The sequence below is a fragment of the Pseudarthrobacter sp. NPDC058119 genome (assembly GCF_042884655.1).
Lineage (GTDB): Bacteria > Actinomycetota > Actinomycetes > Actinomycetales > Micrococcaceae > Arthrobacter.
The window spans coordinates 111,617-169,287 of record NZ_JBHVTN010000004.1; the positions used below are offsets into that span (position 1 = coordinate 111,617).

The following is a 57,671-nucleotide window of genomic DNA, read 5'->3' on the forward strand; positions in this document are numbered from 1 at the left end:
ACCCGAAGCGCCGACCAGTCCCACCAGCCCTTGGCCGGGAACCAGCACGGGGTTCAGCAGCAGGTAGCCCACTGAGCCGCCAAGGGCGGAGATCAGGTACACGGCAAGGAAGCGGGCCCGGCCCAGGACCGGTTCCAGCGCCTGCCCGAAGATCCACAGCGTGTACATGTTCAGGAGGATGTGGAGAAAGGAGTCCGGGGAGTGGAGGAAGGCTGACGTCACCATCCGCCACGGCTCGAAAGCGCCGTACTGCGGGGCGGCAAAGATGTTGTTGTAGGCGAACTGCTTGTAGACCCAGTCGCCTGGAATGAGCATTTGCAGGGCGTAGACAACTACGCACGCTGCGATGATGCCGAACGTCACCAAAGGCTTGCCGGTGGCTACGGCGCCGCCGTAGACCGACCGCACCTCCGGCGTCGTACGTTTTGTTTCGTTGACGCAGTCAACGCATTGGAATCCGACGGCGGCCGCCCGCTGGCAGTCCGGGCATGCCGGGCGCCCGCAGCGCTGGCAGCGTACGTAGGACGGCCGGTCCGGGTGCCGGGGGCAGACCGGGACCTGGGCGGACGGCTCTGCCGACGGAATTCCGTAACTCATGGTGCGGCGTTACAGCTGTTCGATGTCGATGCTGTTGATGGTGACGTCCTCAACCGGGCGGTCGCCCATGCCGGTGCGGACACCCTCGATGGCGTCGACAACCTTCTTGGATTCCTCGTCGGCGACTTCACCGAAGATGGTGTGCTTGCCCTGCAGCCAGTCCGTGGGAATGGTGGTGATGAAGAACTGTGAACCGTTGGTGCCCTTGCCCATCTGGATGCCGGCGTTGGCCATGGCCAGCTTGTAGGGCTGGTTGAAGCTCAGTTCGGGGTGGATTTCGTCGTCGAAGCGGTAGCCGGGGCCACCGGTTCCACGGCCCAGGGGATCGCCGGCCTGGATCATGAAGTCCTTGATGATGCGGTGGAAGATGGTTCCGTTGTAGAGCGGCGTGCCGGTCTTGTCCTCGCCTGTCTCCGGGTGGGTCCAGGCCTGCTCGCCGGTGGAAAGGCCCACGAAGTTCTTGACCGTCTTGGGCGCGTGGTTGCCGAAGAGGTTAACCACGATGTCGCCGAGGCTGGTGTGGATGGTTGCTTTTGCGGTTGCGATGGCAGTCATAGGTTGATTCTCCCATGCCTGTTCCGGGCATCCATGGCCGCAGGGGCAGTTCCGCGCTGGGTGAAATCGCCCTAAAATCCGCAGAGTGAATAGCCCGTGGTGATCTGGGCACGTAGGCTAGCGACAGAACCGTCACATTAATCGGGAGGTAGTTGTGAAGAAATCGGATCGTATTGCCCGTGACCTTGAGCAGTCGGTCACCAGTGCGGTGGAAAACGCCAAGGATTGGGCGGCCCCCCGGGTGGAAGCTGCCGTGGACTGGGCTGTTCCCCGCCTCCAGCAGGGCCTGGATACCGCATCTCCCAAGATCCAGGAAGGCCTGAAGACGGCGGCCCACAGCCTGGCCGATGGCGTCGCCACCGTGACTCCCCGGATCCAGGACGGACTGGCCCACCTGGCTCCCAAGATCAATGACGTGGTGGAAGGCGCATCGCCCAGGCTGCACGAGGCCCTGGACAAGGCCACTCCAGTGGTCCTGAATGCCCGTGACCGGGTGGTGGTGGATTACCTGCCCAAGCTCTCGGACCAGATTGGCGTGGCATCCGGCGCCGTCCACCGCACCCTGGAAAACACCCCGGCCCGGGTTGACGCCGTCGCGCAGAAGCTCGGGGACGTGGGCATCATCCACGCCCTCCAGGAGCAGGCACAGGCCACCGGCACGCAGCTGAAGGCGGCCGCCGCTGGAGCCAGCCGGGCAGTTGACGCGCAGCTTGCCCAGCCGGAGAAGCCGAAGAAGCGCGGCTGGCTGGTGTTCGGCGTAGTGGCCGCTGCCGTTGCAGCCGGCGTTGCCGCGTGGAAGGCATCCAAGCCGGTCGAGGACCCTTGGAAGACGCCCTCGCCGGTCACCCCGACCCCGGCACCCGTCCCGGCCACCACTGTCAGCGACGTCAAGGCAACCACTGCCGACGCCGCGGACAAGGGCACTTCCGCAGCCGCATCCGCAGCCGGTGCCGCCGCTGACAAGGCCGGCGACGCTGCTGAGACTGCCGCTGATACATCAGCGGATGCCGCCGACAAGGCCAAGCACGTTGCCGACGACACCGAAGGCGGCGCCAAGATCGTTGCCGATGAGGACAAGGGCACCAGCAAGGCCTGATATCAGCCATTCACACGAGGGGCTCCGCTTGACGGCGGGGCCCCTTTTTGTGCCTCTACCGGTCTGCGGAGGCATCTTTCCCGGATGCTAGATTTGAACTGATGTCAGCCAATCGATCCTCTGGGGATGCCGTGAACGACGCAGCCGTACAGCTCCGCGTGTCAATCGTCATCCCGGCGTACAACGAGGAAAGCGTGATCAGGCAGTGCCTGATAGCTGCCATCTACCAGTCCGTTCCCGCCCACGAGATCATCGTGGTGGACAACCTTTCAAAGGACCGGACGGCTGACATTGTCCGCCAGATGCAGCTTGAGTATCCGGAGAGCCCCATCATCCTCCTGAGCCAGGACCGTGAGCAGGGACTCATCCCCACCCGGAACTTCGGGCTGGACAGTGCCACCGGGGACATCCTGGGCCGGATAGACGCCGACTCCATTGTGGAACCCGACTGGGTTGAGCAGGTGCAGAAGGCCTTCGCGGACCAATCGGTCCAGGCTGCGACCGGCCCCGTGGTCTACTACGACATGCCGATGCGCCGCTTTGGACTCAAGGCGGATGACAAAATGCGCCAGCTCATGCTGAAGCTGGCCAAGCACCAGTACCATTTCCTGTTCGGCTCGAACATGGCCCTGCGGGCCAGTGCCTGGGAAACCATCCGTTCCGAGACCTGCCGGGATGAGAAGGACGAGATGCATGAGGACATCGATTTGTCCCTGCACCTGGCCGACCATGAGCTGCCGGTCCGTTATTGGCCGCAGATGGTGTCCGGAATGTCGGCCCGCAGGCTCGAGGATTCACCGCGGGACTACCGCTATTACGTCACCCGGTTCGACCGGACGTACAAGGCGCACAACGTCAGGAAGATGGCGCTGAAGGCGCCCATGGTGGTCTTCTTCTCGGTGTACTTCCCGGCCAAGCTCCTCAGGGCCATCCACACCGTCAATACGGCCCAGCCGGTAAGGCGCGGCGGCCAGTAGCGCCTAGTCGGTTCCCAGCCCGGCGAGGTATTCCGACGGCGGATCCTCCTGGGGATCGCTTCCGCGGCCCCTGCGCCCCGGGTTCCGCCGGCCCCGCCCATCCCTTTGACCCTTGCCGTTCCTTTGACCCAGGACGACGACGGCGAGTCCCGCCAGGATCAGGCCGAGCCCCGCGTAGGTGCCTCCCGGCAGGGTCTCGTGCAGGAACAGGGCGGCCAGCAGCGCTGCGCCGGGGATTTCCAGGAGGATGATCATGGAGACGATCAATGGGCTCATGGTGGCCAGCAGGTGGTTGAAGGCAGTGTGGCCCACCAGTTGGGCACAGACGGTGATGGCTGCGATACCCAGCCAGCCTGCCGGTTCGAACCCGGCCAGGGGTTGCCCCCAGAGCAGCGCCATTAATGCCACGAGGACGGCGCACATGCCGTAGCAGAGCGTCGTATAGGTACCGGTGGACATACTCTGCCGGGCCTTGCCGCCGGCGAGCGTATACAGGCCGGCCAACGCTCCACCGGCCATGGCCAGCAGGTCGCCCGTGAGGGCCTGCGGAGAGGAGCCCATGTCGAACCCGGTGATCGCAACGACGCCCCCAAAGGCAATTCCCAGGCCCGCCAGGACCTGCCAGCGGTGGCGGATGCCGCGGAAGAGCTGGAAGACGGCAATCCATGCCGACTGCAGGCACACGAGGGCGGTGGCAGCTGCTACGGACGTCAGCTGAAGGGATGTGATGAAGCAGGCGAAGTGCAGGGCAAGCGCAATGGCGGCGAGCATGGACCAGCGGAACTCCCTGCCGCTGATCCTGCGGAACTGGCCGGGTTCCCGGACAAGGGTGGGAGTTGCCATGACAGCGGCACCGATGGCATTGCGCCAGAAGGCGATGGCAAGCGCGCTGACGCTGGTGGCTCCAAGGGTGGCGGCTATCAGCGGCCCTGAGGACGCGACCCCCAGGACCCCCAGGGCCGCGAAAAAGAAGTTCAATGCAGCCCCCTGGTGCTGGTTCCTTGCGCAGGCGGAAAGCAAAAAGTCCCGGCCGGCGTTTCCGCTGACCGGGACTTCCCTATGGTGGAGGCACGGGGACTCGAACCCCGAACCCCCTGCTTGCAAAGCAGGTGCGCTACCAATTGCGCCATGCCCCCATAAGAAGCAACCCGTCCATCATACCCTAGAACCTGGGAGCCTCTGACCGGCTCCCGGATGGGTGTCCGGGCTAGTCCACCGTGTCGGTTGACTTGCTCCAGACCGTTTTCCGGGCTTCGGATTCCTGTGCTTTCCGGTAAACCAGGAAGCCTGCGATTGCGGCTGCCAGTACAAGCAACTTCTTCACATGCTCCCCATTCCGGCCAGGTACCGGACGGATCCGGACCAAACCTCGGTTTGAAACCTGCACAGGTTCCGTGGGCGTACCAGGACTTGAACCTGGGACCTCTTCGTTATCAGCGAAGCGCTCTAACCGCCTGAGCTATACGCCCTCATTCCCTCATCGGGCCGAGACATGACTTTACAGCACACCCCTGCCCGATCTCAAATCGGGGCATTCCACCGGCGTGGAGCCGGTGGAATGTCGTCCTAATCGTCGGTGAGGGTCACGCCGATGCCGCCCACCAGGGTGGCGGAAATGTTGTACAGGACGGCGGACAGCATGGAGAGCGCCGTCAGCAGGACAACGTTGACCACGGCAATGATGGTGGCGAATGATGCCACCTGGCCCAGCGAAGCAACCTTCTTCAGCTCGAAGCCGCCGCTTTCAGCGCCCGCCAGCGTGCCGAGGAGGCTGTCCACCTGGTCGAAGATCCCGGTCAGGTCCAGGACGGTCCACAGGACGATGGCGGCCACCACCGTGACGATGCCCAGTGCCACGGACAGCAGGAATGCCATCTTCAGTACGGACCAGGGATCCACCTTGCTGATCAGCAGCCTGGCGCGGCGGACCTTTGCCTTCGGAGCGGGCTTCACCAGGCCTGGTGTTCCCTGGCCGGAGGCTCCCGGCGCGGGACGCTGGCCTGGCTGTGCCGGGCGCTGGCCGGGCTGGCCCTGGAGGGGGCGTTGGCCTGGCTGTGCCGGGCGGTCTCCCTGTTGGGGGCGCTGGCCGGGGACGGCGGGCCGCTGGCCCGGTGCGCCGGTGGCCGCCGAGGGGCGCTGCTGCGGACGAACGGGGGCGTTCACGCGGGGTGCCGCTGAAGGCCGGTTCCCGTCGGGAACAGTACTGTTCGGCTTGGGAAATGAGTCGGAATTACTCACTCGTTACCTCCGTGTTGTCTTCGTTCGGCTCAGCGTCGCCCGAGGCGTCCTCTGACTCAACGGCCGGTGATTCTTCTGCCATTGCTGGCGCGGCGGATTCCCCAACGGTTCCGCCATCTTCAGCCAACGTTACGTCATCGCCGGCGGATTCCTCGTCCTCGAGACCGCGTTCGCTGTTGCGTGCCACCTCGATGATCCGGTCGTTCTTGTCCGGTTTGGCGAAGATGACGCCCATGGTGTCGCGGCCCTTTGCCGGAACACCGGCCACGGAAGAGCGGACAACCTTGCCGCCCTCCATGACCACCAGGACTTCGTCTTCTTCCTGGACGATGAGTGCGCCCACCAGGTGGCCGCGCTCTTCCTGGTATTTTCCTACCTTGATGCCCAGGCCGCCGCGGCCCTGCAGCCGGTACTCCTCCACGGCCGTCCGCTTGGCGTAGCCGCCTTCGGTCACGATGAACACGAATGAACCGTCGGTGACCACGTCTGCGGCCAGCAGTTCGTCATCCTCGCGGAATTTCATGCCGGTGACGCCGGAGGTGGCACGGCCCATGGGGCGCAGGGCGTCATCGGTGGCGGTGAAGCGGATCGACTGGCCCTTGCGGGAGACCAGGAATAGGTCGTCGGTTTCCGAGACCAGCTGGGCGGAGACCAGTTCGTCACCGTCGCGCAGGTTGATGGCGATTACGCCCGCCGAACGGTTGGTGTCATAGTCTTCCAGCCTGGTCTTTTTCACCAGGCCCCTCTTGGTGGCGAGGACCAGGTACGGCGCCTGCTGGTAGTCCTTGAGATCCAGCACCTGGGCGATGTGTTCATCAGGCTGGAAGGCCATCAGGTTGGCCACATGCTGGCCCTTGGCGTCGCGGCCCGCTTCCATCAGTTCGTAGGCCTTGGCGCGGTAGACCCGGCCCAGGTTGGTGAAGAACAGCAGCCAGTGGTGGGTGGTGGTAACGAAGAAGTGCTCCACCACATCGTCACCACGCAGCTGGGCGCCCTTGATGCCCTTGCCGCCGCGCTGCTGCGACCGGTAATTGTCGCTGCGGGTGCGCTTGACGTAGCCGCCGCGGGTGATGGTGACCACCATCTCCTCTTCGGGGATCAGGTCTTCCATGGACATGTCGCCGTCGTAGCCCATGAGGATCTTGGTACGGCGGTCATCGCCGTGCTTGTCCACGATTTCGCCGAGCTCGGTGCTGATGATCTCGCGCTGGCGCTGCTCCGAACCGAGGATTTCCTTGTATTCGGTGATCAGGGCTTCGAGTTCTGCGTGCTTTTCCTGGATGCGCTGGCGTTCCAGGGCGGCGAGGCGGCGCAGCTGCATGTCCAGGATGGCCCGGGCCTGCAGCTCATCGATGTCCAGCAGCTCCATCAGACCGTCCCGGGCTGCCTCGGTGGTGCTGGAGGCGCGGATGAGGGCGATGACCTCATCCAGCATGTCCAGTGCCTTGAGGAGCGCCCGCAGGATGTGGGCTTCCTCCTCCGCCTTGCGCAGCCGGTACCGGGTACGGCGGGCGATGACGTCCATCTGGTGCGTCACCCAGTGGCGGATGAAGGCATCCAGGCTCAGGGTCCGCGGCACACCGTCCACGATGGCCAGCATGTTGGCGGAGAAGTTGCTCTGCAGCTCGGTGTGCTTGTACAGGTTGTTCAGCACTACCTTGGGCACGGCGTCGCGCTTCAGCACGATCACCAGGCGCTGGCCGGTGCGTCCGGATGTTTCATCGCGGAGGTCGGCAATGCCCTGGATCTTGCCGTCCTTGACCAGTTCGGCGATCTTGATGGCCAGGTTGTCGGGGTTGGCCTGGTACGGAAGCTCGGTGACCACCAGGCAGGTCCGGCCCTGCAGTTCCTCTACGGCCACCACGGCACGCATGGTGACCGATCCGCGGCCCGTGCGGTAAGCGTCTTCGATGCCCTTGTGGCCAAGGATGGTGGCGCCCGTGGGGAAATCGGGGCCCTTGACGCGCACCAGCAATTCCTCAAGGAGTTCCTCGCGCGTGGCACCCGGGTTGGACAGGTACCACTGCACGCCGTCGGCTACTTCCCTGAGGTTGTGCGGCGGGATGTTGGTGGCCATGCCCACGGCAATACCGGACGAACCGTTGACCAGCAGGTTGGGGAACCTGGCCGGCAGGATGGTGGGTTCCTGGTTCTTGCCGTCGTAGTTGTCCTGGAAATCGACGGTTTCCTCGTCGATGTCCCGGACCATTTCCATGGCCAGCGGCGCCATCTTGGTTTCGGTGTACCGCGGTGCGGCGGCGCCGTCGTTGCCGGGTGAGCCGAAGTTTCCCTGGCCGAGCGCCAGCGGGTAACGCATGGTCCAGTCCTGGATGAGCCGCACCAGGGCGTCGTAGATCGCGGTGTCACCGTGGGGGTGGTACTGGCCCATGACCTCGCCTACCACGCGGGCACATTTGTTGAAGGACCGGTCGGGGCGGTAGCCGCCATCGAACATCGCGTACAGCACGCGGCGATGCACGGGCTTGAGGCCATCGCGGACGTCGGGGAGGGCACGGCCCACGATGACGGCCATGGCATAGTCGAGGTACGAACGCTGCATTTCTGTCTGCAGGTCCACCTGTTCCACGCGGTCGATCAGCACGTCGCCTTCAAGAACGGTGTCCGGAGTTCCGTCCTCAGGGGCGGAATTCTCGGGGATTTCGTCGCTCATTAGTTATTTTCCGTTTCAGGTATATGTCTGGTTCCGAATTCTTTGGAGCGGGTCCTTAGATGTCCAGGAACCTGACGTCCTTGGCGTTCTGCTGGATGAAGTTGCGTCGGGATTCCACGTCTTCACCCATGAGGACAGAGAAGATCTGGTCGGCGGCGAGGGCGTCGTCCATGGTCACCTGCAGCAGGGTGCGGTGGTCAGGGTCCATGGTGGTGTCCCACAGTTCGGTGTAATCCATCTCGCCGAGGCCCTTGTAACGCTGGATGCCGTTGTCCTTGGGGATGCGGCGTCCGGCTGCCTGCCCGGCCACGAGTTTGGCGTCCCGTTCGCGGTCGCTGTACACGTAGTCGTGCGGGGCGTTGGACCACTTGATCCGGTACAGCGGCGGCTGGGCGAGGTACACGTAGCCGTTCTCGATCAGGGGCCGCATGTAACGGAACAGCAGGGTCATCAGCAGGGTGGTGATGTGCTGCCCGTCCACGTCGGCATCTGCCATCAGCACGATCTTGTGGTAGCGGAGCTTTGCGAGGTCGAAGTCCTCGCCGATCCCGGTACCGAAGGCGGTGATCATGGACTGGACTTCGGCGTTGCCCAGGGCCTTGTCCAGGCGGGCACGCTCCACGTTCAGGATCTTACCGCGCAGCGGGAGGATGGCCTGGGTCTCGGGGTTGCGGCCGCGCTTGGCGGAGCCACCGGCCGAGTCGCCCTCCACGATGTAGACCTCGCATTTTTCCGGGTCCTTGGAGGAGCAGTCCGACAGCTTGCCGGGCATGCCAAAGGACTCCAGCGGGCTCTTGCGGCGTGCGTTGTCGCGGGCTTTGCGTGCGGCCATCCGGGCCTGCGCGGCGGAGATTGCCTTGCGGATCACGTCGCGGGCGGGGCCGGGGTTGCGCTCGAGCCAGTCGCCCAGTCCGTCGGTGACCACGCGCTGGACGAAGCCCTTGACCTCGGAATTGCCGAGCTTGGTCTTGGTCTGACCCTCGAACTGGGGTTCAGCCAACTTGACGGAGATGACGGCGGTGAGGCCTTCACGGATGTCGTCGCCCGTGAGGTTGTCGTCCTTCTCCTTGATGATGCCTTTTTCCCGGGCATAGCGGTTGACCAGGGAGGTCATGGCGGCGCGGAAGCCTTCTTCGTGCGTGCCGCCCTCGTGGGTGTTGATGGTGTTGGCGTAGGTGTGGACGCTTTCGGAATAGGCGCTGGTCCACTGCATGGCCATTTCCAGGGCGATCTTGCGGTCCGTGTCCTCGGTTTCGAAGGCTATGACGTCCTCATGGACCACCTCCACCTTCTTGCCCGAGTTCAAGTGCCGGACGTAGTCAAGGAGTCCTTCGTCGTACTGGTACACCACGGTGCGGTGCTCAGCGCTGACTTCGCCCTCGGTGCTGAGGTCATCAAGGTCCAGGTCGCCGTCGGCATCGTCCCCAACAGGCGCGCGCTCATCCGTCAGGGTGATCCGCAGGCCCTTGTTCAGGAAAGCCATCTGCTGGAAGCGGGCACGCAACGTCTCGAAATCGAACTCCGTGGTCTCGAAGATCGCCGGATCCGGGTAGAACGTCTGGGTGGTTCCGGTAGCGTCCGTCTCTTCGCCCTTGACCAGGCTGCCCTGCGGCTTGCCGCCGTCAGCAAAGGACATACGCCATACGTATCCCTGGCGGCGCACTTCGGTGTCTACCCGGCTGGAGAGGGCGTTGACCACGGAGATGCCCACGCCGTGCAGGCCGCCGGAGACGGCGTAGCCACCGCCACCAAATTTGCCGCCGGCGTGCAGGATGGTCATGACCACCTCGACGGTGGGCTTGTGTTCCGTGGGATGCATGTCCACCGGGATGCCACGGCCGTCATCGACTACCTTGACGCCGCCGTCGGCCTGCAGGACGACCTCGATGTGGCTGCAGTATCCGGCCAGAGCCTCGTCCACGGAGTTGTCCACCACTTCGTACACCAGGTGGTGGAGGCCACGGGGTCCGGTGGAACCGATGTACATGCCCGGACGCTTGCGGACAGCTTCGAGGCCCTCGAGGACAGTGATGTCGCTGGCGCCGTATTCCCTTGGCGTGGCCGCCGGAGCCGGGGTGTCTGGGGTGCGACCATCCTCGACTGCTGTATCTGCTGCCAGAATATCTGTATTGTCGTTAGCCACAGGCGCTGCGACTCCTCTGTTCTCGATGATGGCCGGCCGGTGCCTCTCCCAGGGAAAGCCACCCGCCAACAGGCACAAACTTATGGCGCCGGTGACCTGCTGACGGTGGTGCTCCGTTCCCTGAACGCGGAGAGCGCGCGGAGAACGGACTGAAGTCAACGTTTCATCCGCGCCCAGTTATCTGCACCAATTCTACCGTGAACCGGCTCATATCCCCGCATTCGGAGGCCCTTCAGCGCAGGTGAATATGGCTGTGCGAGGCTCTTGGCCGCGCCTAGGGCGGCCCAGCGGTACGCCCTCCGGGTGCCTATACACGCAATGGTCCTTACAGCGCCCTACACGCCCTTGCACGCAGTTTCAAGAGTTGCCGCGCAGGCTATCCGTACGTGTCCCGGGGGCCCCGGCCCTGGACACTGCGCCCACCCTTGCGCCAGCTCGGTGCCGACGGTCCGAGGACCTGGATTCTGGTGACCACTCCTTCGCCCAGTTCCCGGCGGAACTTATCAAGCAGGCTGGTGCTCAGGAGCCGAAGCTGGGTGGCCCACGCCGTGGAATCGCACCGCACGTGGAGGGTGGTGTCGGTAAAGCTCTCGGGTGTGCAGTGGGAGGAGATTTCCGGTCCCACCAGGGTTGCCCACTCTGCCATGACCGAGCCAACGGCGACGGGTGACGTCCAGCCCCGCTCAGCCACCAGCCGGCCAACCACTTTCCCCAGGCCCAGGGGATCCCGCCCGGTGGCGTGGAACTGGCTGAAACCGCGGGTGTCCCGGATACTGCCTTTGGTTTTCTGTGCGCCCGGGCGCGCCACCTTCCGGCGGACTTCGCCGCGCGCGGCCGCGGCTTCGCGCATGCGGTTCAGTGCAGCCTGCGGGGCGTCGATGTCGTCCGGTTCCCGGCCTGGCTGCAGCCCGCCGCCTTGGTCACTGCTCATCGATACCTCCCGGGACGACCTTCACCCGCCGTCCGGAGAGTTCTTCCGGAATATCGGCGTCGACGGCGGCGGTCACCAGGACCTGTTCCGCGCCGGAGACTATTGCGGCCAGTTTACGCCTGCGCTGGACGTCGAGTTCGGCGAAGACGTCGTCAAGGATGAGGATCGGTGCAGAACCCCCGGTACGGGCATCGTCCAGCATCACGTAGTACGAGGCCAGGCGGAGGGACAGGCACATGGACCAGGTTTCGCCGTGCGAGGCATACCCCTTGGCGGGGGCTTGCCCGAGCATCAGCTCCAAATCGTCACGGTGCGGACCGACCAGGGAGATGCCGCGTTCCAGTTCTTTCCTGCGGGATTCTGCGAATGCCTGGACGTAGCGTTCCGTGAGTTGGTCCACGGACAGAAGGCGGAGGTCATCGGGGCCGTCTGAAGAACCTCCCGCCGAGGCGCGCTGGGCACCTCCGGCCGGAACGCCGTCATCGTCCATCTGGTTCTGCAGGGTTGACCGGTAGGTGGCATCCGCCGGCTTGGACGCATCCGTAAGTTCCGCGTAGGCGCGGGCGAGGTGCGGGCGCAGCTTTTCCACCAGCTCCAGCCGCGCGTGCAGCAATTCCGCTCCGGCCCTGGCCATGTGCTGGTCCCACACTTCGAGCGTGGATTCATGCGCGGAGGTGAACTTTCCAGCCCGCGCAGACTTGAGCAGGGCGTTGCGCTGCTTCAGAACCCGGTCGTAGTCACTGCGGGTGGCCGCATGGTGAGGGATGAGGCTTGCCAGCAGCTCATCCAGGAAGCGGCGGCGGTTGGACGGATCTCCCTTGACCAGCGCCAGGTCTTCCGGAGCAAAGAGCACTGTCTGGCAGATGCCGACCAGGTCACGGGCGCGCACCGGATTACTGCGGTTGATACGCCCACGGTTTGCCCGGCTGGCGTTGATTTCCAGTTCAAGGACCGTGGTCTGCGTGCCGCGGACCAGCCGCGCGCGGACCAGCGCACGTTCCGTGCCGAACCTCAGCAGGGGCGCATCGGAGCTGACCCGGTGCGAACTGAGGGTGGCAAGGTAGCCGATGGCCTCCATCAGGTTGGTCTTGCCAATGCCGTTGTATCCCACCAGGACGGTGACGCCGGGCTCCAGGGAGAGATCCACCTGGGCGTAACTGCGGAAGTCGGTCAGTGAAAGGTGTTCCAGATACACGCGGTTTTCGGCAATTCTGGGAACTCTGCTGGTTCCCGGTGGGTGCTACTTGGCGGGACGGGTTGCGTGGCCGCCGAACTGGTGACGCAGCGCGGAAACCATCTTCATGGCTGGCGACGTGTCCTCCCGGGAGGCAAACCGGGCAAACAACGCGGCTGTGATGGCGGGGGCGGGAACGGCGTTCGCGATGGCTTCCTCAACGGTCCAGCGGCCTTCACCGGAGTCTTCCACGTAATCGTCGATCGAGGCCAGGCCGGGATCCTCGTCAAGGGCCTTGACCATGAGGTCCAGGAGCCATGAACGGACAACGGTGCCTTTTTGCCATGCCCGGAACGTGCCGGGAAGGTCGGTGACGATGTCCTTGGCTGCCAGCAGTTCGTAGCCTTCGGCGTATGCCTGCATCAGGCCGTACTCGATGCCGTTGTGGACCATTTTGGCATAATGGCCGGCACCAATGCCGCCGACGTGGACGAAGCTGTCCGCCCTTTCACCTTCGGGGCGCAAGGCATCGAAGACCGGCAGGGCACGTTCGATGTCGGCGGCATCGCCGCCGGCCATCAGTCCATACCCGTTCTGCAAGCCCCAGACTCCGCCCGAGACGCCGCAGTCAGCGAATCGGATTTCCTTGGCGGCAAGGAGTTCGCCGTGCTTCTGGTCCTCGGTGAACCTGGAATTACCTCCGTCGATGACCAGGTCGCCCGGTTCCAGCTTTTCGCTGAGTTCAGTGATGACCGCGTCAGTGATGGGCCCCGAGGGCACCATCACCCAGATGATCCTGGGCGCCGGCACGGCGGCGATCAGCTCATCAACGCTGGCAGCATCAGTAACGTCCGGGTTCCGGTCGTAGCCGGTGACTTCCAGTCCTCCCTTGCGCAGGCGCTCACGCATGTTGAACCCCATTTTGCCGAGGCCGATCAGTCCAATATGCATGGTGAACTCTTTTCTGCGCTGGTTGGGAAGGGTGGCGATGGGTGGGGACTAGTTCGGAAGGCGGACCGGCATCACCAGGTAGCGGTAGTCGTCCTGGTCTTCGCCGTCAGCGTCGGCCTGGGCCGTAATCATCGCGGGTTTGGGCGCCGTGGTGAAGGAGAACCGGACAAATTTGGTTTCGATTACGCTGAGGCCCTCGATCAGGTAATGCGGGTTGAAGGCCACCGTGATGTCCTCGCCGGACAACTGGGCTTCCAGCTCTTCCGATGCCTGGGCGTCTTCTCCCGTACCGGCATCAAGGTTGAGCAGGCCGTCGGTGAAGGCAAGGCGGACCGGGGTGTTGCGCTCGGCCACCAGTGAGACACGGCGGACAGCCTCAACCAGTTCCTGCGTTTGCACCGTGGCGTGGATCGGCGTGGACTCGGGGAACAACGACCGGATCTTGGGGTAGTCGCCGTCCACCAGCAGTGAGGTGGTGGTGCGGCCGCCGCTCTCAAAACCGATCAGGCGGCTGTCGTCGTCGGAGAGGGCGAGGTTGATGTCGCCGCTGTTGCCAAGCGTTTTGGCTACCTCGTTGAGGGTTTTGGCCTTGACCAGGGCGCTGGTGGAGATTCCGGGAGTGACAGGTTTCCACGGCACTTCGCGCATGGCCAGCCGGTAGCGGTCGGTGGCCAGGAGTGTGATCAGGTCGTCTTCGATCTCCATCCGCACGCCGGTGAGGATGGGAAGCGTGTCGTCCTTGCTGGCCGCGATGATCACCTGGGAAACAGCCTGGGCAAAGGCATCGCCGGGTACGGTTCCGCTGATGGCCGGCAGGGACGGAAGCGGAGGGTATTCGGCTTCCGGCATGGTGGCGAGGTGGAAGCTGCTTCGGCGGCAGGTGAGCGTGACTTTATTGCCGTCGGTTTCCACGTCCACCGGGGCGGAGGGCAGGCTGCGGCAAATGTCGGCCAGGAGGCGTCCGGAGACCAGGATGGTGCCTTCATCCCGGATATCGGCGGTGATCTCAAGGCGCGCCGAGGTTTCGTAGTCAAAGCTGGAAAGGCTGACGGTTCCGGCTTCGGCTTTCAGCAGGAGGCCGGAGAGGACAGGCACTGGAGGCCGCGGAGACAACGACCGGGCTGTCCAGGTGACGGCTTCTGCCAGGACGTCCCGATCGACTCTGAACTTCACGGAAGGGTGCCGCCTTTCATTGCTGCTGCCATGTAAAACCGGGAATTTCGCAGGAAACTCCGGAAGAAGTTGGGCGCACCCCGGCTGGTGCATGGTCCGCGGAGACAGAAACCACACGAAAACCCAGGGATGGGAGCGCTGCTGACAGCTTAGCCGGAAGATCCGGGATTAACCCATCCCCTGAAGACCGGCCTGGCCCTTCAGGGGCCAGCAGGCCCCTTCTCGGATGGGCGGAACGTTCTTGTTGTTTGAGGGATTTCGATTTTTTGGGATTAGTAGTGTTAATAACTGCTGTGGAAACTGTGGAAAACCCGGCCCTGCCGCATGTTTCCGCGCTTAAGCCCTGTTCACCGGATGTGCGTTAACTGGGTTTTAAACAGGGTGTGGATGGGGACAACGCAAACGGCCATTTTTAACGATCCACAGACGGCTTAAGGGTTTTAAGCCCATTAACCGCGCTTGTCCCCTTAACTATCCACAGGCTTATCCACATGCCCCTGTTAATAAGGTATAGAGTGCCGGGCACGGTGTGGATTCAGGAGTCGCGTTGTTGCTGCTTGATCCGGTTGGTCAGTTCGGTGACCTGGTTGTAGATCACACGGCGCTCGGCCATGAGTTCGCGGATCTTGCGGTCGGCGTGGATGACGGTGGTGTGGTCGCGGCCGCCAAGTTCCTGTCCGATCTTGGGGAGTGACATGTCCGTCAGTTCCCGGCACAGGTACATGGCGATCTGCCGTGCAGTCACCAGGGTCCGGGTGCGGGACTTGCTGCAGAGTTCTTCCATGCTGAGCTTGAAGTAGTCAGCGGTCTGCTGGAGGATCTGGGCGGACGTGATCTCCTGGGCGCCGTCGTCGGTAATCAGGTCCTTCAGGACCATCTCGGCAAGGGCCACGTCGACCGGCTGGCGGTTCAGGCTGGCGAACGCCGTCACCCTGATCAGTGCACCTTCGAGCTCGCGGATGTTGCTGGAGATCTTCGATGCGATGTATTCCAGGGCATCGTCCGGCGCCGACAGGCCCTCGCTGAGCGCCTTCTTGCGGAGGATGGCGATTCGGGTCTCAAGTTCCGGCGGCTGGATGTCCGTCAGCAGGCCCCACTCGAAACGCGACTTCATGCGGTCCTCGAAGCCGGCCAGGAGCTTGGGCGGCTGGTCCGAGGTGATGACGACCTGTTTGTTGTTGTTGTGCAAGGCATTGAAGGTGTGGAAGAACTCCTCCAGCGTCCGGTCCTTGCCGGCCAGGAACTGGATGTCGTCAATCAGGAGGACATCGACGTTCCGGTACGTCGTCTTGAAGCTGGTGCCTTCGTCATCGCGGATCGAGTTGATGAAGTCGTTGGTGAATTCTTCCGAATTTACGTAGCGGACGCGGATCCCGCTGTAGAGGCGCCGGGCGTAATGGCCGATGGCGTGCAGGAGGTGGGTCTTGCCGAGGCCCGAATCTCCATAGATGAAAAGCGGATTGTAGGCCTTGGCGGGCGCTTCGGCAACAGCAACGGCGGCGGCATGGGCGAACCGGTTCGAGGAACCAATGACGAAGGTGTCGAAGACGTACTTGGGGTTCAGCCGGCCGAACTCGTGCGATGTGCTGGGGAGCATAGGCTGCGGCTTCTGCTCGATGACCTGGTCCGGGGCGAAAGAGGGTTCGACGACGTGCTCGGGCTCCTCGTGGATGGGCACCAGGTCGGTGTCCACGTCGATGGCGCAGCGGATGTCTTCGGAGAAAACGTTGTGCAGTGCATCGTCAAGGGCTTCCTTGACCTGGGTCTGGAGCACTTCGCGGGTGAGTTCGTTGGGAACGGCCACCAGGAGCGTGGAACCGATGAGGCCCTGTGCCTGGGCAAGGATGACAAAGCCACGCTGGCGCGGTGATACGCGGTGGTCCTGTTCCAGCAGGCTGACAACCCGGCGCCAGGAACTTCCGACAGTATTGGCGTGGTTGGCTTCGTCTACTGTCATCAATCGGTTCCCTCAAAACTTGCTATGCCTGCATTGCCTGCAGCCCCAAGTCCGGAACCAGGGTGCTGGCCCAGCTTCATCCACAGGGTTATGCACAGTCCGTGGATAATCGGCTACTGGGACACTCTAGGTGATGAAAAGCCTAGAAGATAGCTGGCTATCTGGCTGTGGATAATTACACGGTTGTGGTTCTGTAAGCGCCCCTGTGAGCCACTTCATCCACAGGCTGTTGGGGATACTTAGCAACAGCTGGGGACAGCTGTACGGGACCGTTCCGGTTTGACTCGGGCCTGCAAATTGCCCTAACGTTGTGAAGTCCTTTGTGTCCGCTTTTTGGGCCCCATCTGAACATCCAGGCGCAGTGCGCCTGGGCAGCCGGGGGAAGCGTGCATATACAAAACTTAGCGTCGGCCAGTTCTTCCCCTTACTGATCGGGTGGGCGCACCTTTGATCCACTGGAGTAACTAACGTGAGCAAGCGGACTTTTCAGCCGAATAACCGCCGTCGAGCCAAGAAGCACGGCTTCCGCCTTCGTATGCGTACCCGTGCCGGCCGTGCCATCCTGGCAGCCCGTCGTGGCAAGGGCCGCACCGAACTGTCGGCCTAAATAACTGGCTTATCGGTAGACATTCCCTTGCGAGTTTAAGGTGCTGGCCGCCCGCAACCGCTTGAGGACCCCAACCGATTTTTCAACAACTGTACGTTCCGGTGTCCGCAATGGACGCCGGAACGTAGTGTTATATGCGGCAGCCATTGCTGCTGACGAACCCAGCCGGATCGGGTTCATTGTTTCCAAGAGTGTAGGGAACGCTGTGGTCAGGAACCTCGTTAAGAGGAGACTGAGAGAAGCGGGTGCTGCCTCGTTGCGCGAGCACGGTACAGGACTCGCCATCGTAGTGCGGGCGCTTCCTGCTTCCGCATCGGCCAGCTGGGACCAGCTGCTGTCGGACTACAACGCTGCACTGGAATCTACGTTGAACCGGCTGGCAGGCCGTCCTTCGCGGGCTGCCGCCAGGGGTTCAGCCGGTACAACACAGGAGGGGACACCGCGTGCCTAACGCCACCGCCGTCGTCGCCCGTCTCCGCACCGTGATTGCCGTTGTCGGCAGGTTCCTCTGGAACCTGCCCCGGAACATCCTCATTCTCCTGCTGATGGCCTACCGCAAGGTGGTTTCTCCCTTGTACGGTCCGGTCTGCCGGTTCTTCCCGTCATGCTCCGCCTACGCCCTGGAAGCGGTCACCGTCCACGGTGCCGTCAAGGGAAGCTGGCTCGCCGCGCGGCGCCTTGGCCACTGCCACCCATGGAACGCCGGCGGAGTGGACCATGTCCCCGCCGGCGGCCGGGAATGGCCCGCGGGCCAGACCCCCACAATTGTTGTGCTGAACAATCCGGACAGGTACCTGGTTGCTCGGACTGATGAAGAAGGCCGCAGTGCGGCCTGACGAATAGGGATAAGTATGGACTTCTTTGGAACAATCATGGCCCCGTTCAAGTGGCTGGTTTCCATCATCATGATCGGGTTCCACGACGGCTTGAGCGCCATCGGGATGCCCGCCGCCAATGGCTGGACCTGGACTCTGTCCATCATCGGACTGGTGCTGGTGATCCGCGCAGCCCTGATCCCGGTATTCGTCAAGCAGATCAAGGCCCAGCGCGGCATGCAGCTGCTGCAGCCGGACCTGAAGAAGCTGCAGGACAAGTACAAGGGCAAGACCGACCAGTTGTCCCGCCAGGCCATGGCCCAGGAACAGATGGCCATGTACAAGAAGCATGGGACCAACCCGTTCTCGGCATGCCTTCCCATGCTGATCCAGATGCCGTTCTTCTTCGCCCTGTTCCAGGTGCTCTCCGGCATTTCGCAGGCCAAGGACCAGGGCGCCGGCATCGGCGCGATGAGCCATGAGCAGGTTGTCGAATTCGACGCCTCGAGCATCTTCGGGGCTCCCCTGTCTGCCTCCCTGCTGCATGGCGGCGGAAGCGGCAACCAGGCTTCTGTGTGGATCCTTTCCATCGTGATGATCCTGGCCATGACGGCTTCGCAGTTCATCACGCAGAAGCAGATCATGGCCAAGAACATGTCCGAGGAAGCCATGGCCAGCCCGTTCATGCGACAGCAGAAGATGATGCTTTACATCCTTCCCATCGTCTTCGGCGTGGGTGGCATCAACTTCCCCATCGGTGTTCTGATCTACTGGACCACCACCAACCTTTGGACCATGGGCCAGCAGTTCTTCGTTATCCGCCGGATGCCGACGCCCGGCTCCCCCGCCGCGAAGGCCCTCGCCGAACGCCGTGCCGCCAAGGGCCTGCCGGCCCTGTCCGTCCTGACCGGAAAGCGGGATGAGGCAGCCGACGAGGCCGCGGCCGCCGCAGTTGAGATCAAGGGACAGCGTGTCCAGCCCCAGCGCAAGAACAGGAAGAAGAAGTAATGTCAGCCGAGAGCACCGAGCACGCCCTTTCTGAAGAGATCGACGATCAGGACGAGTCCGTGAACCAGGATGCTTCCACAGCCAAGGGTTCAGCCGCCAGCCGCCTCGAGGAAGAGGGGGACGTCGCCGCCGACTACCTGGAGGAACTGCTGGACATCGCCGACATTGACGGCGACATCGACATTGAGGTCCGCAATGGACGGACCTACATTTCCATCGTTGCCGAGGAAGAGACCGAAGGGCTCGAAGGCCTGGTCGGCGAAGATGGTGAAGTCCTGGAAGCCCTGCAGGAACTCACCCGCCTGGCAGTACTGTCCGCAACGGAGAACCGTTCACGGCTCGTGCTGGACATCAATGGCTACCGGCAGGAACGTACCGGACACCTGCAGAAGATTGCTGAGGACGCCGCGGCTTCGGTCAAGGAATCGGGCAAATCGGTGGCCCTGGAGCCGATGAGTGCCTACGAACGAAAGATCGTGCACGACGCCGTGGCTGACCTCGGCCTGGTCAGCGAGTCCGAGGGCGAAGGCGCAGGACGCCACATCGTCGTTTCCGCAGACTAGTGAATGCCGAACCCTTAGTTATGGTCGACATTACGGCAGCAGAACTGAAGGCTGCTGAGAAGATCTTCGGTGACCGCCTGGAGCTCGCAAAGCGCTACGTGGAGCACCTCGCCACGTCCGGTACCGAGCGGGGCCTTATTGGGCCGCGCGAGGTTCCCCGGCTGTGGAGCCGCCATGTACTCAACTGCGCAGTCATCGAAAGCGAGATCGCGCACGGAAGCCACGTGGCCGACGTCGGGAGCGGCGCCGGCCTGCCGGGCCTCTGCCTTGCCATAGCGCGTCCCGACCTTGAGCTCACCCTTATAGAACCGCTGGAGCGCAGGGTTATCTGGCTTCAGGAAGTTGTCGATGACCTCGGCCTGGACAATGTCACGGTGATGCGTACCCGTGCCGAACTCGCTGTTGGGCAGGTGGAGGCTGACGTCGTGACCGCCCGCGCCGTATCTGCATTGACCAACCTCGCCGGCCTCACCATTCCACTGCTGGGTGGGCACGGCGAAGTGGTGGCCATCAAGGGCCGAAGCGCGGGTGAGGAAATCGAGAAGGCTGCCAAGACCATCCGCAAGCTTGGCGGTGTCGAGACGTCGGTGCTGACCGTGGGTGACAACCTCCTCGAGGAGCCGACGACGGTTGTGCGCATCGTGGTGAACAAGTCCCAAAAGAAGTCCTAATGCGGGCCCGCTGACGGCTGTCAGCAGGCCGGAGCAGTTAGGCTAGACAACGGCAGCAAAATTGGCTGAACGAGAGTGAGTGTGCCCCAGTGACCAGTAGTGAAGCCTCCGCACAACGGATCCCGCCGTTTGTGTCCTTGGGGTCGGCACGTTCTGTCGCTGGATCGGGGCTGGCGGGCATCGCCATGGCTCCCGGCCGCGGTGGTAATCACCCGAAGATGGTTGCTTCACCCTCTCCCGGCAGTGCAGTTTCACGTGAAACAACCTCAACCGGTCGTTCCAACGTTATTGATGCGATCGATGACTCGAGTCCCATCGCCCGGGAACTTGCCCACGAAACCAAAAGGCGTGAGCGATTGGTGGGCCGCAAGCTTCCCCGTCCGGAAAAGACGCGGATCTTCACGGTATCCAACCAGAAGGGCGGCGTGGGCAAGACCACCACGACCGTGAACATTGCCGCTGCCCTTGCTGCAGCAGGACTGAATGTCCTGGTGATCGATATCGATCCCCAGGGCAATGCTTCCACCGCACTGGGCATTGAACACCACGCGGACGTGGACAGCATTTACGACGTCCTGATCAACGACGTTCCGCTGGCTGATGTGGTGGCTCCCTGCCCGGACATCGAAAAACTCATCTGTGCGCCGGCCACGATCCACCTTGCCGGAGCCGAGATTGAACTCGTTTCGCTCGTGGCCCGTGAACAGCGCCTGCGCCGCGCCATCGACGTCTACGCCAAGGTACGCGAGAAGAACGGCGAGGAACGCCTCGACTACGTTTTCATTGACTGCCCGCCGAGCTTGGGCCTGCTGACCGTCAATGCCTTCTGTGCGGCTAACGAGGTCCTGATTCCCATCCAGTGCGAGTACTACGCCCTGGAAGGACTCAGCCAGCTCCTCAAGAACATTGAGATGATCCAGAAGCACCTCAATGCCGATCTTGTTGTATCGACCATCCTGCTCACCATGTATGACGGCCGCACCAACCTGGCCGCACAGGTAGCCGCGGAGGTGCGCCAGCACTTCCCCGACCAGGTCCTCTCTGCTGTCGTTCCCCGCTCCGTACGGATCTCCGAGGCACCCAGCTACCAGCAGACGGTCATGACATACGACCCTTCCTCAAGTGGTGCGCTGTCCTACCTGGAAGCCGCCGCAGAAATCGCCGAACGCTAGAATCTTCAATACCGCAACGCACGGAGCCAGGCTCGTCCCGGTTCTATCACTGGAGGGATTTACCCATGAGCGAGAAGCGACGGGGCCTAGGCCGCGGTCTTGGCGCGCTGATTCCTAGTTCCGCCGCAGCCAATGGGTCTTCCGGTAACGGCGGGGCGGTATCCCGGCCGGTTGATCTGTTCTTCCCCGAAGGCCGAAAGAAGACAGAACCCCTGGATCAGCCCGCAGCACGGGCTGCTAACGGTGCGGACAAGGAAACGGCTGCCAATGCCCCTGCCCGCCGGTCGCCGGCAAAACCAGAGGCTGCAAAGTCCGTGGCCGATAATGATGGTGGCGGGGAGGCCAAGGCTGCTCCCGGTACCGATGCACCGGCCACGAAGAAGGCTCCTGCAAAGAAGGCTCCCCGTGCCGGTTCGAAGCCGGCAGCAGAATCTGCTGCCCCGTCAGCTGTAATGCCTACCGAGCCGGCTGTGGAAGAGAAGGTTACTGCTGGTGTAGATGCTGCTGCTGCGGCTGTTGCTGCACCCAGTGCCGTGGACTCCGGGACGGACTCCGGGGTTGAGCTCGTTGAAGTTCCGGGGGCCCGCTTCGCGGAAATCTCTGTGGCTGACATCCACCCCAACCGGAAACAGCCCCGCAGCGTCTTCGACGAAGACGACATGGCCGAGTTGGTGCACTCTGTACGCGAGATCGGCGTTCTTCAGCCCATCGTTGTTCGTACATCAACCGAAGCTGGTAGTGAACCCTACGAGCTGGTCATGGGTGAACGCCGGTGGCGTGCAGTACAGGCAGCGGGGCTGGATACCATCCCCGCGATCATCAGGGATACCACTGACGACGACCTCCTGCGTGATGCACTGCTGGAAAACCTCCACCGCAGCCAGCTGAACCCCTTGGAAGAAGCTGCGGCGTACCAGCAGCTCCTGGAGGACTTCGGTACCACCCACGAGCAGCTGGCGGACCGCATCGGCCGTTCCCGGCCCCAGGTTTCCAACACCCTGCGGCTCCTGAAGCTCCCACCGCTGGTGCAGCGCCGCGTAGCTGCCGGCGTGCTGTCAGCGGGGCATGCCAGAGCGCTGCTCTCCCTGCCTGATGCAGCGGCAATGGAGCGCCTTGCCCAGAAGATCGTCGCCGAAGGCATGTCTGTCCGCGCGACCGAAGAAGCCGTTACCCTGTACCAGGATCCTGCCAAGCCCGCGAAGAACAACATCCCCCGGCCCGGTGCCAGGCACGAGCGCCTTGACTATCTTGCCTCCTCGCTCTCAGACCGTCTGGACACCAACGTCAAGATCTCGTTGGGGGTCCGGAAGGGCAAGGTCAGCATCGAGTTTGCGAGCGTTGAGGACCTGAACCGTATTATGAATGTCTTAGCTCCTGGTTCAAACAACTGACGCAATGGAAGGGCCCGATTCTCGTGAATCGGGTCCTTTTTTGTTGCCCGCCCCTGCTTCCCCGGCTTCTGGCCTATGATCCAACCTTGGCAGCTCCATCCCCAGACTTGGGATGGAGGTGTGATCCAGGTGCTGGATCAGGTGGATGTGGATATCGGTGCAGTTCCACGTCTTTGGTTATGCTGCCCGCTGTTCTGAAACGTACCGGGTCTCCTCTAGGATCGCAGCGGAGATCTGCCGAGCCCGCGGAAGTCACGGCAGGACGGCCGGTCGGTCATTAGTTCTATCAGAAAGTACTGCAAGCTGCGAAGGGCGCGGTGGGCGACTTTTCACCGATGTGATCCCGGTGCAGTGGTCAGGGTTTCACGTGAAACCCTCTTCACCATTCTGTCAATGACCTGGGAAATGCCGCAGGCACTTGCCACTTTGCGATGCCTGCACGTTTCCCGCGCAGGGATGTTCCGATTTCATCACCACAAGTCGTACATTTTCGATTAGCAGGGACTCTTCAGCCATGAGGCATATCCATCCCGGTCTGCGATAGGGTGTCACGCGAGCTTCCGGCGCTTCTAATGCCCCACTTGGCTCGACAGGCTGCCTGATTAGCCCAGCGACGAGAGGGCTCCACTCCGGTTACAGACTCTATTCGGAGTCCGGTTCCAGCTCCACGGACGTGAAAGACCGCCCAGGTGTACACGGAACCGCGCTAGCTTCGGGGTTCCCCTTCAGCTCAGTAGACATTCACAACCATGGCGCATATCTGCGAAGCAGTCCGTGGGCTTCTGGATACGGATAGTGCGCGTCAGTTCTCACGTAGTCCAATCCCCGGATAGCGATTCACCCGGGTGAATCCGCCACGGCTGATACACCAAGTGCATAAACCGACCAGGACTCCGTAGTGAGACTATATGGATGGATCAGGCGAATGCCGCTTGATAGTGCTCGCTCCGAAAACACCAAAATGACAATAGTGAAGACCTGCTCAGGACGGTAACTCGCGGTCGGGCTGATGAGCGTTTCACGTGAAACAGTTTCTGCGCCAGTTGATGTCCTGGTTACGCCCGTTGTGTCTCAGCCGGTTATGCCCCAGTGTTGGTCGGTTGTGGCTGCCCGTTTCACGTGAAACATCCATGGGACCCTAGTTCACGTCCTAGAACCGGCTCGCGGTCACCAGGCGCACCTAAGATGGAGGCGGCCGCGCCATGGGAAGACGTCGCCACGAAAGCTTCCAAGTTTCAGGCGACCGAAGGGCACGTCAAGATCAGACGGGTCCATGCACGGACAGCCAGTCGACGAGGACGCAGCCCGCGCGGGCGTCCGGCTCCTCCGACAGGTGTGTTTCACGTGAAACATGCCGGGCCGGCACCCCGATGACCGGTGCGTCATCCGAAAACACTATAGCGGTCGCCCGTGCTCGCTTCGTTCTGTTTACGCCTATAAAAGGCAGTCATCGGGGTAAGCCTAGCTAGTCTGCCGAGCCGATGCGCCCAGTGGCTCTGATGCCATACTGGGCACGGCAGCGTCAAGTTTACCCCGAGGCTAAAGATTCGCGATCCAGCTGTCCCGTGGGATTTGATTCGACTGCCAATCGTCGCCGGGTGGGCCTAACGCCGGGTGATATCAGGCTGTGCATGTATTCAGCCGAGCGGCGCCCCACCGTTTCACTGTCGGAGTCACGTCCCGCACCACCGCCAGGCATTGCAATGCAGGGGTGGGAGGAGGCGTCTGTGCTTCTGGACCCAGTTCGTTGCACGGGAGGCAGGCAGCCCGCCCATGCATAATTCGTACGGCCACGGCGTCCGCCCCATCCCCCAACCCAACTACCTTCCATGAACGGGCTCTGAAAGGACCATTGCCTCCAGGAGGTTCGCGAAGTCGTGCCACTCGGAACATCACCCAAGGTTGCCGGCCAGGTCGGTGGCATCGCGCTCGTACCTTGCCTGGCGGGCGGGCATTCGGTTCGATCGCCGACAGTGCGAACGGGTGCGAGGCTGTTCGCTCAAGGTCGATCCGATGGGGTGTTGTGGGGCACACAAAGCGGTGGATATCCCTGTGGATAACTTTGTGGAAACATTCGCTGCCGAGAGTGCAAAGCCGTTCGGCTGACCTACTCCAGCTCCCCGGGTTCGTGGTCCAGGGACAACAGGAACACTGTGGCTACGCCAAGCCAGCCGTCCGTGTTGCACGTGAAACGGGTGCTCTGGTGGGAGGAGTCTCCTTCTGAAGGGACTTTTCAGCCGCTATTTGTTACTTTCTCGGTCAACGGAGCGCGAATTTTTCGGTTGATCCCGTAGCAGCGAATCTCCTTCCATTCGATAGGGTCGAGCTAAAGGTCGCTGCTGCCTCATCACGGGTCCGTTCCGCCATGTCGTCACCAGGTCGTCCAAGTGAGGTGCCTGTGGATAAACCTGTTGATTGATGGCGACCTACCTGTGTACAAGCCTGTGGATAAACTGACCTTCCATTTGGGCGATTGAGGCCGCCTCAGTCCTTCGGCTTGCCGTCTCCGCTGCCCTACATCGACGCCTTCGCCGCGCTCCGACCGCTCCTGGGGCCGACTTCGTTGGGACGGCACATCCTCTATAAACGCTGCATCCTGGCTCATATCCCGTCTTGGAGGGCTGACCAGTATCCGCCAGCGGAGCGCACTCCTTGTGGTGCTGTAGAAAGTGCACGAAGCTTCGAAGAAGCAATGGTGCTGGTCGGTCTGGCGTCCACAGAGGTACCGGTGATCGGCAGTCTGCATTCCCATCTCTGCTATTTCCTTCGAAGCGACACCTTGTCGTGGCGGCGCAGAGCCGAATGCGCTTTACCGCCTGCTTTACCCTCTTGCAGAGATGAGTGGACCGCCAGCCTTCGAGTGGCCGCGTTTGTGTCATCGGACTGTTTACTGCCCCGGCTCGCAATGTTCTGGCTCTCCCCCTTCGCCAGGCGAACGCGCTGTGGCCGCCATACCATTCTGGGCCGTTTCACGTGAAACATTCGTGGGTCTAAATGATGTTTCACGTGAAACCTCTGCCGAGGCTGTAACATCCGCGGTCACTATGAGGCGGGGTGAGATCGTAGCGGTGACGGCTTGTGTCACCATTCCGTCTCCGTTTCGAACAAGGGCTATCGTCTAGTCACCCGCTGCACGTTTAGGCCCAGAGCGGCGCCGTGGACACGGTGTCCGAGAGCCTCGGTCAGGCCATCAACGGCCGGCCCGCATGTCCAGGTTCTTGCGAAACCAGGGGTGAGACCCTATGTCGCTTGTGGCGTGTGTGCTCCTGGCGGCAACGGGTGGGGCGGGCATGCGCAAGGATCCTGCAGCGCCATTAGTCGCTTCTTTGGTGCTATGGCGGGTGAGTATCTTCGCCCGACTCGCCGGCGGATGCTCTCATTCCTTGGTTTCAATCGACTCGTCCAGCGCTTCTGATTCTGTGTATGGCAAGGTCTGGACACTCGGGAACGAAGCAGTCAAGTGCGAATGTCCAGCTAGCCTCTCGTGCCAGTCCTGAGCCCAGTCTTCACATTGCCTGCACGAATCCGAGCAGCGTCGGCTAAACCGCGGCATTGGGCCGCCAGCTCGTCAGAGCACATCCCATGCCCTCCCGGCCCCTACCGCGGCGCGGGAAGGTGCACTGAGAGAATGCGCGTCCTAGGGTCTGTTGGTCGTGGCGGGGCGGTGAACCAGTCATGGTGATCCGAACTCAATCTCTAAAACGGCTGTCTTCCTAGGTCCCCACAAATTGCGGCTTGGTAGCGGAATTTAGGTATCCGTGGCTTCCTAAGCAGCTCAAAGCTCAGCTCTACCCTTTGTTTCACGTGAAACCCCCGGCCGCCTGGGCTCGCCTTCGAACTAGAACCGACTGTGAGCGCCGTATTTTCTCACCGGCGAACGCTCTAGGCGCGGTTCTGCGCCTAGGCGTCGTGTGCCTGGGTTCTGTCGTACCGTCCTAAAGGGCGGCACAGGGGTATTACGTTACACAGTGCCTGGAGTGCGCGTCGGCGCAAAGGTGCGGAGGAACTGTGGCGCCCGAGTCCAAATACAGAAAGGTCTTATGACGCCTGCGCAGGAAGCCAATGACGCCGAACCCAGCGTTTCACGTGAAACATGCCGCGTGTGAGGGCAATGCGCCCGCCTCATTATTGGTTGCGAACAGGGTGGCGTGCCATGCCGGACCTCTTACCGCCGCCAGTTGAATCCTATCTACCTAGCCAATGAGGGGGCGAAAGCACAAAAAAGTGGCCACCGCCAACGGGCAGTGACCACTTTTCCATGTCCTCCCTGTTCATCAATCACAGGGACGCTCAGTGTCAGGACAGAACGTCGGAGAATTCCTTTTCGAAGAACTGCTTCGGCTTGGCCCCGACAACAGTGCTTTTCACCTCGCCGCCCTGGAAAAGATAAACAGCCGGAATAGAGGTAATGCCGTACTGAGCAGCAATGGCCGGGTTGTCGTCGACGTTGACCTTCACGACGTCAACCTTTTCGCTGTACTCCCCTGCGATCTCGTCCAGGATCGGGCCAAGCTTGCGGCAAGGTCCACACCATTCAGCCCAGAAGTCAACGATGACCGGCTTGTCGGCAGAGAGGACATCGGTATCGAAACTTGCGTCAGTTACATCTTTTGCGTTGCTCATAACCTTCTCTTTCTTTTCAAACTACGGTGGCGCAAATTAAGCGGGCAGGTCGGCAAGATAGTGCTCGACGTCGATTGCTGCAACACAGCCGGACCCCGAGGCGGTAATAGCTTGGCGGTAGGTAGGGTCGACAACGTCGCCGGCAGCGAAGACGCCCGGAAGGCTGGTCCGGGAGCTCCTCCCCTGCACAGCGATGGTTCCCTCCGGAGTCAGGTCCAGGACGTCCTTGATGAGATCAGTCCGGGGATCGTTACCAATGGCTACAAACACTCCGGTCACAGCAAGTTCAGACAGTGAACCGTCCACGAGGTTCTTCAACCGCAGGCCGGTTACCTTGTCCGCGCCCAGGACGTCATCAACGGTGCTGTTCCAGACGAAATTGATTTTTTCGTGTGCGAGTGCGCGGTCGGCCATGATCTTGGACGCCTTAAGCGAATCACGGCGGTGAACAACCGTTACCGATTTCGCAAACTTGGTGAGGAACAGAGCCTCTTCCATGGCGGAGTCGCCACCACCAATGACGGCGATGTCCTGGTCCTTGAAGAAGAAACCGTCACAGGTTGCGCACCAGCTAACGCCGTGTCCTGAGAGGCGCTTTTCATTGGGCAGTCCCAGTTCCCTGTAGGCAGAGCCGGTGGAGAGAATGATTGCCCTTGCCTTGAAGGTCTCCCCCGTTGCAATGGTGACCGTCTTGACGGGTCCATCGAGTTTGAGTTCAGTGACATCCTCAAACTGGATTTCCGTGCCGAACCGGGCCGCCTGCTTCTCGAAGTTCTCCATCAGGTCCGGTCCCATGATGCCCTCCGGGAACCCTGGGTAGTTCTCCACGTCCGTGGTGTTCATCAGTTCGCCGCCGGCGGTTACCGATCCAGCCAGCAGCAAGGGCTTCAGGTCTGCCCTGGCAGTGTAGACGGCTGCCGTGTAGCCCGCCGGGCCTGAGCCCACAATGATGACGTCGCGAACGTCCGACGCCGACTTCTCTTCGATGGTCACTGGACCGTGAACCTCTTCCTTGTTCGACTCGCCTCCCCTTGGAGGCCGGCCACATGGCACAACTGTGTCCGCTTGCTGAATATTCCAGCGCCCATGCAATGTGGGCCATCCTGCAGCACAGAGGAAGTCCAGCCGTTACAAGGCGCACTGCTCCCAGCGTACATTCTGGTGCGGCGCCCCCGAAGTGCAGCACCAGCCCGCATGACGCTGGTGGTGGACTGCTACTGGACCTTGATCTCGGCGAGCCGCAGGCCGTAACCGTAGCGGGTCTTTGGCGCTGCAAGCTTGGGGAGCGAATTAATGGAGATGATCACATACTGCGCCTGGACAGGTTCCGGGAGGGGCATGTTCAGGTCAGCGGACGTGAAGCTGTTGGTTCCCACGGACTTGGCCCCGTCCAAAGACGGACGGTCGTTGGTGTAGACCGTGATGTTACCGCCGGAGCCTCCGAGCTGGGACAGCGTGATGGAGGAGACGGTGGCAGTGCCCTTCAGCTTCACAACGAGCGGGACGCCCTGGGGAGCCAAACCGCCCCAGTTCTCGGTAGCGAATTCCATGTCGGACCAGTAGCTGGCGGCGTTTCCGTCGTAGGCCTTGACCAGGTCACCATCGAACGTGGCCGCGAAATCGAAGTTGCCCTGCCGGCTGACACTCTCGATAACCGGAGGGACAGCCGGTGGAGCTGACGGGCTTGCCTGCGTTGCCGGTGCCGAGTTCTGCGCAGCATTGCTGGTCACGGGGGCAGCCGTTGGCTTGGCCTGAGGTTCCGAGGTGAAGAGGCTGCCAAGATTGGTGACCGCGAAGATCAGGCCCGCGATCAGGACTACAGCCAACAGGCAGCCCACCAGCCAGCGCATGGAACGGGGCTGATTGTTGGCTTCGTCCCGGTCATCGTCGTAGTCATCCCGGTCGGCAAACGACACACCAGCTGCTGCGGGGGCTGCCGCACGGGCAAAAAGCGCGCCCTTGCCCTTAACCGGTCGCTCGTCCTCCGGGGCACCATCGGAGTCCTCGTAAGGGTCGTGGTCTCCGGACTGCGCGTAGTCGTCATTGGACCACAAGGACACCTTGGGCTTCTGGTCAGCAGAAGGCTGCTGTTCCCCAGCAGGCTTCCTGGTCGGAGCGGCAGTATCGTTCGGTCCGGTGTCCGCCTTGGCAGCGACGGCACGTCCGGACTCGGTTGCAGCAGTGTGCGCTACAGGTTGGGCGGCAGTGGCGTCCGGATCAATACGTGAGGCACCTGCGGCTGCGGCACCGGCTGCCGCCGCACCCGCGGCAGCAGCCCCGGCACGGCCCTGGGAAGTGGCCTGTTGGGCAGCCGGCCGGACCGGCGGCTTGGGCGGAACGGCGGGCGCTGAACGCTCGGGGGCAGGCCGCTCAGGGGCAGAACGGTAGTTATCAACCTGGTTGGGGTGAGAATCGGCGTAGCTGATGTAGCCCGCCTCGACGTGGTCTTCCTCGTCGTACGGTTCGGGCTCGTTTGACCGTGCCTGTCCGAAGATCTCGCTGCCCAGGGTATCCGTGAAGAACGGTTCAACGTATGGCGGATTCGGCGCCACCACAAGATCCAGGAGGTCGGCAGCCGAGGTGTGGTTGGTGATGAGGTAGGTGGCATCCTCGGTGACGCCAAGATCCAGCACCTGCACAGTGCCCGGACGTTCGCCGGTGGCCACTTCGCGGGCGCTCTGGGCAACCTGTTCCGTGTTCTCCGGTCCGGCGACCAGGATGCTGACCGGACGGTTGAGGACCTGGTCCACACCGTCCAGCACCAGATCGTGGTCGTGCGAGGCCAACACTGTGGCGGTGACCTTGTAGCGGCCGCCCAGTACTGATCCGACATCGATCGGGTTGGACACGTGTTCCTCCTAGACTGTCCGGGATTTGCCGGCCTCAATGACGCAACCGCTTTCCAGGTGCCGCTCGCACGGCCCGGCCTGAATGCAACTACCCCTGTATCTGTTCGATCCTAGCCGATCCGCCCCGGACGGCTGCGGAGAAGACGGCCGCCACAGGCTGCGGAACCTACTTTTTGCGCCTGCGCCGGGTACTGAAAAATGGGTTCTCGCCGGCCTTGCCCTGGTACGTCCTGCGGCCCGGGAGCGGAATCTGTTCGCTGAGCAGGCCACCGCGGGCGGTGCTCGGCTGGTCCTCGCCCGGCAGGTAGGAGCTGTCGGCAGCCTGCCGCGTGCCGCCGTCGTACGTGTCCTGGCGCCTGCCCGTGCGCTGGGGGTCCGGCCCGGCACGGAATGAGACGGCGTCGAACTCGCCGGAAATCCTTGGGATGAGGCCGGTGTCCACCGAAGTGGTGGCCCGCTCGGGCTGGTTCCCGCGGGCTGGGGATCCGTCGGAGGGAGAGGACGACGGCGCGTCCCCGGCATCGGCGGAAGGGCCGCCGCGGCCCAATCTTCCCAGCAGGGGACGAAGCATGTCGCTGAGCTCGGACACACGGAAAACGCGGAGGAGCAGGAAGTAGACGGCCAGCATGACCGGCCCGACGACGATGAGCGTCACGAGTGCTTGGAGGCGGCCGCTCCAGGCGAAACCGTCCGGGTTGTAGCTGCCCATGAGCCACAGGGCGCCGGCGCCGGCGATTGCAGAGCCCAGGGCCGCGTACCCCATCCGGATGTACGAGTTGGCGATCCGGGCGCCGTCCAGGTGCCCCAGCATCCGGCGCAGGAATACTGCGCTGATAACCACAGAAAGGATGTTGCCCACCATGTAGAGGACGGCGATGGCATAGATGATCTGGCCCACCGGCAGGAACTGGATGGCGAACGCACCGGCCACGTAGACCACGGCCAGGAGAAGTTGCACGTAGAACGGGGTGCGGGCGTCCTCGTTGGCGTAGAACACGCGGGACATCATGAAGTTGGCACTCATGAAAGGGGTGCTGAGGGCCAGGATGGTCAGCGTCTGGGCCAGCATGACGCCGTCCTGCACCTTGCCGCCTGAGAAGAACATGCCCATCGGACCGGCGAGGGCAAACAGCGCCAGGGCACCAAAGACGGTGGCGACGGCCATGGTCCGCAGACCGTGCGAGAGCGCATCCCGCAGTTCCACCCGGTTGCCCTCCTGGGAGGCCCGGGTCATCCGGTTGAACAGGACTGTGGCCAGGGACAGCGCGATGATGGAGTGCGGCAGCAGGTACAGCTGGCTGGCCACCTCCAGGACGGCGTTGCCCGGGAGGGTGGCGGCGGCGGGGTCGCCCGCCTCCTGCAGCCGGATGCGTTCGGCGCCGGGAATGGTGGCGATGCGCATGACGTACAGGAATGCCAGCTGCCCGACGGCGGCGGTCAGCAGCGTCCACACGCTCAGCTTTGCGGCGTGGCCAAGTCCCACGCCGCGCCAGCCGAACTTGGGCCGAAGTCCCAGTTTCAGCCGGAAGACGGGTACCAGCAGGATCGCCGTCTGGGACAGCACGCCAATAGTGGAGAACCCGGCTACCAACAGCGTCTGCGTGGAACCCCAGTTGTCCAGGGTGTGGGGGCTGAACTCGTTGGTGCCAAAGATCCAGATGAACATGCCCAGGCCGGCGATGGCCACCACGTTGTTCAGGATCGGTGCCCACATGGCAGGGCCGAACGCGCCGTTGGCGTTCAGGACCTGGGTGAGCAGGGCGTAGAGCCCATAGAAAAAGATCTGTGGCAGGCACCAGAAGGCAAAGGTGACGGCGAGGGTCTTCTGCTGGGGCGAGTACCCTTGCGTGGTCAGCTCGATGACCCCCGGCGCCGCCAGGGTGACCAGCGCCGTCAGGCCGAACAGGAGCAGGACAGCCAGCGTCAGCAGCCGGCTGATGTAGTCCGCTCCCCTGTCCGGAGCCTTGCTGGCCTTGATGATCTGCGGCACCAGCACGGCATTGAACACGCCGCCTGCCACCAGCAGGAAGATCAGGTTGGGCAGGTTGTTGGCGTTGATGAACGTGTCATTGACCGTCGAACCCAGGCCCAGGGCGGTACCCAGCATCCAGGTCTTGCCAAAGCCCAGGAAACGCGACACGAGCGTCCCCGCGGCCATGATGGCGCTGGAACGGGTCTCGCTGACGCCTGCTGCTGCAGGCTCCGTAAGGTCCGGAGCGGCCGGCTCAGGGGGGACGCCGTCGGGCGCGGCGTCATCGGGCCGGCCGGACCGGTCGGAAGGAAAGTTGGTAGCTGACATCGACTTCATCGTCTCACCCGCGGGCACTTAACACCGCAATGACAACGGCGGCGTCCGGGCTTACAGGTGTCCGGGAAGGACCTCGCGGGCGAGGTCGGCGATGCGGCGTTCGTTGGGGAAGGACAGCTTCCGGGCCAGCTCCTGGATGGGCACCCAAGCCACGTCCACGGCTTCCTGGTCGGGATCGTTTTCGATGGTGAGCTCACCGCCCGTGGCACGCAGGAGGTAATGGTGCACGGTCTTGTGGACCCGGTGGCCGCTGACGGTGAACCAGTAGTCGATGCTGCCCAGGGGTGCCAGGATGGTGCCCTCGATGCCGGTTTCCTCGGCAATTTCCCGGACCGCGGCCTCCTCGTTGTTTTCCTTGCCCTCCGGATGCCCCTTGGGCAGGCACCACTCGAGGCGTCCACCCCTGTTAAGGCGGGCGATGATCGCAACCCTCAATTCGGCGTCGGACGTGTCCACCACCACGCCGCCGGCCGACACTTCCTCAACCGTTGGCAGCGATGCCGGTGCCGACTGCTGGACAGGGGCAACGTGCGCACCTATTGCTGACGGCAACGGTGCGTTTGTCCTCCTGCCTGGAGCGCTCGGTACTGGATGGGCCATGGAGTCCACTCTAACGACTGTTGCCCTCCCGTGATGACCGGAACATGACACCAACATGGACGGGATATGACGTACTTTCCGGAGGGGAACGTGAATCCGGCGGATCGTGACGCTTTTTTGGACTGCCAAGTCGCTGGTTTCTGCCAAGCTTAAGGAACTATGGCGCACGCACATCACAAGATTGATTCCCACACTGTCGACTTCAAGGTCCCCCCGGTGGTCCTGGAGCTCGGGCAGCGCTTCGTGGACGCCGGCCACGAACTGTCCCTGGTGGGCGGTCCCGTGCGCGACCTCTTCCTTGGCCGGACCTCCCCCGACCTCGACTTCACCACTGATGCCACCCCGGACCAGACCGTGGCCCTGGTCAAGAAATGGGCGGACAACTTTTGGGAGATCGGCCGCGCGTTCGGCACTATCGGCATGCGCAAGGCCGGTTTCCAGATCGAGATCACCACCTACCGGGCAGAGGCCTACGATCCCGACTCCCGCAAACCTGTGGTGGCGTTCGGCTCCTCCCTGACCGACGACCTGCTGCGCCGGGACTTCACCATCAATGCGATGGCGCTGAAACTGCCGTCCATGGAACTGGTGGACCCCTTCGGCGGTGTCCGCGACCTCCACGCCTCCATCCTGGCCACGCCTGGATCGCCGGAAGCGTCCTTCTCAGATGATCCGCTGCGGATGATGCGCGCCGCCCGGTTCGCCGCCCAACTGGGCGTCACGGTCCACGACGACGTCCGCGACGCCATGACCGGCATGGCAGACCGGATCAAGATCATTTCCGCGGAGCGCGTACGGGACGAGCTGGTCAAGCTGGTCTGCGGGGCGCGGCCGCGGACAGGCATCGACCTCCTGGTGGACACGGGGCTGGCCGAGCATGTGCTGCCCGAGGTGTCCGCCCTCCGCCTCGAATCCGACGAGCACCACCGGCACAAGGACGTCTACCAGCACTCCCTGCAGGTCCTGGAACAGGCAGCCGAACTTGAAACCGACACGGACGGCCCCGTGCCCGGGCCGGACTTTGTGCTGCGTTTTGCAGCTTTGATGCACGACGTCGGGAAGCCGGCTACGCGCCGTTTCGAACCGGGCGGCGCGGTGAGCTTCCGGCATCACGACATGGTGGGTGCCAAGCTCACCAGCAAGCGAATGAAGGCGTTGCGGTTCGACAATGACACCACCAAGGCCGTGGCCCGGCTGGTGGAGCTCCATATGCGCTTCTACGGTTACGGCGACGCCGGCTGGAGCGACTCCGCCGTCCGCCGCTACGTCACCGACGCCGGACCGTTGCTGGAGCGGCTGCACCGGCTGACCCGTTCCGACGTCACCACCAGGAACCAGCGGAAGGCCGAACGCCTGGCCTTCGCCTACGACGACCTCGAGTCACGGATCGCCGCCCTGCGTGAGCAGGAGTCGCTGGATGCGGTTCGACCGGACCTGGACGGGGCGGCCATCATGGCCCTCCTGGACCTCAAGCCCGGCCCCGTGGTGGGCCGCGCGTACAAGTTCCTCCTGAATGAGCGGATGGAGCACGGACCGCTGCCCACGGAGGAAGCGGAGGCGCGCCTGCTCCGCTGGTGGGCCGAACAGCCTGAATCAGCACCTGCCGGACCGGGGGCCGAAGCCTCTCCCGCCGTCGTCGAACCTTCACCCGTTGAGGAGTCCAAATGACCAGCCCCGCCCTTGCCCCGCGCCCCCAGCTCTGGATCCTCCGCCACGGTGAGACCGAATGGTCCAAGAGCGGGCAGTACACCGGCCTCACGGACCTCCCGCTGACCGTTGAAGGTGAGCAGCAGGCCGTGGAGGCCCGCAAGGTGTTGGACGGCGTCGATTTCGACCTGGTGCTCACGTCCCCGCTGCGGCGCGCACGGCGAACCGCCGAGCTGGCAGGATTCCCCGATGCCCGGCACGAGCCGCTGGCAGTGGAATGGAACTACGGCGACTACGAAGGCATCAGCTCCGACCTGATCCGCAAGGACAACCCCGACTACCTGATCTGGACCCACGGCGTACCCAACGGCGAGACGCTGGACGAGGTCGCCGCCAGGGCTGACAAGATCATCGGCCGGATCCTCGAATCGGGAATGGACAATGTGCTGATCGTGGCACACGGGCATTTCTCCCGGATCCTGACCGCCCGGTGGCTGGAATTGCCGCCTGCGGAGGGACGGCACTTTGTCCTGGGAACAGCCAAAGTCTGCACCCTGGGATGGGATAAGAAGACACCCGCTATTGTCCGTTGGGGCCTCTAGGAACATAAATTTCGGAATTTGTGCCTTTTCTTCCCGAATTGCTGGCAATTCACGGAAACCTGCGGTACTTTTATTCCTGACCCCATGGTGACTAGCCGGGGCCACCGGCCGCATCGCAAAACACGCAGCGGACAGCAGAAAAGGAGGTTGGGAAAATGATGACTTTGACTGGCGAATGGAATGCCCTCATCAATGCGTTCCCGGCCTTTGCTGATTCCGCACGCATTGCCTCAGATGCCCCGGACACCTGGCGCACAGCCGCCTTCCCGGGCCTGCGGCGCCGCTAAACGGCACCAGCCTTCCGGTCGGACCCCGCAAGGGCTTCCGCCCGGACAGATGTCCGGTAACGGAAAGCTTCCCGCTGGTACTTTGACGGCCCATGGCATCACTCCTGCCTTGCCGCCGGACTGTCCCTGCCCAAGCCCCACGCAGCCGGCATAGGTCAATTCCGCCGCAGCTTCTCTAATTTCCAGGTTTCCGCTTGCGCTGATTCCTGCCATTAATCTGCATTTCTTTTATTGATTGCAGATACCTAATTACTGCCATGTTTTTTTATGCCCAAAAACGGCGCTGATTTGTCATGCCCTTTTGTTGATCCTAAAGAAAGGAGGTGGTTGCCTTGATGCAACGAATCATGAGACTCCTGTCCCGTCCCCTGCAGCACCGCGGTTCCCTGAACAGCGGCCTGCTGGAACAGCATCGAAACGACGTGTTCGTGCTGATGCACCAGCAGGTTGGCGGCCTGCGCTGACGGCCGGCCCCGGTCCCGCGGGAAGGGGCCGGCTGTAAGCTCGAACCCATGCACGAGACCCAGCCGCCGGAGGATGGTCGACGGCCCCGCATCGTGGTGCCCAGCCGAAGCGACACCCTCCTGCGGAATTTCACCGAGGTTATAGGCGGCCCACTGGGGTCGCGGACGGATCCGGGAGTCGTCACCCCTGGCATCTTTACTGTGGAGCGGGTGCTCATAGCCCTCACCGCGCTGGCAGCCCTGCTGGGGATCCTGCTGAAGGGTTACTGCAGGGTCAACGGGTGGGAGACGCCCACGCAGTTCTATGCCACCTGCTACTCGGATTTTCCGGAGCTGTTCCGGAACCGTGGCATGGCGGCGGGGGTCTTTCCGATCGTGGGCAGCGGCAGCTTGTTCGAATACCCGGTGCTCATTGGATTGATCGCGGGCGTCACGGCATGGTTTGTCCCGGGAGGGGATGCCAACACCCAGGCGCTGGCCTACTTTGACATCAACGCCGTGCTGCTGGCGGCGGCAGCCATGGTTACCGTGCTGGTGACTGCCCGGATGCCCGGCCGCCGTCCCTGGGACGCCGCCATGGTGGCAGTAGCGCCGGGCATCGTGCTGGCCGGGACGATTAACTGGGATCTCTGGGCTGCCTGCATGCTCGCGCTGGGCATGTACCTATTTGCCCGGCAGCGCCTGGTCCCCGCCGGGGTGCTGATCGGCCTGGCCACCGCCACCAAGCTGTATCCCCTGCTGGTACTGGGGGCCATCCTGCTGCTCGCGGTACGGACGGGTCGATGGCGCCCCCTTCTGGTTACCGCCGGGAGCGCCGCCGCGGCGTGGGTGGTGGTCAACCTCCCCTTCGCCCTGGCGAACTTTTCCGGCTGGACCTATTTCTTCCAGTACAGCGCCGACCGGGGCGCCGGATACAGCTCACCGTGGTTTGCCTACAACCTGCTGGCGGACAGACTGGGCTGGTCCAAGCTGGGTGCCGAAGGCGTCAGCGTCCTGTCGGGTGGGTTTTTCGTGGTGGCATGCCTCGGGATCGCCGCTGTTGCCCTGACAGCCCGTCGCCGCCCGCGCCTGGCGCAACTCACATTCCTGATCGTGGCTGCCTTCATCCTGACCAGCAAGGTCTATTCCCCGCAGTACGTGGTGTGGCTCATCCCGTTGCTGGCGCTGGCCAGGCCGCGGTGGCGCGACTTCCTGGTCTGGCAGGGCGTCGAAGCCCTGCATTGGGCCGCCATCTGGATGTACCTTGGTCAGGTGACCAGCGCAGGTTCCTCCCAGCACAACCTGGACATGCCCTACTACGTCCTGGCTGTGGCCGCGCACATGGCCGCAGTGGGCTACCTCATGGCCCGCGTCGTCTGGGATATCTACGATCCCGCGTACGATCCCATCCGACGGCACCACCTCGACGATCCCCACGGCGGACCGTTTGCCAACGCACCGGACCGGTTCCGGCTGAACCCATTCCGGCCGGCCGCCTCGCTGCTTCCCTCGAAAGCAAGGTCCCATGCCTGATGTCGCGGTAGTAGGTTCCGGTCCCAACGGACTTTCGGCGGCAGCGGTCATGGCACGGGCCGGGTTGTCGGTGGAAGTCTTCGAGGCAGCCCCCAAAATTGGCGGCGGCACCCGGACCACGGAACTCATGCAGCCGGGACACTTCCATGACGTCTGCTCCGCGGTGCATCCAATGGCCGTGGCGTCCCCCTTCTTCCGCGCCTTCGAGCTGCCCCGGCGGGTGGAGCTGGTCACCCCGGAAATTTCCTTCGGGTCACCGCTGGACGGCGGCCGCGCGGCCTTGGCCTACAAGTCCCTGGACAGGACGGCAGCGGAGCTGGGCCAGGACGGCCCCGCATATCGGCGGCTCATGGAACCGTTGGTCAGGCATATCGACGATGTCATGGACTTCACGCAGAACCAGCTCCTCCGGATGCCCCGGAATCCCCTGGTGGCCGCCGTCTATGGGCTGCGGACAATGGAGCAGGGGACCGGGGTGTGGAACGCCCGGTTCCGGGACGAACTTGCCCCGGCACTCCTCAGCGGTGTGGCCGCCCACGCCATTTCCCATTTGCCCTCCCTCGCAGCCTCCGGCGCCGGTCTCATGCTCGGCGCCCTTGGCCACGCCGGCGGGTGGCCCATCCCCCGCGGCGGCTCCGCATCAATTGCTGAAGCACTTGCCGACGACATCAAGGCGCATGGCGGCATCATCCACACCGACGCGCCAGTTGACAGGCTGGAACAGCTTCCGGCCTCCCGCGCTACCCTGCTGGACGTGGCGCCCCGGGGGCTGCTGGACATGGCGGGACAATCCCTTCCCGCCCACTACCGCAGGGCGCTGGAGCGCTTCCGCTACGGCAACGGCTCCTGCAAGGTGGACTTCATCCTGTCCGGGCCGGTGCCGTGGCAGGCAGCCGGGCTCTCCGACGCGGGGACGGTCCATGTGGGCGGCACGCGGGCTGAACTCGCGCGCTCGGAGAACGAGGTCAGTGACGGACGCCACCCCGAACGGCCGTATGTGCTCGTGGCGCAGCCGTCCCGCTTCGACTCCAGCCGCGCACCGGAAGGCCGGCATATCCTGTGGACCTACTGCCATGTGCCGTCCGGCTCGACCAAGGACATGACCAGCCAAGTGGTGGCCCAACTGGAACGGTTCGCGCCGGGCTTCCGCGACCTCGTGGTGGAATCGCACGCCATCACCGCTGCGGAACTGGCTGACTACAACCGCAACTACATCGGGGGCGACTTCAGTGCCGGGGTGATGGATGTGCGCGGACTTGTCCAGAAACCGGTGGTGTCCCCCGTCCCGTGGCGGACACCCCTGCTGGGTGTCTACCTGTGCTCGTCCTCGACCCCGCCCGGTCCCGGTGTCACGGGCATGCCCGGGATGCACGCGGCAAAGTATGCCCTCAAGGACATCTTCAAGCTCCAGGTCCCGGATCTCGGACTGTCCTAGGCCCCGGGAGGGCCACCACCGCGGGCGTGGCGCGGCCCACCTCCGGTCCGGGGGATAATGGCGCGATGGGGAAATCAACAAAACTTTCGCTTGCCGTAGCTGCGCTCATTCTCGGGACCACGCTGGTGGCCTGCGATGACGGAAAATCCGGGGCGGAAGCTGCCGCGCAACAACTGGCCGGTGCGGTCTCCGCGCTAGATGTAGGGTCTGTGCCCTTCGAGGGCAAAGACGCCGCAGCGGCGAACGACCAGCTGCACCAAGTCTTCGCGGCCCTGGACCCGCAGAAGCCGGAAGTCCAGGCAGGCGCCCTGACGCTGGATGGAGACAAGGCGTCCGCGCCCTTGAACTACACCTGGAAGTTCGGCGACGCGGAGTGGAAATACACCATTGCAGCGAACTTCAAGAAGTCCGGTGACAAATGGGTGACCATCTGGGACCCCGCCCTCCTGGCGCCAGGCCTGGCGGACAGCGAGATTGTGACCAAGGGATCCCAGTCCCCCCAGCGCGCGGACATCCTTGGTGCCGGAGACGTCCCGCTGGTGACCTACCGCCCCGTGGTGAACGTAGGCATAGACAAGCCCCAGCTCGGCACCGCGGACCCGGCCGATTCTGCCGGCAAGCTGGCGGCACTGGTGGGAGTGGACCCTGCCGCCTACGTGCAGCAGGTCAAGGCGGCAGGGGCGCAGGCCTTCGTTTCCGCCATCACGCTGCGTGAAGAAGGCCGCACCATCTCCGACGAGCAGATCGCGGCCATTCCCGGCGCCCGCGGCATCCCGGCGTCGATCCCCCTCGCCCCGAGCAGGACGTTTGCCCGCGCAGTGCTCGGATCGGTTGGCGAAGCCACCGCCGAGCAGATCGAGGCGTCCAAAGGTGTCCTCAGTGCCGGTGATGCCACCGGTATCGGCGGACTCCAGCAACAGTATGACGAACAGCTCCGCGGCTCGGACGCGGTGGTCATCCGCGCGCAGCGGGCAGACCTGACCCGCGAACAGATCCAGTCGGCCGGTACGGACCCACGGCGCGTTCTCTTCCAGGTGGCGCCCAAGCCCGGGACGCCCCTGAAAACCACGCTCGATCCGCGGCTGCAGTCGCTGGCTGAAACCACCTTGGAAAAAGTGGGGCCGGCATCGGCCATTGTGGCCCTCCGTCCCTCCAGCGGCGCCGTGCTGGCCGCAGCTTCGGGGCCGGGCAGCAACGGCTACAACACGGCCATGCTGGGGCAGTACGCCCCCGGGTCCATCTTCAAGATGGTGGATTCCCTGGCGATGTTCCGCAACGGAATGACTCCGGACTCCACCGTCCAGTGCACGCCCACGCTCAACGTTGATGGCCGGACCTTCAAAAACTCTGAGGGCTACCCCGAAACTTCGCTGGGTGCGGTCACCCTGCGCGACGCCTTTGCCCACTCCTGCAACACCGCCTTCATCTCGCAGCGCGACTCTGTCTCGCAGGCCCAACTTGAAGCGGCAGCCACGTCCATGGGAGTGGCGGTTGAGGCACCCAAACTCGGCGCGGAAGCATTCCTGGGTTCCGTCCCCGGCGAAGCCCAGGGCACGGAGCATGCGGCATCCATGATTGGCCAGGGCAAGGTGCTGCTGTCCCCGCTGGCCGCCGCGATCATGGCCGGCTCGGTCGCCAAAGGCGCCCCGGTCTCGGCGCAGCTGGTCCTCAACCCCGACGCCAGTGCTCCCGCCGCCGGAACAACAGCCGGTTCCACCGCTCCAGCAGCCGAAGCATCGGCGACGGCCACCGCTGAGGCGCCCTCCACGGCGTCGGACAAGCCCATCACCGCCGCGGAGGCGGCAGCGCTGGCCGACATGATGCGCGCCGTGGTCACGTCCGGGCACGCGGGCTTCCTGTCCAGCGTCCCCGGCGCACCGGTGGGAGCCAAGACGGGAACCGCCGAATTCGGAACCGAGAACCCGCCCAAGACCCACGCCTGGATCGTGGCCGTCCACGGTGACCTGGCCGTGGCCGTGTTCGTGGAGGACGGCGGCCTGGGCGCCACCACCTCCGGTCCGTTGCTGAAGCAGTTCCTCACCGCCGCCGGCTAGGAAGCGGCATGGGAGGATTGACGGCGTGGCCCATATTGACGTTTCCGGCATCGACTACTTCCTCTCCGACGGCACCCAGCTGCTGAACGGGGTGACCTTCAAAGTCCCGGACGGCACCAAGACCGCCCTGATCGGGCCCAACGGCACAGGCAAAACCACCCTGTTCCGGATCATCGCCGGGGACCTGGTCCCGGACGAGGGTGTCATCGGCCGCTCCGGCAACATGGGCATCATGCGCCAGTTCGTGGGCCAGGTCCGGGATGGTTCCACGGTCCGTGACCTGCTGGTGTCCGCTGCTCCCCCGGCCCTTGCGGCCGCCGCCCGCGAGGTGGACGAGGCCGAACTGGCCATGCTGGAGCACGACGACGAACCCACCCAGATGCGGTACGCCCAGGCGATCGTGGACTGGGGCGACGCCGGGGGCTACGACGTCGAAACCGTCTGGGACGAGGTCTGCATGGCCGCGCTGGGTCTTCCCTTTGACCGCGCGCAGCACCGCCCGGCGTCGACCCTTTCCGGCGGTGAGCAGAAGCGCCTGGTGCTGGAGGCACTGTTCGCCGGCCCGGACGACCTCCTGCTCCTCGACGAGCCGGACAACTACCTGGACGTCCCGGGCAAGCGCTGGCTCGAGGAAAAGCTGAATGAGTCGAAGAAGACCGTCTTCTTCATCAGCCACGACCGGGAACTGCTGAACAACGCGGCCGGCCGGATCGTCACCCTGGAATCCGGAATCAACGGAGCGGCAGCCTGGATCCACGGCGGCGGCTTTGGGTCCTACGTGGAGGCCCGCGCAGACCGGAACGCGCGCTTCGAGGAACTCCGCAAACGCTGGGACGAGGAGCACATCAAGCTCAAGGAACTCGTCAACATGTACAAGAACAAAGCTGCCTTCCGTTCAGACATGGCCAACCGATACCACGCGGCGCAGACCAGGCTGGCCAAGTTCCTCGAGGTGGGGCCGCCGGAGGCCCTGCCCATCGAACAGAACGTCCAGATGCGGCTCAAGGGCGGCCGGACGGCCAAACGGGCCATTGTGGCGGAAAAGCTGGAACTGACGGGCCTGATGAAGCCGTTCTCCACCGAGGTGTGGTTTGGTGACCGCGTGGGTGTGCTTGGATCCAACGGCTCGGGCAAGTCGCACTTCCTCCGGCTGCTCGCCACCGGTGGTACCGACCCCGAACGCGAACACCTCCCCGTCTCCGATGTGGAGATCGCCGAGGTTCCGCATGAGGGAACCGTGAAGCTCGGTGCCCGGATCCGGCCCGGTTTCTTTGCCCAGACCCACGTCCGTCCGGACCTGCTGGGCAAGACGCTGCTGGAGATCCTGCACCGCGGCGACGAACACCGGTCCGGGCTGGGCCGCGAGGCGGCCGCCGGTGCGCTGGATGGCTACGGCCTGGCCGGGCAGTCGGAACAAAAATACGAGTCCCTCTCCGGCGGCCAGCAGGCGAGGTTCCAGATCCTCCTTCTCCAGCTCAGTGGAGCCACGCTGCTCCTGCTGGACGAGCCGACAGACAACCTGGACCTCCATTCGGCCGAAGCGCTGGAACGAGCCATCGACCACTTTGAGGGGACCGTGCTGGCCGTGACCCACGACCGCTGGTTCGCGCGGACCTTCGACCGGTTCCTGGTCTTCGGTTCGGACGGCAAGGTCTACGAGTCCGCGGAACCGGTGTGGGATGAACAGCGGGTGGAGCGCGCCCGCTGAGCGGTTGCTCCATCAGGTAGGGCTGCCAACCCCAGGGTTTAGCAGCCATATCTGATAGGGCAAATCCCGGCTTTGATCACTTGGTGAGCAAATGATCAAGATTTGATAGCATTTGATCATGAAGACGGATGAGCGGCACCGGGTCATCGCCGAAGTCCTTCGGCAGCAGCTGGAGGTGAGCGTGGAGGATCTGATGCAGGCCTGCGGCGCCTCCGGCGCCACCATTCGCCGCGACCTTGAGGTTTTGGCCGGCCACGGTGTCCTCCGCAGGATCCACGGCGGGGCCAGGAGCCTGATAGGGCAGGGGCAGAATCCCGGCTACGGACAGCGGGAGCTGGAGGAGCAGGACGGCAAGAGACGGATTGCGGCAGCGGTCGCCGGCCTCCTGGCAGAGAACGAACACGTCTGGCTGGACAGCGGAAGCACTGCCACCGCGGTGGCACGGGCCGTGGCGGGCAGGGAGCTGACGCTGATGCCCATGTCCCTGCAGGCCCTGAATGCGGCAGCCGAGGGAAACGGTGCAGGCGGCTCACGGCCCGCGCTTCTGTTGCCCGGGGGCAGCGTGGTGCCCGGTGAACTCTGTTTCCGCGGACCCCTGGCCGAGTCCACCATCAGGTCCCTGCGCTTTGACACAGCGGTGCTGACGCCGTGTTCAGTGGACTTCAAAGACGGACTCCTGGCCCACGACCTGGAGGACGCAGCCGTCAAAACAGCCGGGCTGGAAGCCGCAGCCCGGGTGGTAGTGGCCGCCTCAGCTGCAAAGTGGCAGGCCCACGCTAGGGTCCTGGTGGCGGGACTGGACCGGGTGGACGTCATCGTCACGGACCGGAAATTCAGTGCACAGGACAAATCCGAACTCGAAAAATACCCAGTGGAAGTAGTGAGCGTATGAGCACCAACACCGGAACGGACCAGCAGGCAGGACTAAGGGCCGCAGCGGCGGCGACCTTTGTGGTTTTCGGCATCAACGGGCTTGTCTTTGCCAGTTGGGCTGCCCGCATCCCCGCCGTGACCCAGACACTGCACATCACCTCCGGCCAAATGGGCACACTGCTGCTGTGCACGGCCGTGGGATCACTGCTTGCGCTGCCCACCGCCGGCCTGGTGGTGGGCAGGCTCGGAACGGCCAATACCGTGCGCTCTGCCGGACTCCTGGCCGCGGCCGCATTCGTGGGTATCGCCATGTCGCTCCTCACCACGTCCATCCCGGGAACCGCCGTATCGCTGTTCTTCTTCGGAATTGGCATCGGCCTTTGGGATGTGGCGCAGAACATCGAAGGGGCGGACGTCGAGCACAAGCTCCGTCGGACGGTCATGCCGCAATTCCACGCTGCCTTCAGCGGGGGCGCCTTCGTGGGGGCCCTCATCGGGGCAGGGCTGTCGACCATGGGCGTGGACCTGCCGCTGCACCTCCTGGTCATCACCGCTGTGGTGGTATTGGTGGCACTGACCGTGCCGCGGTTCTTCCTCCCCCACATCTCAACGGCTCCCGCGGCAGGGGAACCGAAACCTGCCAGGGGACCGTCTGCCTGGCGGGACAGCCGGACCTTGCTCATTGGTGTCGTGGTCCTGGGAGCGACCCTGACCGAAGGAGCGGGCAACGACTGGATCGCGAAGGCTTCCGTGGACGGTCTGGGGACTTCAGAATCCACCGGCGCGCTCATGTTTGCGCTGTTCGTCCTGGCGATGACGGCAATGCGGTTCCTTGGCGGCCGGGTCATCGACAAGTACGGTCGGGTGGCGGTACTCCGGGCCAGCATGGCCGCCGCGGCAGCCGGACTGGGGCTCTTTTTGCTGGCCCCGAACATCTGGCTGGCCGGCATGGGAGCTGCCCTTTGGGGTGTGGGCGCCGCCCTGGCCTTCCCGATGGGCATGTCCGCAGCTTCCGACGACCCCAAGCATTCGGCTGCCCGCGTGTCCGTCGTATCCACCTTGGGGTATATATCCTTCCTGGCAGGACCGCCACTGCTGGGGTACCTGGGCGACCTCACCGGAATCCACACCGCGCTGTTGGCTATCATGGCCCCCATCCTGTTGGCACTGCTCCTTGCCGGAGCAGCGAAACCCCTGCGCGTTGAACATGAGCGAGCCCCGCAGGACTAGCCGGTGGGGTTAGGGTGATCCCATGCAAAGCACGAGGCCGAGGGGCCGGAGTTGGGTCAGCCGCCTTGATAGATACCTCTTAGGGCATGTCTCGAGCCTGCCGGGAGGCAATCACGACGCCTTCTTCCGCCGGCTCTCCGCCTCTGCCAACCAGGGCAAGCTCTGGATAGGGACGGCAGCGGTCCTGGCCCTCTTCCCGGGGAAGACCAGAAGGGCGGCTGTGCACGGGCTGATCGCACAGGGCGTCGCGTCAGCCGTGACCAACGTGGTGTTCAAGACACTGCTCCCCCGCACCCGGCCGCTCCCCGAGCACCTGCCGGTCTTCCGCTTTGTGCATCCGCAGCCCACGAGCTCCTCCATGCCGTCCGGCCACTCGGCATCAGCCGTCGCATTCGCAGTGGGAGCCGGCCTGGTCCGTCCGGCGCTGGGTATCGCCCTTGCCCCAGCAGCCCTGGGCGTGGCCTACTCGAGGGTCCACACCGGCGCGCACTGGCCTTCCGATGTTCTCTTCGGATCGGCGCTCGGCGCCGGGGCCGCCCTGGTGACGCGCCACTGGTGGCCGGTCCGCCCGCCCATCCCCCAGACGACGCGGGCATGGACCAGCGCACCGGCCCTCCCGGGCGGCGAGGGCCTCAGCATCGTTGTGAACACACTGGGCGGCTCTTTCAAGGAGGAGACCGCGTCAGCGCTCCAGGAAGTATTCCCAAAGTCGCATATCAATATCGTGCAGCCGGACGAAGACCTGGTGCAGCGAATCAATGCCACGGCAGACCATCCCGGCACCTTGGCCCTGGGCGTGTGGGGTGGGGACGGGACCGTTGGCGCAGCGGCCGCTGTCGCCGTCGAACGCTCCATCCCCCTGCTGGTCCTGCCGGGCGGGACGCTCAACCACTTTGCCCGCGACGCCGGCACAGGCAGCCTCAAGGAAGCCGTCGCGGCCGCCGGAAAGGGCGAGGCGGCCCTGGCCGACGTCGGCCTGGTCACCGCGGAACGCGGGCTCGCGGGAAACCCTGAAATCTCCCAACTGATCATGCTGAACACCTCGAGCGTGGGCATCTACCCAAATCTTGTGCGGCGGCGGGAACACCTGCAGCCGGCACTCGGCAAGCCGCTGGCCGGCGTCGTGGCCATGTTCCGCACCTTTGCCGCCGGCACCCCCACAACCCTCAGCGTGGACGGCGTCCCCCACAAAGTGTGGATCGCCTACCTGGGCCGCGGCCGCTTCTACCCCCGGGACCACGCACCCCTGATCCGGCCGGTCATGGATGACGGGGTCCTCGACGTCCGGCTGATCACCGCCGACGAATCCTTTGCCCGGCTGCGGCTGCTTTGGTCGGTGCTGACCGGGACAGTGGCAAGCTCAAGGATCACCCACCTGAGGGAAGCCACCGAAGTGAGGATCGACGCCGGCGGCGCGCCCATGGCACTGGCAGTGGACGGCGAAGCGCTGGCGGGTGTCCGGAAAGTGGCCTACGAAGTACGGCCCAAGGCTTTGACCTACTACTCGCCACGCCCCTGACATGGGCTGCGGCGGGGCGGACAACCCTGATTCTCCCCTGAATCATCCCTGAATCCGGCGAAAAATGCCGGCCGCCTCGGTAGCGTGGGGAACGTATCCGCACCCCACAACGTCCGCAGCCGTCCGCTGCCGTTCAAAGGATGATTCATGATCGAGGTAAACGGGCTGACAAAGGTCTATGGCGACAAAACCGCCGTGGCCGGTGTCAGTTTCACCGTCAGGGCAGGGCAAGTCACCGGCTTCCTTGGACCCAACGGGGCAGGAAAGTCCACCACCATGCGGATGATCATGGGGCTGGACCGGCCAACGTCAGGGTCTGCGACGGTAAACGGCCTGCCCTACATTCAGCACAAAGCCCCGCTGCGGGAGGTGGGCGCCCTGCTGGATGCCAAGGCCGTCCATACCAGCCGCAGCGCCTACAACCATCTGCTGGCCATGGCTGCCACCCACAGCATCCCCAAAGCCAGGGTGCACGAAGTGATCGAAATGACCGGACTCGAGGCGGTGGCGCGCAAGAAAGCGGGCGGATTCTCGCTTGGCATGGGCCAGCGCCTGGGCATCGCGGCAGCCCTGCTGGGGGACCCGCAGACGCTCATCCTGGACGAACCCGTCAACGGGCTGGACCCCGAGGGTGTGGTGTGGGTGCGCAACCTCGTGCGCTACCTTGCCGGGCAGGGGCGCACCGTGTTCCTCTCCAGCCACCTGATGAGCGAGATGGCACAGACGGCGGACCACCTGGTGGTCATCGGCCGAGGCCGCGTCATTGCCGATGCCCCGATCCGGGACATCATCACGGGAAAGGGCCAGTCCCGGGTCCGCGTCCGCACCGACCAGCCGGACCACCTGCGCCAGCTCCTGGCCGGCCGGGGCGCGTCCATTGAGGTGCCGGAACGGGAACTGCTCGAAGTGACGGGCCTGGATCCCAAAACCATTGCAGCCACGGCCTTGGAAAACCAGGTCATGGTGTATGAACTCACGCCGCTTGTTGCCAGCCTCGAGGAGGCGTACATGGAACTGACCAAGGACGACGTCGAATACCACTCCCTGCCCGCTGCGGAGGTTGCCCACTCATGAGCTCCACGACCACTGAATCAATGCCATCCCCCGCCGGGCAGGACTCGCGCAGGACCGGACGTCCCCTTCCCGGGCCGACCTTTATCCGGGTGCTCAATTCTGAAGTCATCAAGTTCCGCAGCCTACTTTCGACAGTGATCCTGCTCGCCGCCACGGCTGTGGTGATGGTTGGCTTTGGCGCGTTGTCCGCATGGGGGACGGGCCAGTTCGCCAATGCGGCCACCCGGGATCCGCAGGCGGCTGCCCGGATAGCATCCCAGGGCGGAGACCTTGCCGTCAGCGTGCCTACGTCCGGCATCGCCTTCGCCCAGCTGATCCTTGGCTCCCTTGGTGTGCTGCTGATGAGTTCGGAATTCACCACAGGTATGGCGCGGTCCACCTTCGCGGCGGTTCCCCGCCGCCTGCCCGCTTTCGGGGCCAAGCTGGTGGTGGTCATGGTGACCTCCTTCGTGGTCACGGCCGCCTCCACCTGGGTTGCCGGACTGGTGGCGGTGCCCATCCTGGACAACTACGGCCTGAAGCTGGACCTGGGCAGCTCACAGTCGGTCAAGCTCCTCCTGGTCAACAGCATCTACGTGGCAGCCGTGGCTGCCATCGGCATGGCCTTGGGGACGCTGATCAGGAATTCGGCCGGCGGCATCATGAGCCTGGTGGGCATCTTCTTTGTGGCGCCGATCGCTTTCCAGCTGATTCCCGGGGACTTCTTCAAGGAAGCCCGCAAGTACCTGCCCGGCAACACAGTGGAACCCTTGACGGCGGCACAGCACGTTCCGGATACCCTGGAAGCCTGGCAGGCCGGACTGGTCCTGGGCGCCTGGGTGGTCGTCCCGGTCCTGCTTGCGGCCGTGCTGCTGAAGCGCCGGGACGTGTAGCCCCGCTGGGCCGGTTTCCGCCATGCGCCCGGAGCGGGCGCGTGGTTTCGGGCACATTACAAATATGCCTGAAGGAAAACTTTTATTGCTTCTGACGGTGTCTGCTTGGAGTGCCGTCCTGTTGGCCGGAACCAGATCTGTTGGACTGCACAAAGCAGGGCGCATAATGGCGGATCTAGGGTGAAACGACGATGTGGTGCACCACACGGTTAGCCGGTGGTCCGTTAAGGCACGTCGCACAACCCATGCTATTTCCCAACAGGACGGCACTTCCATGCATGCTGACCAGCAACTCTCAAAGTCCCTGAAACCCAGGCACCTGTCCATGATCGCCATCGCCGGCGTGATCGGTGCAGGCCTTTTCGTCGGCTCGGGGGCAGCCATCCAGCAGGCCGGTCCCGGCATCCTCGTGGCGTACGCGGCCGCCGGCCTGGTGGTCATCCTAGTGATGCGCATGCTGGGCGAGATGGCCGCTGCAAACCCCGAAACCGGTTCTTTTTCCACCTATGCAGACAAGGCGCTGGGCCGCTGGGCAGGGTTCAGCATCGGCTGGCTTTACGCCTGGTTCTGGATCATCGTCCTGGGCATTGAAGCCACAGCGGGTGCAGCCATCATGCACCGCTGGGTGCCGGGCATCGACCAGTGGGTCTGGGCCCTGGTGCTCATGGTGCTGCTGACGCTCACCAACCTCGGCTCCGTGAAGTCCTACGGCGAGTTCGAATTCTGGTTCGCCTCCATCAAGGTGGCGGCAATCGTCCTCTTCCTCCTCTTCGGTGCCGCCGCCATCCTGGGCCTCATCCCCGGCGTCCCGGCCCCCGGCCTGAGCAACCTGCTCAACAACGGCGGTTTCATGCCCAACGGACCGGGCGCCGTCCTGGCCGGCATCCTTGTAGTGGTCTTCTCCTTCTTCGGTGCCGAGATCGCCACCATCGCCGCCGGCGAATCCGAGAACCCCGTGGACGCCGTGAAGAAGGCCGTAAAGTCCACCGTGTGGCGCATCCTGGTCTTCTACATCGGCTCCATCGCCGTAGTGGTCACCCTGCTTCCCTGGAACTCTGCTTCCGTGGCCAAGAGCCCGTATGTTGCGGTCATCGAACTGTTCGGCATCCCGGGCGCCGGAACCATCATGGACGTCGTTGTGCTGACCTCGGTCCTCTCTTGCCTGAACTCCGGCCTTTACACCGCCAGCCGGATGCTGTTTTCCCTCTCCACCCGCGGTGACGCCCCGCGCTCCTGGACCCGCATCTCCCGACGCGGCGTTCCCGCTGCCGCCGTGCTCGCCTCCACGGTAGTCGGCTTCATCACCGTGGGCCTGAACTACATTGCCCCGGACACGGTGTTTCTCTTCCTGGTGAACACCTCCGGTGCGATTGCCCTGTTCGTGTGGCTCGTCATCTCCACGTCGCAGTTGGTCCTCCGCCGTCGGATGGGTGCCGCAGCCAAGGACCTGCAGCTGAAGATGTGGCTGTTCCCGTACCTCACCTGGGCAGCGATCATCAGCATCGTGGCCCTGCTCATCGGCATGGTGATCGTGGAGTCCACGCGTGAGTCCCTGCTGCTCTCCCTGGCGCTGGCCGCCGTTGTGGTGGCAGTGGGCGTCCTCCGGTACCGCCGCAAGGGCGCGGCAGCGGACGCACAGCCCGCAGTGGCAACCGAGGCTGCCCCGGCTCCCGCGGAGTAGGGGCGGCGCTAGACTCGGGACCATGCCTTTGCCTTCCTCTGCCGCAGACCACATCCAGGACCTTGGCGCCTACGTCAGCGCATCGCCGTCGAGCTTCCACGCAGCGCACGAGGGAGGCCGGCGGCTCGAGGAGGCCGGATTCGTCCGCCTGGACGAGCTGGAGCCGTGGGCGGGCGGGCCGGGTTCGTTCTACATCATCCGCGACGGCGCGCTGATCGCCTGGGTGGTCCCGGAGGGCGCGGGACCGGCCACCGGATTCAACATCCTCGGCGCGCACACCGATTCGCCGTCGTTCAAGCTCAAGCCCAAGCCCACCACCGGTGCCCACGGCTGGCTTCAGGCAGGTGTTGAGGTCTATGGCGGGCCGCTGCTGAATTCCTGGCTGGACCGCGAGCTCCGGCTCGCGGGCCGGCTGGTGATGCTTGACGGAAGCGAGCACCTCACGGCCACCGGGCCGCTGCTTCGCTTCCCACAGCTGGCCATCCACCTGGACCGGGCAGTGAACGAGGGGCTGGCGCTGGACAAACAGCGGCACATGAATCCGGTGTGGGGGCTGGGGAATCCGTCGGATTCCGATCTGCTGGGCGTGCTGGCGGGGTCGGTTGCCGGCGCCTCCATCGATCCCGGGCAAATTGGCGGGTACGACGTCGTCATTGCAGACACACAGGACCCTGCGGTTTTCGGCGGCAAGGGGGAGTTCTTCGCATCAGGGCGGCTGGATAACCTTTCGGCCACGCACGCAGGCCTGGCGGCGCTGGCCGCCCATACCGGTTCCGGGGCTGACGGCGGTCCCATCGCAGTGCTGGCGGCCTTCGACCACGAGGAAATCGGCTCCAACTCCCGCTCCGGTGCGTGCGGGCCCATCCTCGAGGACGTCCTGGTGCGCATCTCTGACGGACTGGGCGCAACGGTGAGCCAGCGGCGGCAGGCCCTGGCGGCGTCGTTCTGCCTCTCTGCCGATGCCGGCCACGCGGTGCACCCGAACTACCCCGAGCGGCACGACCCCGCCAACCACCCGGTCCTGAACGGCGGCCCGCTGCTGAAGATCAACGCCAACCAGCGGTACGCCACGGACGCCTTCGGTGCCGCTTTCTGGGCCCGGCTCTGCGGCGAGGCCGGGGTCCCGTACCAGGAATTCGTCTCCAACAACGTGGTGCCCTGCGGTTCCACTATCGGCCCGCTCACCGCCACCCGGCTGGGAATCCGGACCGTGGACGTGGGCGTGCCGCTGCTGTCCATGCACTCCGCCCGCGAGCTGTGCGGCGTCGATGACCCGTACCGCCTGGCTGCCGTGGCCGAGCTGTTCTTCCGGACTGCCGCCTAAGTTCTTCTTTTCCCCTGGTTCGCGCGGATTGATGTCCGCACAGCTGGTGCGGGTATCCACATAGTCAGGGCAGGCGTATGGTCCGGCTCCTTGGGCCTGCCTAGCGTGGAACTGGAGATGCCCGCGGGGTGTTCGAGCCAAGGTTCCGGCCCGTTCACGCTTACCCGCTGGTGTCGCCATTGCCAGGTAAGCGAGAGCAGGGCCGTTTAGGCGGCCCGCAGGCATGCCGGGGGAGTGCAGCCCTTCTTCATGCCGCTTCGCGAGTGTGCCGCGACCATGGAGCCGGAATGACATCTGCACCACGAGTTCTCCCCCGCAGTATCCCAAAGCTGGGGATGGCAGACCTGATAGCACCGGGAAAGGCTGCCCATACTCGGGAACGGCAGGCGTCCGGGTCCTCCTTCTTTCGGGACGCCGCGCTTCCTGCGGGGGCCACTGGCGGCCGGCCCGCCCGTGTATGCCTGGGAGGTGTGCCCGTTGACCTAATGGGGCGGGAAGAGGCCGTGGCAACCATCATGGGACGCGCTTCAGGTGCCGGTTCAGTGCCCATGTGCGTGTTGTCGGCCAACCTGGATCACCTGAACCATTTCGGCGTGGGCGGCCGGTGGGAGGGCTCCCTGGATGTCGCACCCCTGGAGTGGCTGACGCTGCTGGATGGTGCTCCGTTGGTGGCCAGGGCAGGGGAACTCACAGGCCAACGGTGGCCGCGCCTTGCCGGCAGTGACTTGATCGACGTACTACTGGATGAGGCAGCTGCCCAAGGGCTGTCAGTGGGGTTCCTGGGGGGAAGCAAGGAAGCGCAGTTGCTGGTTTCAGCTCGGCTTGGAGCCGAGCGGCCGGACCTGCGCGTAGCCGGATGGTGGGCTCCGCCCCGGCAGGTACTGACTGACTCATCTGCCTGTAAACGGCTTTGCAATGATATTCGGTATTCAGGCACAGACATCCTGGTTGTCTGCTTGGGAAAACCACGTCAGGAACTCTGGATAGCGGAGTACGGGCACTTTACGGGAGCGAACGTCCTCCTGGCCTTTGGGGCCGTCGTCGACTTCCTGGCGGGCCATGTCCAGCGGGCACCGGCGCAGGTCAGCAGCATGGGACTCGAGTGGGCCTGGCGCCTGGCCATCGAGCCGCGGAGGCTCGCAAAGAGGTATTTGCTGGAAGGGCCGGAGTCTTACGTGAGGCTCCGACGGCACAGCACAGTCCTGGTTCCTGCCGTTCCGGCTGCGTCTCATGCCTCGGCCGATGCCGTTACCCACAGCCTGAGGACCCAGGGCTTTACTCCTGTCAGCGAGCATGCCGACGTGGCGGCGCTGGTGGTCACGTATAACAACGGGTCTGACGTATGCGGAATGCTTGAAAGCCTCCTGCGGGAAACTACGGAGCAGTCGATCAAGGTGGTGGTGGCCGACAATTCGCCGAATCCCGAAACTTTGTTATGCCTCCAGCAATACCCGGGGATAATGGCCTTCGCGACCGGAGGAAATCTGGGCTACGCCGGCGGGATCAACGCCGCCCGCGTCCAGGCGGGGACTGCCGATGCCTATCTGGTGCTCAATCCGGACCTTCGGGTTCAGCCGGGTGCGGTCTCGGCCCTCCGCGCATCCATGGCTCGGACAGGCGCAGGCGTTGTCGTCCCCCTCTTGCTGGACGATGACGGGACGCTATACCCCTCGCTTCGGCGGGAGCCAAGCATTCTTCGGGCGCTCGGTGACGCAGCCCTGGGCAGCAAACTTCCGGGCCGGCCGGGGTGGCTGTCGGAAATGGACTTCGACGCCGAAAGCTATGCCCACGCGCACAAGGTCGAGTGGGCCACAGGAGCTGCCCTGCTGGTCCGGGCCGATGTCGCCGCAGAAGTGGGCGAATGGGATGAGAGCTACTTCCTGTATTCCGAGGAGACGGACTATCTGCACCGCGTCCGCGAACTGGGGGCAGCCATTTGGTTTGAGCCAGTGGCCGCCATGACCCATGGCAGGGGTGGATCGGGAAGTTCGCCGGCGCTCGACGCCCTAATGAGTGCGAACCGAATCCGCTATGCCCGCAAGTTCCACACTCTGGGGTACGCGCGTGTGTTCCGTGCCGCCGTCGTTCTATCAATATTGCTGCGGGCCCCGCTTGCCAGCCACAGGGGAATCCTGGGACTGGTTGCCAGGGAAGCCCGGTGGGCGGAACTTCCCCACGCGGTTAGGTACAGTCCTTCCTGTGCTGTGACCGAAGACTTTCCCGCTGGAGCGGTCATCATCCCTGCACACAATGAGGCTTCGGTGCTCGGGAGGACACTTGCCGCCCTCCAGTTGCCCCTGGCCACCGGCCAGGTGGAAGTGCTGGTGGCCTGTAACGGCTGCACCGACGCGACTGCAGTCATTGCCGCGGCCGTTCCCGGCGTGCGGGTCATCGACACGCCCGTAGCCTCCAAGGTGGCTGCCCTGAATGCCGCCGATGAAGCCGCCGTGCGGTGGCCCCGGGTGTACGTGGACGCAGATATCGAGGTTCCCCCGGAGGCGTTGTACGCCACTCTGAAGGCATTGTCCGCGGATAATGGGGTGCTCTGTGCGCGGCCGGCCTTTGCCTATGACACTTCCGGGGCTTCCTGGGCAGTCCGGGCCTACTACCGGGCCCGCAGCCGTCTTCCACAGTCTTCGGCATCGATGTGGGGGGCTGGCGTTTACGGGCTGAGTCAAGAAGGCCATGAGCGCCTGGGGAAGTTTCCCTCGCTGACTGCGGATGACTGCTACGTCGACAGGCTCTTCAGCGACGCGGAAAAGATGGTCATCGAATGTACTCCAGTAACCGTCCGTACACCGCGATCCGCCAAAGTGCTGTTCTCAACACTCCGGCGCGTTTACCGTGGCAATACGGAGCTGCGCGGGATGGCCGGATCCCACACAGGGAGGACGCTGCGGGAACTCGCTGGATCCATCACGGGTCCGGCTACCGTTTTGGATGCCCTTGTTTACACAGCCTTTGCTGTTGCCGGCCGCGTGGCCCAGCGGCGGCGTCCACGGCATGTGTGGGAGCGGGATTGGAGTTCAAGGACCAATTGAGTCATGACTTCGAGGAAACCCCGAAACCGATCCACGGCCTTGACGACGGCGACTGGAATCATCCTTTCGGACAGGCCATTCTATGGCAGGAGGCGGCGTGAAAATCCTGGTCTACCCGCATGACATGGCTATGGGAGGAAGCCAGCTAAATGCGCTCGAACTCGCGGCGGCGGTCAGAACCCAAGGGCACGACGTGACCATCGTAGGGAGGACAGGTGTTCTAAAGTCAAGAATTGACGAAATGAATTTGGAGTTTCTAGAACTGCCACCACCTGGCCGTCGGCCTAGCCGCAGGGTTGTTCTCGCCTTGAAGAGCATCGTGCGCGAACGCGGGATCGATATCGTGCACGGGTATGAATGGCCGCCAGCGCTGGAAGCACTGTTAACTTGCACGGGTACACCTGCAACACCGATAACTACGGTTCTATCGATGGCAGTGGCACCTTTTATTCCAAGGAATTTACCGCTTGAAGTCGGTACGCAGCAGATTGCAGAGCTGGAGCGCAACGCAGGTCGGAAATTTGTTCGGCTCATGGAGCCCCCGGTCGATGTCGAAGGGCACCGTCCCATGGACAACATTACCGTGAGTCAGATAGCGCAAAAGTGGGGAATCAAAGGTGACGCACTGACGCTTGTCATCGTATCCAGACTGGCTAACGAGATGAAGCTTGAGGGAATCCTTGCGGCAATACGTCTCATCAGGAATTGGGAGAGCAGGCAGAAGCTCCAACTCGTTATCGTAGGATCGGGTCCTGCGTGGAGCGCCGTAAGGGACGCAGCGTCTGAAGCTAATTCATTCACGGGGGAGGAAAGGGTAATTCTCACCGGTGAGGTTATTGATCCTCGATGGGCCTACGCGATGGCTGACATAGTTCTCGGTATGGGAGGATCAGCACTGCGTGGGATGGCAATGGGGAAGCCACTCATCGTACAAGGAGAAAAGGGTTACTGGAAGACCTTAGACCATGAATCAATTCAGGAATTCCTGTGGCAGGGCTGGTATGGAGTGGGTCACCAGGGTGACGTCGGTGAGGTGATACTCAGGAAGGAATTATTACCCCTTGTTCGTAGTCCTGAATTGCGAGAAAGACTAGGGCGATATTCCAGAACAGTCATACAAAATCGCTTCTCCCTGGAGGGAGCGGCCGCGCGACAGATCCACTACTACCAAGAGGCAAGAATTGCCTGGGAAGATAGGAAAAAAATAGGTTTTGAAACCTTACGCAGCGGGTCCAGTTTTCTTGGGTATAAGTTCCGACGCTTTGGGGAACGAATCTGCGGCACTATGACAAGTGACGATTTCAATGCAATGCCGGTGGCGGCTCATTGGCCCCAGTTGAGGGATTCTGGGCCACGATGAATGGGCGACAGAGGCCAACCGTTGTAGTCGTTGCCGGAAACCGTTGGGAGAACACGTCAGGTACCGACCACAAATTGGCCTTGGCCTTGTCGATTCATCATGATGTGCTCTGGGTCGATCCCCCGGTTCCCTTTGCAGGGCCTGCTTTGGTTCAAAGGCCGCCGAAACGCATGGGTTGTCATGTTGACCTTGTGTCGAGCGGTGTCCGACGGTTGCGTGTCTTGGTGCCCCCGGGTTCTTCTCGTCCAGGACTCCGGATTCTGGCGGACAAACTAGTGTGGCGTGGGATCAAACGCACCCTGCAAAATCTGGCAGTGGAGCCTCTGATAACTCTCTCCTTGTCTCCACGCGCCCGGCTTCCCCGTATAGGACGCGGGGTGCAGATACTGCACGTCACCGATGACTGGATTGCAGGAGCCGGCATGATGGGACTTTCTCGTCGCCATGTAAGGCGTCTGCTTCGTCACAATCTCCGAGTGGCTAATGTAGCCACCGCGGTCACCCCTCTTCTAGCGCGGGCTCTGCAAGGGATGCGTCCGCACGACACCGTTCACGTGCTTACTAATGGATGCGACGTATTCACTCCTGGGACACCGGTAGAACCTCCCCAGAGAAGAGGAGCAGCCCTGCTCGGCCAGCTAAATGAACGGCTTGACCTCACGTTGCTCGATGAGCTCGCAGCGAGCGGAGTTCATATCGATGTAATTGGCCCCCGACGCGAGCTGAGCTCAGCTACAGCCAAGCGCCTCGACAATTTCTTTGGCAATGCAAATGTAAGGTGGCTCGGCGAAGTTTCGGCGGATGAGGTGCCACTACTTCTTGCCCGCACAAAAGTTGGAATAACACCCTATGTTATTGACGAATTCAACCGAGCAAGCTTCCCGCTCAAAATCCTTGAGTATCTCGCTGCAGGATTGACCGTAGTTGCTACCGACTTGCCTGCAGTTCGCTCGCTGCACACCGATGCGATCAAAGTCGGCACAACTAGGGGCGAGTTTATATCCCACGTTATCCATCAAGTCCAGCAAGATCACGATAAAGATCAGGAATCCGAAAACCGAGCGTTTGTAAGGCAACACACCTGGAATGTACGAGCGGAGCAGTTGAGGAGCCTAGCAGACGCAGTATGCGCCGATCATACGTCGACTGGCAACGGGCTTTGGAGGGGGCGCCCGCGTCCGCAAGTTGGTACAGGAACCTACGACAATACAAAGTCCAATGCAAAGGAATCCGATAGTGGTGCCGATTCTGGGCCGAAGTGGCCTTGACGTGAACTAGACTTATTATAAGGAGGCGCGTTCAATGTCCGTTGGCAGATTGCGTGTTTTAGTTGTTCCTAATTGCATCTTTTTCCCACCATACATGGAAGATCTGCGTCGTGGGGAAGCATCCGGCGCCATACCCAGAAGCTGGATAAACCGCATTGATGCAGATATAGAGTTCTTAGACCAACGGTTGCTAACGGATCCATCTAAACGCCGCCGCAACATTTATAAGCACTTGCCCTTCTGGATTGTGCAGGTTCTTGAGGTCTATCGAGTTGGACGACGCTATGACGTCGTCTTTATATGGAGTGTTGCAAACGTAGCCCTGATCCTTGCCCTACTTCTAGCTGTTTCATTCCGGCAAATAACTTTGGTTGCGCTGTTAACGCGTATTTCGGAACCAAAGAAGGCGCTCTTGCTTAAGATGTTTCACAAGAAAATATCAAAGATAATTCTCCCTCCCGTTGTGCAACGCGAGTTCGCTACTGGATTCCTCAGGATACCCGCTGAAAAGTTTGTGGACTTACCGTGGACAACTGATATTGAGTTTTGGTCCGATCCTCATCCGCTTGCGCCGCGGAACATGATTTGTGCAGCTGGGGGTGAGATGCGCGATTATAGGACGTTAGTTGAGGCCCTGAGGGGGCTTGACA

At 63.3% G+C, this 57,671-nt stretch carries 46 protein-coding genes and 2 tRNA genes (2 of these 48 running past the window's edge); 29 read left to right on the top strand and 19 right to left on the bottom strand.

What is annotated here, in order from left to right; genetic code table 11:
- Nucleotides 1-597 carry the 5' portion of a rhomboid family intramembrane serine protease gene (locus ACFVTD_RS10510; protein WP_387562038.1) on the bottom strand. It extends 282 nt beyond the left edge of the window, so 597 of the gene's 879 nt are visible here — the first part of the coding sequence; its start codon is at nt 595-597; its stop codon lies off the left edge, out of view.
- 9 nt (nt 598-606) lie between these two features.
- Complete coding sequence (locus tag ACFVTD_RS10515) at nt 607-1,152, bottom strand: peptidylprolyl isomerase (protein WP_141158792.1); 546 nt, start codon at nt 1,150-1,152, stop codon at nt 607-609.
- Between the two features lie 154 nt (nt 1,153-1,306).
- Here ACFVTD_RS10515 and ACFVTD_RS10520 point away from each other — a divergent pair, with 154 nt between their 5' ends.
- Both ACFVTD_RS10520 and ACFVTD_RS10525 read left to right on the top strand, forming a co-directional pair.
- A complete protein-coding gene (locus ACFVTD_RS10520; RefSeq protein ID WP_387562041.1) occupies nt 1,307-2,248 on the top strand; it encodes a hypothetical protein in 942 nt (313 codons plus the stop codon).
- A 101-nt stretch (nt 2,249-2,349) separates the two neighbouring features.
- Complete coding sequence (locus tag ACFVTD_RS10525; RefSeq protein ID WP_387562044.1) at nt 2,350-3,225, top strand: glycosyltransferase; 876 nt, start codon at nt 2,350-2,352, stop codon at nt 3,223-3,225.
- 3 nt (nt 3,226-3,228) lie between these two features.
- On the opposite strand, the gene ACFVTD_RS10530 is transcribed toward ACFVTD_RS10525, so the two are convergent.
- From ACFVTD_RS10530 to dnaA, 12 genes are all read right to left on the bottom strand, one after another.
- Nucleotides 3,229-4,203 carry a DMT family transporter gene (locus ACFVTD_RS10530; protein WP_387562046.1) on the bottom strand — a complete coding sequence of 325 codons (975 nt, stop codon included), beginning with the start codon at nt 4,201-4,203 and terminating at the stop codon, nt 3,229-3,231.
- A gap of 82 nt (nt 4,204-4,285) precedes the next feature.
- Nucleotides 4,286-4,361 (bottom strand) — tRNA-Ala (locus tag ACFVTD_RS10535).
- A 71-nt stretch (nt 4,362-4,432) separates the two neighbouring features.
- Nucleotides 4,433-4,549: a DLW-39 family protein gene (locus ACFVTD_RS10540; RefSeq protein WP_210411329.1), complete on the bottom strand. Its 117-nt coding sequence runs from the start codon at nt 4,547-4,549 to the stop codon at nt 4,433-4,435.
- A gap of 71 nt (nt 4,550-4,620) precedes the next feature.
- A tRNA-Ile gene (locus ACFVTD_RS10545) sits at nt 4,621-4,694 on the bottom strand.
- A gap of 97 nt (nt 4,695-4,791) precedes the next feature.
- Nucleotides 4,792-5,463, bottom strand: a complete 672-nt coding sequence (locus tag ACFVTD_RS10550; RefSeq protein ID WP_387562049.1) for a DUF3566 domain-containing protein — start codon at nt 5,461-5,463, stop codon at nt 4,792-4,794.
- Nucleotides 5,456-8,134 (bottom strand): DNA gyrase subunit A, encoded by a 2,679-nt coding sequence (gene gyrA, locus ACFVTD_RS10555; protein WP_387562052.1) that lies wholly within the window; start codon nt 8,132-8,134, stop codon nt 5,456-5,458. Before gyrA ends, ACFVTD_RS10550 begins: the two co-directional genes overlap by 8 nt.
- A gap of 55 nt (nt 8,135-8,189) precedes the next feature.
- Nucleotides 8,190-10,277: a DNA topoisomerase (ATP-hydrolyzing) subunit B gene (gyrB, locus tag ACFVTD_RS10560; RefSeq protein WP_387562055.1), complete on the bottom strand. Its 2,088-nt coding sequence runs from the start codon at nt 10,275-10,277 to the stop codon at nt 8,190-8,192.
- A 376-nt stretch (nt 10,278-10,653) separates the two neighbouring features.
- The gene (locus ACFVTD_RS10565) at nt 10,654-11,208 is read right to left on the bottom strand and encodes a DUF721 domain-containing protein (RefSeq protein WP_387562058.1); all 555 of its coding nucleotides are present in this window, start codon (nt 11,206-11,208) and stop codon (nt 10,654-10,656) included.
- Nucleotides 11,198-12,403, bottom strand: coding sequence for a DNA replication/repair protein RecF (gene recF / locus ACFVTD_RS10570; protein ID WP_387562061.1), 1,206 nt, complete (start codon nt 12,401-12,403; stop codon nt 11,198-11,200). The genes ACFVTD_RS10565 and recF overlap by 11 nt, the downstream gene beginning before the upstream one ends.
- A gap of 45 nt (nt 12,404-12,448) precedes the next feature.
- The gene (gene gnd / locus ACFVTD_RS10575; protein ID WP_387562064.1) at nt 12,449-13,333 is read right to left on the bottom strand and encodes a phosphogluconate dehydrogenase (NAD(+)-dependent, decarboxylating); all 885 of its coding nucleotides are present in this window, start codon (nt 13,331-13,333) and stop codon (nt 12,449-12,451) included.
- Between the two features lie 48 nt (nt 13,334-13,381).
- On the bottom strand, nt 13,382-14,506 hold the full coding sequence (gene dnaN / locus ACFVTD_RS10580; RefSeq protein WP_141158802.1) for a DNA polymerase III subunit beta: 1,125 nt from the start codon (nt 14,504-14,506) through the stop codon (nt 13,382-13,384).
- 535 nt (nt 14,507-15,041) lie between these two features.
- A complete protein-coding gene (dnaA, locus tag ACFVTD_RS10585; RefSeq protein ID WP_387562068.1) occupies nt 15,042-16,463 on the bottom strand; it encodes a chromosomal replication initiator protein DnaA in 1,422 nt (473 codons plus the stop codon).
- A gap of 469 nt (nt 16,464-16,932) precedes the next feature.
- Here dnaA and rpmH point away from each other — a divergent pair, with 469 nt between their 5' ends.
- The 8 genes from rpmH to ACFVTD_RS10625 all read left to right on the top strand — a co-directional run bounded on the left by rpmH (nt 16,933) and on the right by ACFVTD_RS10625 (nt 22,690).
- Entirely contained in the window at nt 16,933-17,070 is a 138-nt protein-coding gene (gene rpmH / locus ACFVTD_RS10590) for a 50S ribosomal protein L34 (RefSeq protein ID WP_003800212.1), read from the top strand.
- Between the two features lie 40 nt (nt 17,071-17,110).
- Nucleotides 17,111-17,521, top strand: a complete 411-nt coding sequence (rnpA, locus tag ACFVTD_RS10595; RefSeq protein WP_141158804.1) for a ribonuclease P protein component — start codon at nt 17,111-17,113, stop codon at nt 17,519-17,521.
- Entirely contained in the window at nt 17,514-17,906 is a 393-nt protein-coding gene (yidD, locus tag ACFVTD_RS10600) for a membrane protein insertion efficiency factor YidD (protein WP_387562072.1), read from the top strand. Before rnpA ends, yidD begins: the two co-directional genes overlap by 8 nt.
- Before the next feature lie 15 nt (nt 17,907-17,921).
- Nucleotides 17,922-18,893, top strand: coding sequence for a membrane protein insertase YidC (gene yidC, locus ACFVTD_RS10605; RefSeq protein ID WP_387562075.1), 972 nt, complete (start codon nt 17,922-17,924; stop codon nt 18,891-18,893).
- A complete protein-coding gene (locus tag ACFVTD_RS10610) occupies nt 18,893-19,456 on the top strand; it encodes a protein jag (protein WP_387562078.1) in 564 nt (187 codons plus the stop codon). Before yidC ends, ACFVTD_RS10610 begins: the two co-directional genes overlap by 1 nt.
- Nucleotides 19,457-19,476: 20 nt before the next feature.
- Complete coding sequence (gene rsmG, locus ACFVTD_RS10615) at nt 19,477-20,127, top strand: 16S rRNA (guanine(527)-N(7))-methyltransferase RsmG (RefSeq protein ID WP_387562081.1); 651 nt, start codon at nt 19,477-19,479, stop codon at nt 20,125-20,127.
- An 89-nt stretch (nt 20,128-20,216) separates the two neighbouring features.
- Nucleotides 20,217-21,299 (top strand): ParA family protein, encoded by a 1,083-nt coding sequence (locus tag ACFVTD_RS10620; protein WP_387562084.1) that lies wholly within the window; start codon nt 20,217-20,219, stop codon nt 21,297-21,299.
- A 65-nt stretch (nt 21,300-21,364) separates the two neighbouring features.
- Nucleotides 21,365-22,690: a ParB/RepB/Spo0J family partition protein gene (locus ACFVTD_RS10625; protein ID WP_387562087.1), complete on the top strand. Its 1,326-nt coding sequence runs from the start codon at nt 21,365-21,367 to the stop codon at nt 22,688-22,690.
- A 4,296-nt stretch (nt 22,691-26,986) separates the two neighbouring features.
- On the opposite strand, the gene trxA is transcribed toward ACFVTD_RS10625, so the two are convergent.
- From trxA to ACFVTD_RS10650, 5 genes are all read right to left on the bottom strand, one after another.
- Nucleotides 26,987-27,313 (bottom strand): thioredoxin, encoded by a 327-nt coding sequence (gene trxA, locus ACFVTD_RS10630; RefSeq protein WP_387562090.1) that lies wholly within the window; start codon nt 27,311-27,313, stop codon nt 26,987-26,989.
- A 36-nt stretch (nt 27,314-27,349) separates the two neighbouring features.
- On the bottom strand, nt 27,350-28,306 hold the full coding sequence (trxB, locus tag ACFVTD_RS10635) for a thioredoxin-disulfide reductase (protein WP_387562093.1): 957 nt from the start codon (nt 28,304-28,306) through the stop codon (nt 27,350-27,352).
- Nucleotides 28,307-28,527: 221 nt separating this feature from the next.
- On the bottom strand, nt 28,528-30,162 hold the full coding sequence (locus tag ACFVTD_RS10640) for a discoidin domain-containing protein (protein ID WP_387562096.1): 1,635 nt from the start codon (nt 30,160-30,162) through the stop codon (nt 28,528-28,530).
- Nucleotides 30,163-30,328: 166 nt separating this feature from the next.
- Nucleotides 30,329-32,461: a murein biosynthesis integral membrane protein MurJ gene (gene murJ, locus ACFVTD_RS10645; RefSeq protein WP_387562099.1), complete on the bottom strand. Its 2,133-nt coding sequence runs from the start codon at nt 32,459-32,461 to the stop codon at nt 30,329-30,331.
- 60 nt (nt 32,462-32,521) lie between these two features.
- Nucleotides 32,522-33,022, bottom strand: coding sequence for an NUDIX hydrolase (locus ACFVTD_RS10650; protein ID WP_306632433.1), 501 nt, complete (start codon nt 33,020-33,022; stop codon nt 32,522-32,524).
- A gap of 207 nt (nt 33,023-33,229) precedes the next feature.
- Here ACFVTD_RS10650 and ACFVTD_RS10655 point away from each other — a divergent pair, with 207 nt between their 5' ends.
- The 19 genes from ACFVTD_RS10655 to ACFVTD_RS10745 all read left to right on the top strand — a co-directional run.
- Complete coding sequence (locus ACFVTD_RS10655) at nt 33,230-34,738, top strand: CCA tRNA nucleotidyltransferase (RefSeq protein ID WP_387562102.1); 1,509 nt, start codon at nt 33,230-33,232, stop codon at nt 34,736-34,738.
- A complete protein-coding gene (locus ACFVTD_RS10660) occupies nt 34,735-35,319 on the top strand; it encodes a histidine phosphatase family protein (RefSeq protein ID WP_387562105.1) in 585 nt (194 codons plus the stop codon). The genes ACFVTD_RS10655 and ACFVTD_RS10660 overlap by 4 nt, the downstream gene beginning before the upstream one ends.
- Nucleotides 35,320-35,474: 155 nt before the next feature.
- Complete coding sequence (locus ACFVTD_RS10665; RefSeq protein ID WP_387562108.1) at nt 35,475-35,606, top strand: hypothetical protein; 132 nt, start codon at nt 35,475-35,477, stop codon at nt 35,604-35,606.
- Nucleotides 35,607-35,941: 335 nt separating this feature from the next.
- Nucleotides 35,942-36,070: a hypothetical protein gene (locus tag ACFVTD_RS10670; RefSeq protein WP_387562111.1), complete on the top strand. Its 129-nt coding sequence runs from the start codon at nt 35,942-35,944 to the stop codon at nt 36,068-36,070.
- A 48-nt stretch (nt 36,071-36,118) separates the two neighbouring features.
- Nucleotides 36,119-37,582, top strand: coding sequence for a glycosyltransferase family 87 protein (locus ACFVTD_RS10675; RefSeq protein ID WP_387562114.1), 1,464 nt, complete (start codon nt 36,119-36,121; stop codon nt 37,580-37,582).
- Nucleotides 37,575-39,017 carry a phytoene desaturase family protein gene (locus tag ACFVTD_RS10680; RefSeq protein WP_387562117.1) on the top strand — a complete coding sequence of 481 codons (1,443 nt, stop codon included), beginning with the start codon at nt 37,575-37,577 and terminating at the stop codon, nt 39,015-39,017. The genes ACFVTD_RS10675 and ACFVTD_RS10680 overlap by 8 nt, the downstream gene beginning before the upstream one ends.
- 65 nt (nt 39,018-39,082) lie before the next feature.
- Nucleotides 39,083-41,071 (top strand): penicillin-binding transpeptidase domain-containing protein, encoded by a 1,989-nt coding sequence (locus ACFVTD_RS10685; protein WP_387562120.1) that lies wholly within the window; start codon nt 39,083-39,085, stop codon nt 41,069-41,071.
- Nucleotides 41,072-41,096: 25 nt separating this feature from the next.
- Nucleotides 41,097-42,779, top strand: coding sequence for an ABC-F family ATP-binding cassette domain-containing protein (locus tag ACFVTD_RS10690; RefSeq protein WP_387562123.1), 1,683 nt, complete (start codon nt 41,097-41,099; stop codon nt 42,777-42,779).
- Between the two features lie 118 nt (nt 42,780-42,897).
- Complete coding sequence (locus tag ACFVTD_RS10695) at nt 42,898-43,671, top strand: DeoR/GlpR family DNA-binding transcription regulator (RefSeq protein ID WP_387562126.1); 774 nt, start codon at nt 42,898-42,900, stop codon at nt 43,669-43,671.
- The gene (locus ACFVTD_RS10700) at nt 43,668-44,882 is read left to right on the top strand and encodes an MFS transporter (protein ID WP_387562129.1); all 1,215 of its coding nucleotides are present in this window, start codon (nt 43,668-43,670) and stop codon (nt 44,880-44,882) included. Before ACFVTD_RS10695 ends, ACFVTD_RS10700 begins: the two co-directional genes overlap by 4 nt.
- Nucleotides 44,883-44,904: 22 nt before the next feature.
- Nucleotides 44,905-46,401, top strand: a complete 1,497-nt coding sequence (locus ACFVTD_RS10705; RefSeq protein ID WP_387562132.1) for a bifunctional phosphatase PAP2/diacylglycerol kinase family protein — start codon at nt 44,905-44,907, stop codon at nt 46,399-46,401.
- A 147-nt stretch (nt 46,402-46,548) separates the two neighbouring features.
- Nucleotides 46,549-47,475 (top strand): ABC transporter ATP-binding protein, encoded by a 927-nt coding sequence (locus ACFVTD_RS10710; protein WP_387562135.1) that lies wholly within the window; start codon nt 46,549-46,551, stop codon nt 47,473-47,475.
- Nucleotides 47,472-48,347 carry an ABC transporter permease gene (locus ACFVTD_RS10715; RefSeq protein ID WP_387562138.1) on the top strand — a complete coding sequence of 292 codons (876 nt, stop codon included), beginning with the start codon at nt 47,472-47,474 and terminating at the stop codon, nt 48,345-48,347. Before ACFVTD_RS10710 ends, ACFVTD_RS10715 begins: the two co-directional genes overlap by 4 nt.
- A gap of 274 nt (nt 48,348-48,621) precedes the next feature.
- Nucleotides 48,622-50,028 carry an amino acid permease gene (locus tag ACFVTD_RS10720; protein ID WP_387562141.1) on the top strand — a complete coding sequence of 469 codons (1,407 nt, stop codon included), beginning with the start codon at nt 48,622-48,624 and terminating at the stop codon, nt 50,026-50,028.
- 22 nt (nt 50,029-50,050) lie between these two features.
- Entirely contained in the window at nt 50,051-51,352 is a 1,302-nt protein-coding gene (locus ACFVTD_RS10725; RefSeq protein WP_387562144.1) for a M18 family aminopeptidase, read from the top strand.
- 470 nt (nt 51,353-51,822) lie between these two features.
- On the top strand, nt 51,823-54,393 hold the full coding sequence (locus ACFVTD_RS10730; protein WP_387562147.1) for a WecB/TagA/CpsF family glycosyltransferase: 2,571 nt from the start codon (nt 51,823-51,825) through the stop codon (nt 54,391-54,393).
- A 97-nt stretch (nt 54,394-54,490) separates the two neighbouring features.
- Entirely contained in the window at nt 54,491-55,753 is a 1,263-nt protein-coding gene (locus ACFVTD_RS10735) for a glycosyltransferase family 4 protein (RefSeq protein WP_387562150.1), read from the top strand.
- A gap of 476 nt (nt 55,754-56,229) precedes the next feature.
- Nucleotides 56,230-57,021 carry a glycosyltransferase gene (locus tag ACFVTD_RS10740; RefSeq protein WP_387562153.1) on the top strand — a complete coding sequence of 264 codons (792 nt, stop codon included), beginning with the start codon at nt 56,230-56,232 and terminating at the stop codon, nt 57,019-57,021.
- Nucleotides 57,022-57,055: 34 nt separating this feature from the next.
- A protein-coding gene (locus ACFVTD_RS10745) for a glycosyltransferase family 4 protein (protein WP_387562156.1) crosses the window boundary here: on the top strand, nt 57,056-57,671 show its 5' portion. 470 nt of this gene lie beyond the right edge of the window; the window shows 616 of its 1,086 coding nt (coding positions 1-616); it begins with the start codon at nt 57,056-57,058; its stop codon lies beyond the right edge, outside the window.

What these genes read in the sequence shown, in the direction of transcription:
- ACFVTD_RS10515 (WP_141158792.1), bottom strand. Translation starts at nt 1,152, where the DNA reads ATGACTGCCATCGCAACCGCAAAAGCAACCATCCACACCAGCCTCGGC.
- ACFVTD_RS10525 (WP_387562044.1), top strand. Translation starts at nt 2,350, where the DNA reads ATGTCAGCCAATCGATCCTCTGGGGATGCCGTGAACGACGCAGCCGTA.
- gyrA (WP_387562052.1), bottom strand. Translation starts at nt 8,134, where the DNA reads ATGAGCGACGAAATCCCCGAGAATTCCGCCCCTGAGGACGGAACTCCG.
- ACFVTD_RS10565 (WP_387562058.1), bottom strand. Translation starts at nt 11,208, where the DNA reads ATGAGCAGTGACCAAGGCGGCGGGCTGCAGCCAGGCCGGGAACCGGAC.
- gnd (WP_387562064.1), bottom strand. Translation starts at nt 13,333, where the DNA reads ATGCATATTGGACTGATCGGCCTCGGCAAAATGGGGTTCAACATGCGT.
- dnaA (WP_387562068.1), bottom strand. Translation starts at nt 16,463, where the DNA reads ATGACAGTAGACGAAGCCAACCACGCCAATACTGTCGGAAGTTCCTGG.
- yidC (WP_387562075.1), top strand. Translation starts at nt 17,922, where the DNA reads ATGGACTTCTTTGGAACAATCATGGCCCCGTTCAAGTGGCTGGTTTCC.
- ACFVTD_RS10610 (WP_387562078.1), top strand. Translation starts at nt 18,893, where the DNA reads ATGTCAGCCGAGAGCACCGAGCACGCCCTTTCTGAAGAGATCGACGAT.
- rsmG (WP_387562081.1), top strand. Translation starts at nt 19,477, where the DNA reads ATGGTCGACATTACGGCAGCAGAACTGAAGGCTGCTGAGAAGATCTTC.
- ACFVTD_RS10625 (WP_387562087.1), top strand. Translation starts at nt 21,365, where the DNA reads ATGAGCGAGAAGCGACGGGGCCTAGGCCGCGGTCTTGGCGCGCTGATT.
- trxA (WP_387562090.1), bottom strand. Translation starts at nt 27,313, where the DNA reads ATGAGCAACGCAAAAGATGTAACTGACGCAAGTTTCGATACCGATGTC.
- murJ (WP_387562099.1), bottom strand. Translation starts at nt 32,461, where the DNA reads ATGTCAGCTACCAACTTTCCTTCCGACCGGTCCGGCCGGCCCGATGAC.
- ACFVTD_RS10655 (WP_387562102.1), top strand. Translation starts at nt 33,230, where the DNA reads ATGGCGCACGCACATCACAAGATTGATTCCCACACTGTCGACTTCAAG.
- ACFVTD_RS10660 (WP_387562105.1), top strand. Translation starts at nt 34,735, where the DNA reads ATGACCAGCCCCGCCCTTGCCCCGCGCCCCCAGCTCTGGATCCTCCGC.
- ACFVTD_RS10665 (WP_387562108.1), top strand. Translation starts at nt 35,475, where the DNA reads ATGATGACTTTGACTGGCGAATGGAATGCCCTCATCAATGCGTTCCCG.
- ACFVTD_RS10670 (WP_387562111.1), top strand. Translation starts at nt 35,942, where the DNA reads ATGCAACGAATCATGAGACTCCTGTCCCGTCCCCTGCAGCACCGCGGT.
- ACFVTD_RS10675 (WP_387562114.1), top strand. Translation starts at nt 36,119, where the DNA reads ATGCACGAGACCCAGCCGCCGGAGGATGGTCGACGGCCCCGCATCGTG.
- ACFVTD_RS10680 (WP_387562117.1), top strand. Translation starts at nt 37,575, where the DNA reads ATGCCTGATGTCGCGGTAGTAGGTTCCGGTCCCAACGGACTTTCGGCG.
- ACFVTD_RS10685 (WP_387562120.1), top strand. Translation starts at nt 39,083, where the DNA reads ATGGGGAAATCAACAAAACTTTCGCTTGCCGTAGCTGCGCTCATTCTC.
- ACFVTD_RS10695 (WP_387562126.1), top strand. Translation starts at nt 42,898, where the DNA reads ATGAAGACGGATGAGCGGCACCGGGTCATCGCCGAAGTCCTTCGGCAG.
- ACFVTD_RS10700 (WP_387562129.1), top strand. Translation starts at nt 43,668, where the DNA reads ATGAGCACCAACACCGGAACGGACCAGCAGGCAGGACTAAGGGCCGCA.
- ACFVTD_RS10705 (WP_387562132.1), top strand. Translation starts at nt 44,905, where the DNA reads ATGCAAAGCACGAGGCCGAGGGGCCGGAGTTGGGTCAGCCGCCTTGAT.
- ACFVTD_RS10710 (WP_387562135.1), top strand. Translation starts at nt 46,549, where the DNA reads ATGATCGAGGTAAACGGGCTGACAAAGGTCTATGGCGACAAAACCGCC.
- ACFVTD_RS10715 (WP_387562138.1), top strand. Translation starts at nt 47,472, where the DNA reads ATGAGCTCCACGACCACTGAATCAATGCCATCCCCCGCCGGGCAGGAC.
- ACFVTD_RS10720 (WP_387562141.1), top strand. Translation starts at nt 48,622, where the DNA reads ATGCATGCTGACCAGCAACTCTCAAAGTCCCTGAAACCCAGGCACCTG.
- ACFVTD_RS10725 (WP_387562144.1), top strand. Translation starts at nt 50,051, where the DNA reads ATGCCTTTGCCTTCCTCTGCCGCAGACCACATCCAGGACCTTGGCGCC.